General features: G+C 40.2%; 49 protein-coding genes (2 of these 49 running past the window's edge). 29 read left to right on the top strand and 20 right to left on the bottom strand.

Annotated features, from left to right (window positions below; all coding sequences use genetic code 11):
- From ggt to BM015_RS15915, 3 genes are all read right to left on the bottom strand, one after another.
- On the bottom strand, positions 1-722 hold the beginning of the coding sequence (gene ggt, locus BM015_RS15925; protein ID WP_090660719.1) for a gamma-glutamyltransferase. The gene continues 997 nt to the left of window position 1, outside the view; 722 of the gene's 1,719 nt are visible here — the first part of the coding sequence; its start codon is at positions 720-722; its stop codon lies beyond the left edge, outside the window.
- 126 nt (positions 723-848) lie between these two features.
- Entirely contained in the window at positions 849-1,478 is a 630-nt protein-coding gene (locus BM015_RS15920; RefSeq protein WP_090660717.1) for a hypothetical protein, read from the bottom strand.
- A gap of 7 nt (positions 1,479-1,485) precedes the next feature.
- Complete coding sequence (locus BM015_RS15915) at positions 1,486-2,430, bottom strand: NAD-dependent epimerase/dehydratase family protein (RefSeq protein ID WP_090660714.1); 945 nt, start codon at positions 2,428-2,430, stop codon at positions 1,486-1,488.
- Between the two features lie 141 nt (positions 2,431-2,571).
- On the opposite strand from BM015_RS15915, the gene BM015_RS15910 reads away from it, so the two are divergent.
- Entirely contained in the window at positions 2,572-3,045 is a 474-nt protein-coding gene (locus BM015_RS15910) for a hypothetical protein (RefSeq protein WP_143075896.1), read from the top strand.
- Positions 3,046-3,143: 98 nt separating this feature from the next.
- Here BM015_RS15910 and BM015_RS15905 read toward each other — a convergent pair whose 3' ends face one another.
- Positions 3,144-3,938: a TIGR00266 family protein gene (locus BM015_RS15905; protein ID WP_090660791.1), complete on the bottom strand. Its 795-nt coding sequence runs from the start codon at positions 3,936-3,938 to the stop codon at positions 3,144-3,146.
- A gap of 218 nt (positions 3,939-4,156) precedes the next feature.
- Between BM015_RS15905 and BM015_RS15900 the strand changes: the two genes are divergently transcribed.
- Positions 4,157-5,557: an APC family permease gene (locus BM015_RS15900; RefSeq protein WP_090660707.1), complete on the top strand. Its 1,401-nt coding sequence runs from the start codon at positions 4,157-4,159 to the stop codon at positions 5,555-5,557.
- Here BM015_RS15900 and BM015_RS15895 read toward each other — a convergent pair.
- Together BM015_RS15895 and mqnB are read right to left on the bottom strand one after the other, a co-directional pair.
- Positions 5,554-6,381, bottom strand: coding sequence for a 1,4-dihydroxy-6-naphtoate synthase (locus BM015_RS15895; RefSeq protein ID WP_090660705.1), 828 nt, complete (start codon positions 6,379-6,381; stop codon positions 5,554-5,556). The genes BM015_RS15900 and BM015_RS15895 overlap by 4 nt on opposite strands.
- Positions 6,382-6,475: 94 nt before the next feature.
- A complete protein-coding gene (gene mqnB / locus BM015_RS15890; protein ID WP_090660702.1) occupies positions 6,476-7,144 on the bottom strand; it encodes a futalosine hydrolase in 669 nt (222 codons plus the stop codon).
- A gap of 188 nt (positions 7,145-7,332) precedes the next feature.
- Here mqnB and BM015_RS15885 point away from each other — a divergent pair, with 188 nt between their 5' ends.
- Positions 7,333-8,166, top strand: coding sequence for a tetratricopeptide repeat protein (locus BM015_RS15885; RefSeq protein ID WP_143075895.1), 834 nt, complete (start codon positions 7,333-7,335; stop codon positions 8,164-8,166).
- Between the two features lie 22 nt (positions 8,167-8,188).
- Positions 8,189-8,869 (top strand): YiaD family glycine zipper/OmpA-like lipoprotein, encoded by a 681-nt coding sequence (locus BM015_RS15880; RefSeq protein WP_090660698.1) that lies wholly within the window; start codon positions 8,189-8,191, stop codon positions 8,867-8,869.
- Between the two features lie 37 nt (positions 8,870-8,906).
- On the opposite strand, the gene BM015_RS15875 is transcribed toward BM015_RS15880, so the two are convergent.
- A complete protein-coding gene (locus BM015_RS15875) occupies positions 8,907-9,797 on the bottom strand; it encodes an SMP-30/gluconolactonase/LRE family protein (RefSeq protein WP_090660787.1) in 891 nt (296 codons plus the stop codon).
- A gap of 80 nt (positions 9,798-9,877) precedes the next feature.
- Between BM015_RS15875 and BM015_RS15870 the strand changes: the two genes are divergently transcribed.
- From BM015_RS15870 to BM015_RS15860, 3 genes are all read left to right on the top strand, one after another.
- Positions 9,878-11,047: a sigma-54-dependent transcriptional regulator gene (locus tag BM015_RS15870; protein WP_090660695.1), complete on the top strand. Its 1,170-nt coding sequence runs from the start codon at positions 9,878-9,880 to the stop codon at positions 11,045-11,047.
- 105 nt (positions 11,048-11,152) lie between these two features.
- Positions 11,153-12,520 carry a flippase gene (locus BM015_RS15865; protein WP_143075894.1) on the top strand — a complete coding sequence of 456 codons (1,368 nt, stop codon included), beginning with the start codon at positions 11,153-11,155 and terminating at the stop codon, positions 12,518-12,520.
- 90 nt (positions 12,521-12,610) lie between these two features.
- Positions 12,611-13,318: a DUF92 domain-containing protein gene (locus tag BM015_RS15860; protein WP_090660689.1), complete on the top strand. Its 708-nt coding sequence runs from the start codon at positions 12,611-12,613 to the stop codon at positions 13,316-13,318.
- On the opposite strand, the gene BM015_RS15855 is transcribed toward BM015_RS15860, so the two are convergent.
- Both BM015_RS15855 and BM015_RS15850 read right to left on the bottom strand, forming a co-directional pair.
- Complete coding sequence (locus BM015_RS15855) at positions 13,315-13,740, bottom strand: nucleoside deaminase (RefSeq protein ID WP_090660686.1); 426 nt, start codon at positions 13,738-13,740, stop codon at positions 13,315-13,317. The genes BM015_RS15860 and BM015_RS15855 overlap by 4 nt on opposite strands.
- A 145-nt stretch (positions 13,741-13,885) precedes the next feature.
- The gene (locus tag BM015_RS15850; RefSeq protein WP_090660681.1) at positions 13,886-14,488 is read right to left on the bottom strand and encodes a peroxiredoxin; all 603 of its coding nucleotides are present in this window, start codon (positions 14,486-14,488) and stop codon (positions 13,886-13,888) included.
- 216 nt (positions 14,489-14,704) lie between these two features.
- Here BM015_RS15850 and BM015_RS15845 point away from each other — a divergent pair, with 216 nt between their 5' ends.
- From BM015_RS15845 to BM015_RS15830, 4 genes are all read left to right on the top strand, one after another.
- A complete protein-coding gene (locus BM015_RS15845) occupies positions 14,705-15,967 on the top strand; it encodes a glucuronyl esterase domain-containing protein (protein WP_218148514.1) in 1,263 nt (420 codons plus the stop codon).
- A 236-nt stretch (positions 15,968-16,203) separates the two neighbouring features.
- On the top strand, positions 16,204-16,746 hold the full coding sequence (locus tag BM015_RS15840; RefSeq protein ID WP_090660675.1) for an REP-associated tyrosine transposase: 543 nt from the start codon (positions 16,204-16,206) through the stop codon (positions 16,744-16,746).
- Positions 16,747-16,937: 191 nt separating this feature from the next.
- Entirely contained in the window at positions 16,938-17,117 is a 180-nt protein-coding gene (locus BM015_RS15835; RefSeq protein ID WP_090660672.1) for a hypothetical protein, read from the top strand.
- Positions 17,118-17,160: 43 nt separating this feature from the next.
- The gene (locus tag BM015_RS15830) at positions 17,161-17,601 is read left to right on the top strand and encodes a hypothetical protein (protein WP_090660669.1); all 441 of its coding nucleotides are present in this window, start codon (positions 17,161-17,163) and stop codon (positions 17,599-17,601) included.
- Positions 17,602-18,078: 477 nt separating this feature from the next.
- Here the strand turns inward: BM015_RS15830 and rmuC are convergent, their stop codons facing one another.
- Together rmuC and BM015_RS15815 are read right to left on the bottom strand one after the other, a co-directional pair.
- Positions 18,079-19,647, bottom strand: a complete 1,569-nt coding sequence (gene rmuC / locus BM015_RS15820; RefSeq protein WP_090660663.1) for a DNA recombination protein RmuC — start codon at positions 19,645-19,647, stop codon at positions 18,079-18,081.
- 732 nt (positions 19,648-20,379) lie between these two features.
- The gene (locus tag BM015_RS15815; protein WP_143075893.1) at positions 20,380-21,636 is read right to left on the bottom strand and encodes a DoxX family protein; all 1,257 of its coding nucleotides are present in this window, start codon (positions 21,634-21,636) and stop codon (positions 20,380-20,382) included.
- 157 nt (positions 21,637-21,793) lie between these two features.
- Between BM015_RS15815 and BM015_RS15810 the strand changes: the two genes are divergently transcribed.
- From BM015_RS15810 to BM015_RS15800, 3 genes are all read left to right on the top strand, one after another.
- The gene (locus BM015_RS15810) at positions 21,794-22,561 is read left to right on the top strand and encodes a DUF4197 domain-containing protein (protein WP_090660657.1); all 768 of its coding nucleotides are present in this window, start codon (positions 21,794-21,796) and stop codon (positions 22,559-22,561) included.
- Positions 22,562-22,861: 300 nt separating this feature from the next.
- The gene (locus tag BM015_RS15805; protein WP_090660654.1) at positions 22,862-23,635 is read left to right on the top strand and encodes a hypothetical protein; all 774 of its coding nucleotides are present in this window, start codon (positions 22,862-22,864) and stop codon (positions 23,633-23,635) included.
- Between the two features lie 539 nt (positions 23,636-24,174).
- Positions 24,175-24,651, top strand: coding sequence for an Lrp/AsnC ligand binding domain-containing protein (locus tag BM015_RS15800; protein WP_090660652.1), 477 nt, complete (start codon positions 24,175-24,177; stop codon positions 24,649-24,651).
- A gap of 67 nt (positions 24,652-24,718) precedes the next feature.
- On the opposite strand, the gene BM015_RS15795 is transcribed toward BM015_RS15800, so the two are convergent.
- Positions 24,719-25,135: a MerC domain-containing protein gene (locus tag BM015_RS15795; protein ID WP_090660650.1), complete on the bottom strand. Its 417-nt coding sequence runs from the start codon at positions 25,133-25,135 to the stop codon at positions 24,719-24,721.
- A gap of 88 nt (positions 25,136-25,223) precedes the next feature.
- On the opposite strand from BM015_RS15795, the gene BM015_RS15790 reads away from it, so the two are divergent.
- Positions 25,224-25,877, top strand: a complete 654-nt coding sequence (locus tag BM015_RS15790) for an SCO family protein (RefSeq protein WP_090660647.1) — start codon at positions 25,224-25,226, stop codon at positions 25,875-25,877.
- A gap of 5 nt (positions 25,878-25,882) precedes the next feature.
- Positions 25,883-26,299, top strand: a complete 417-nt coding sequence (locus BM015_RS15785; protein ID WP_090660645.1) for a Fur family transcriptional regulator — start codon at positions 25,883-25,885, stop codon at positions 26,297-26,299.
- A 5-nt stretch (positions 26,300-26,304) separates the two neighbouring features.
- Here BM015_RS15785 and BM015_RS15780 read toward each other — a convergent pair whose 3' ends face one another.
- Positions 26,305-27,285 carry a GlxA family transcriptional regulator gene (locus tag BM015_RS15780; protein WP_090660642.1) on the bottom strand — a complete coding sequence of 327 codons (981 nt, stop codon included), beginning with the start codon at positions 27,283-27,285 and terminating at the stop codon, positions 26,305-26,307.
- A 344-nt stretch (positions 27,286-27,629) separates the two neighbouring features.
- On the opposite strand from BM015_RS15780, the gene BM015_RS15775 reads away from it, so the two are divergent.
- Entirely contained in the window at positions 27,630-28,010 is a 381-nt protein-coding gene (locus BM015_RS15775) for a VOC family protein (RefSeq protein WP_090660639.1), read from the top strand.
- Positions 28,011-28,088: 78 nt separating this feature from the next.
- Complete coding sequence (locus BM015_RS15770) at positions 28,089-28,610, top strand: DinB family protein (RefSeq protein WP_177191934.1); 522 nt, start codon at positions 28,089-28,091, stop codon at positions 28,608-28,610.
- A gap of 87 nt (positions 28,611-28,697) precedes the next feature.
- Here the strand turns inward: BM015_RS15770 and BM015_RS15765 are convergent, their stop codons facing one another.
- The 6 genes from BM015_RS15765 to BM015_RS15740 all read right to left on the bottom strand — a co-directional run bounded on the left by BM015_RS15765 (position 28,698) and on the right by BM015_RS15740 (position 35,398).
- Entirely contained in the window at positions 28,698-29,813 is a 1,116-nt protein-coding gene (locus BM015_RS15765; RefSeq protein WP_090660633.1) for an endonuclease/exonuclease/phosphatase family protein, read from the bottom strand.
- Positions 29,814-29,842: 29 nt separating this feature from the next.
- Complete coding sequence (locus tag BM015_RS15760; protein ID WP_177191933.1) at positions 29,843-30,739, bottom strand: endonuclease/exonuclease/phosphatase family protein; 897 nt, start codon at positions 30,737-30,739, stop codon at positions 29,843-29,845.
- A 222-nt stretch (positions 30,740-30,961) separates the two neighbouring features.
- Positions 30,962-31,882 (bottom strand): rhomboid family intramembrane serine protease, encoded by a 921-nt coding sequence (locus BM015_RS15755; RefSeq protein ID WP_090660626.1) that lies wholly within the window; start codon positions 31,880-31,882, stop codon positions 30,962-30,964.
- A 28-nt stretch (positions 31,883-31,910) separates the two neighbouring features.
- Positions 31,911-32,747 (bottom strand): rhomboid family intramembrane serine protease, encoded by an 837-nt coding sequence (locus BM015_RS15750; protein WP_090660623.1) that lies wholly within the window; start codon positions 32,745-32,747, stop codon positions 31,911-31,913.
- Positions 32,748-32,760: 13 nt separating this feature from the next.
- Positions 32,761-34,191, bottom strand: coding sequence for a 23S rRNA (uracil(1939)-C(5))-methyltransferase RlmD (rlmD, locus tag BM015_RS15745; protein ID WP_090660619.1), 1,431 nt, complete (start codon positions 34,189-34,191; stop codon positions 32,761-32,763).
- A 289-nt stretch (positions 34,192-34,480) separates the two neighbouring features.
- Positions 34,481-35,398, bottom strand: a complete 918-nt coding sequence (locus tag BM015_RS15740) for an NADP-dependent oxidoreductase (protein ID WP_090660616.1) — start codon at positions 35,396-35,398, stop codon at positions 34,481-34,483.
- 647 nt (positions 35,399-36,045) lie between these two features.
- Here BM015_RS15740 and BM015_RS15735 point away from each other — a divergent pair.
- The 9 genes from BM015_RS15735 (at position 36,046) to BM015_RS15695 (ending at position 53,511) form a co-directional block, all read left to right on the top strand.
- Positions 36,046-38,331 (top strand): GH92 family glycosyl hydrolase, encoded by a 2,286-nt coding sequence (locus BM015_RS15735; protein ID WP_090660613.1) that lies wholly within the window; start codon positions 36,046-36,048, stop codon positions 38,329-38,331.
- A gap of 70 nt (positions 38,332-38,401) precedes the next feature.
- A complete protein-coding gene (gene uxuA / locus BM015_RS15730; protein ID WP_090660610.1) occupies positions 38,402-39,565 on the top strand; it encodes a mannonate dehydratase in 1,164 nt (387 codons plus the stop codon).
- 206 nt (positions 39,566-39,771) lie between these two features.
- The gene (locus tag BM015_RS15725) at positions 39,772-40,788 is read left to right on the top strand and encodes a LacI family DNA-binding transcriptional regulator (protein WP_090660607.1); all 1,017 of its coding nucleotides are present in this window, start codon (positions 39,772-39,774) and stop codon (positions 40,786-40,788) included.
- A gap of 405 nt (positions 40,789-41,193) precedes the next feature.
- Positions 41,194-42,015, top strand: a complete 822-nt coding sequence (locus tag BM015_RS15720) for an SDR family oxidoreductase (protein ID WP_090660604.1) — start codon at positions 41,194-41,196, stop codon at positions 42,013-42,015.
- A gap of 110 nt (positions 42,016-42,125) precedes the next feature.
- A complete protein-coding gene (locus BM015_RS15715) occupies positions 42,126-45,137 on the top strand; it encodes a SusC/RagA family TonB-linked outer membrane protein (RefSeq protein ID WP_177191932.1) in 3,012 nt (1,003 codons plus the stop codon).
- A 34-nt stretch (positions 45,138-45,171) separates the two neighbouring features.
- Positions 45,172-47,079, top strand: coding sequence for a RagB/SusD family nutrient uptake outer membrane protein (locus BM015_RS15710; protein ID WP_090660599.1), 1,908 nt, complete (start codon positions 45,172-45,174; stop codon positions 47,077-47,079).
- A 137-nt stretch (positions 47,080-47,216) separates the two neighbouring features.
- Positions 47,217-49,382 (top strand): hypothetical protein, encoded by a 2,166-nt coding sequence (locus BM015_RS15705; protein WP_090660596.1) that lies wholly within the window; start codon positions 47,217-47,219, stop codon positions 49,380-49,382.
- 58 nt (positions 49,383-49,440) lie between these two features.
- Positions 49,441-51,459, top strand: coding sequence for an NPCBM/NEW2 domain-containing protein (locus tag BM015_RS15700; protein WP_218148513.1), 2,019 nt, complete (start codon positions 49,441-49,443; stop codon positions 51,457-51,459).
- A 33-nt stretch (positions 51,460-51,492) separates the two neighbouring features.
- Entirely contained in the window at positions 51,493-53,511 is a 2,019-nt protein-coding gene (locus tag BM015_RS15695; protein WP_090660593.1) for an NPCBM/NEW2 domain-containing protein, read from the top strand.
- 323 nt (positions 53,512-53,834) lie between these two features.
- Here the strand turns inward: BM015_RS15695 and BM015_RS15690 are convergent, their stop codons facing one another.
- On the bottom strand, positions 53,835-55,205 hold the full coding sequence (locus tag BM015_RS15690; RefSeq protein ID WP_090660779.1) for a 3-keto-disaccharide hydrolase: 1,371 nt from the start codon (positions 55,203-55,205) through the stop codon (positions 53,835-53,837).
- 361 nt (positions 55,206-55,566) lie between these two features.
- Here BM015_RS15690 and BM015_RS15685 point away from each other — a divergent pair, with 361 nt between their 5' ends.
- Together BM015_RS15685 and BM015_RS15680 are read left to right on the top strand one after the other, a co-directional pair.
- Positions 55,567-56,262, top strand: a complete 696-nt coding sequence (locus BM015_RS15685) for a DUF1961 family protein (RefSeq protein WP_245751457.1) — start codon at positions 55,567-55,569, stop codon at positions 56,260-56,262.
- A 10-nt stretch (positions 56,263-56,272) separates the two neighbouring features.
- Positions 56,273-57,671 carry the 5' portion of a sulfatase gene (locus tag BM015_RS15680; RefSeq protein WP_090660587.1) on the top strand. 32 nt of this gene lie beyond the right edge of the window, so 1,399 of the gene's 1,431 nt are visible here — the first part of the coding sequence; it begins with the start codon at positions 56,273-56,275; the stop codon falls past the right edge of the window.

Raw genomic sequence — 57,671 nt, 5'->3', positions numbered from 1 at the left:
TCACCCTCATAAAAACCTTTGGCGCCATTATCACGAATACGTTTTAAAGTTTCCGCAAGTTCAGGCTGGTATAAAGTATCGCCTTCTTTCCATGCTGTATTCTTTACAAAAGCCGTGGGCTTCGTACTGTATTTTATAAAATCGTCTTTGTTGCTGTTTAAACCATCAGCTTCACGTTTGGTAAGCACAATACCTTTTTCTGCAAGTTCTATAGCAGGCTGGATCAATGTTTTAAAAGGAAGTTTTGCATATTGATGTTCTGCAAATAATCCCGCAACAGTTCCGGGCACGCCTGCAGATAAATGCCCGTTCTGCGACCAGTCTGTTCTTGCATTGCCGGCAGAATCGATATACATATTCCTGCCGCCTTTTAGCGGGGCCATTTCACGATAATCCAATGAAAGCAAAGAGTCGTTTGCCAACCTTGCAACAGTAAAACCACCACCGCCGAGATTACCCGCTGCAGGATGAACAACAGCCAGTGCAAGCTGGGTTGCAATCATGGCATCAAAAGCATTACCGCCTTTTTTTAATATAGCAAGCCCTACTTCGCTGGCCAAAGGATGTGCACTGGCCACGCAGCCATTGTTTACAGAAACATTTTTAGTAATGGTAAAATGATAGGGATCAATTTCTTTGCCCGGGCCAACTGTAATATTTGAAGATGTGCAGGAGTAAAAAATAATACTTGCACCAAGAATAATGAACAGCCATTTTTTCATGTGTTCAAACCTAAGAAAAAAATATTGGCGGCTGATTAAAATAAAAGGAAATACTTAAATATTAGTGTTGCAATAAATAGAGAAGAAATAAAGATGGATTGCTGCTAAATATCTTTATAAGCAATCCTAAAAGTTCCAGTCAACCACGCGGCGCAGGTATTTTTTATCCTGTATAACCCAGGTTACTTCATAACGGCCTGAACCTTCGCCGTTCACCATATAGATGTAATATTTACGCTTATCCGGTGAACGATAAACGTTACAAAAAGTTTTTTGTTTTCCTTTTGCATCGGTATAAAAAAGTTTGGGCTCATAGAGATCGAAGAAAGCCGTTTGCGGTACAATAACAGTATCGCTTTCAATGATGGCAATAACTGAAGTTATAGTGCGTTTTGGCACTTTGTGTTCGGTGCCCCAGAAAGGTTTATTGTCTAACTTAACTGCATACTTATCGTCGTACCAGCTTACTTTATGTTTGGTTGCATCAAAGCTGCCTGTCGTAATTTGTATAATTGCCGTATCGTTTGAAAATACAATAGTATCGTTGCTTACGCTTTCAAGCGGAACAGCGTCAAGCCTGTGTTTGGTAAGGCTTTCACTTATACCGCCAAAAGTAAATTGCGACAGGTCGGCACGAATATCTTTCTCCTGCATCTTTAAAAAGTTATCCCGTTTTGTGCGATAATCAGGAATGTCATCCTGCGCAAAAACATTATATACAATGCAGCAAAACAGTATGGATAAAACAGTGCGCATAAGCTTATTATTGTTGCAGGTTTTTTAGCATGTCTGCAGTTATTTTTTCAAGATCATATTCATGTTTCCAACCCCAGTCTGTGTGGGCAACAGCATCGTCAATGCTTTGGGGCCAGCTGTCTGCAATGGCCTGCCTGTAATCCGGCTGATAAATTATTTCAAATTCAGGAATATGCTTTTTTATAGAATCCGCAATTTCAGCAGGAGAGAAGCTTATGCCTGAAATATTATACGATGTGCGAATTGAAATTTTATCTGCCGGCGCTTCCATCAATTCCATCGTGGCGCGAATGGCATCGGGCATATACATCATGGGCAGATACGTATCTTCTTTTAAAAAACTTGTATATTTTTTATCTTCTATGGCATCATGATATATTTCAACTGCATAATCCGTGGTGCCGCCGCCGGGGTCTGATTTATAACTTATAAGGCCCGGATAACGCAGGCTTCTTACATCCACACCAAAACGTTTGTTATAATAATTGCACCAAAACTCACCTGCATATTTACTAATGCCATAAACGGTTATGGGCTCAATTATAGTTTGCTGCGGGCAATTTTTTTTGGGTGATGTCGGGCCAAAAACAGCAATGCTGCTTGGCCAGTAAACCTTTTGCAGGTTTTCTTCACTGGCAATATCCAGCACATTTAACAAGCCCTGCATATTGAGGTTCCAGGCAAGGTTTGGATTTTTTTCACCTGTTGCAGAAAGGATGGCGGCAAGCAGATATATCTGTGTTACATTCTGGCGGATTACCTGCACGTGCAGCATTTCTTTGTTCATTACATCGAGTGAAACATAAGGGCCGGTGCCGTGCAGCAACGGGTTTTCTTCACGCAAATCGCTGGCAATAACATTGGCGTTTCCATAAATTTTTCGCAATGCCATAGTTAGCTCCACACCAATCTGGCCGCTGGCGCCTATCACCAAAATTTTTTCCTTTACCACAAAGAAGTATTTATTGTTTTGAAAGCAGCAAACCTAATGAAAGATTAATTTCGATATTACGGCTTTAAAAAATATTAACTGCTGTGCTGCCGGTTTATGCAGTATCTCTTTTTTATATCTTGTGAAACTAAAAGCACTAAAATGAAATACAGCCTGCTTTTCCTGTTGATGATGTGTGTTGCCTGCAATAACAGTAATGTTGAAACCTATGACAATGCAGATACAATAAAGGATTATAATACGGGCACTTCATCGCCTGCAGAAACTATATCAGAATGTTATGAAAATATAAATGGCAAAGACACGGTGTTTTTAAGCATCTTCAGCCAATCGAAAGTTATTACAGGTTCGCTTGTATATAATTATTATGAAAAGGATAAAAACAGCGGAACTATCAAAGGCAACATGTATGGCGACACTTTAATTGCCGATTATATTTTCAACAGCGAGGGCATAACATCAACGAGGGAAGTGGCCTTTTTAAAACGGCAGTCTGCTTTTATTGAAGGCTATGGCGATATGCAGGAAGAGGGTGACAAAATGGTTTTTAAAAACAGGAGCAACTTAAGCTTTAGCGGAAAGCCATTGCGAATGGTTAATTGCAAAGAAGAATGATAAGCATTTAATATAATTGCGTGCTTGCAGGTAAAGCCCGGAAGCCTGGATGAAATTAATTTTTCGGGCCTCCGGACTACTTAGCTTTCTGTTTTAAATTAATATCCGTCTCCATCAAGCATATTGCCAAACCTTCCTAAAATACTGCCTTCTTCTTTGCGTTTATAAGTGCCGTAAGCCAGTATGCGGGAGGCCAGCCTGCTAATGGGCAATGATTGTATCCACACTTTACCAGGGCCGCGTAAAACCGCAAAGAACAAACCTTCACCACCGAATATAGAATTCTTGATACCACCGATAAACTGAATGTCGTAATCAACGCTGCCACTAAAACCAACGATGCAGCCTGTATCAATTTTCAAAGTTTCTCCGGGCATTAATTCTTTCTCCTGCACGAAGCCACCTGCATGTAAAAAAGCCATGCCATCGCCTTCTATCTTTTCCATAATAAAACCTTCGCCGCCAAACAAGCCGGTGCCAAGCCTGCGCTGAAATTCAATGCCAATACTTACGCCTTTGGCAGCGCATAAAAAAGCATCTTTCTGTGCAATTATTTTTCCACCCAGATTATAAAGATCAAGCGGTACAATTTTGCCTGTATAAGGTGAGGCAAAGCTTACATGTTTTTTACCCTGCGATGTGTTCGTAAAAGCTGTCATGAATAAATTTTCACCCACCAGCATGCGCTTGCCCGCACTAAATAATTTGCCCATTAAACTGGTATCTTGTTGCTGGCTGCCATCGCCAAAAATGGTTTGCATGCTGATGCCGTCATCCATCATCATAAAAGCGCCGGGCTCTGCCACTGCTGTTTCTCCGGGATCAAGCTCTACTTCCACATACTGCAGTTCTTCACCAAAAATTTTATAATCAATTTCATGATTGCGTATCATATCAAATAATTTTTCAGCGAATGTAAAAAAACATTTTTCGCATGCCTGCAAACTCTTATGCAAACGGTAGTTTTTATGTTTAACAGTTTATCAGTGCTTACACCTCTTACCTCACACCTCACGCCTGTATCAAGCATCTTCCAAAATTTAATTCACGAATCAGCGTTTTTATGTAAGGCATTAATCAGTTAATATTGTAATCAAACAAAAAATAAATAATGAGTTCACCAAAACTTAACCGTTCACTTGGTTTGCAACTGGTAATTGTGCTTGTAATAGGAAATATTATTGGCTCCGGTGTATATAAAAAGGTAGCGCCCATGACAGCAGAATTGCATTCTTCAGGCTGGGTGCTTATTTGCTGGGTGCTTGCAGGTATTATTAGTTTGTTTGGCGCACTATGCAATGCTGAAGTTGCCGGCCTGCTTGCTGATACGGGTGGTGAATATTCTTATTATCAGAAAATATACAACAAGTTTTTTGCCTTTTTATTTGGATGGAGTTTGTTTGCCGTGATACAAACCGCTGCTATTTCTGCACTGGCGTATGTATTTGCAGAATCGCTTAACAGCGTTGTGCATTTCCCGGAGCTGCTGCCTTCGATGGCTGATGTAAGCATTGGCGGTGTATTTTATCCCTTTGCAGATTTAAGTGTTAAGCTGGTTGCTATCCTGCTGATTATATTGCTCACATGGCTAAACAGTCTTGGCATTAAAGCAGGTGCTGAAGTAAGCATGGGTATATTAATCTTAGTGTTTGGCAGCATCTTCACGATAATTGTTTTTGGCCTTGCCAGCGATGTTGCTGATACAGGCCGTATATCTATGGCGGTTGATAATAATACACCTGTTACTGTGAGTGCTGTGTTTACTGCAATGCTGGCTGCATTCTGGGGTTACCAGGGCTGGGCTTCTGCGGGTTATGTTGGCGGTGAAATAAAAGATGCCAAACGCAATTTGCCGCGGGGCATTGTTATCGGCATAATAACAATTATTATTCTATACCAGTTGGTAAATGCAACTTATCTTTCTTTATTATCTATTCCTGAACTGGATGATATTTATAAAGCCGGTAATAAAATTGCGGCTATTGAAGCAGTAAGAAATTTTTGGGGCGATAACGGAGTTTTATTTATTTCTGTGCTCATCGTTATTACAACATTAGGTTGTTGCAATGCAACTATACTGTCAAGTTGCCGAACTTATTTTGCTATGGCAAATGAAGGGTTGTTTTTTAAAGGGGTTGCGAAATTAAATAATAAACAGGCGCCTGTAAATTCATTATGGGTGCAGGGTGTTTGGGCTTGCATATTGGTATTATCCGGCACTTTTGATCAATTGACTGACATGATCATTTTTGCCGTTTTTATTTTTTATGGAGCTACAACATTAGGCGTATTTATCCTGCGTAAAAAAATGCCTGATGCACCGCGGCCTTATAAAGTATGGGGCTATCCCATAGTGCCTGCTATTGTGGTAATCTTTTGCGCCGTGCTAATTGTAAACACGGTATTCAGCCGCCCGAGGGAAGCAGCCATCGGTGCTGCTTTAATGCTTACCGGCGTGCCGTTTTATTACTGGTTTAAGCGCAACAATAGTACAGTTACAGGCAAAGATTAGGTATGTTGTAATGCCGCAGTGGCGCCAGGATGAAGCCGGGCATATACATCTGTCAATTTCTTTACAGCTTCTTTTCCTTTGCCACCTAAAGCAATGGAAAAATCATTTACATATAAATCAATATGCTTGCGCATTACATGTTCGCTCATTTCCTGTGCATGCAGCCTCACATAATCACTTAATGTTTTATAGTTGTGTTTAAATGAATATTCAACACTTTGTTTTATTAAACTATCCACGAGTTTTAAAACATCTTTATCTATATGTTTTTTTGCAACGATACCACCTAAGGGAATAGGCAATTGTGTTGTTGTTTCCCAGTAATCGCCAAGGTCAATCAGTTTATGCAGGCCTTTGTCCTGGTAAGTAAACCTGTTCTCATGAATAATCACACCCGCATCAACCTCCCCGTTTAAAACGGCATCTTCAATTTGATTGAATACTTTAAATACTTTGTTTTTTGCGCCAGGAAATGCCAGTGAAAAAAGCATGTGCGCTGTTGTATTTTCACCGGGAATAGCAATGCGCTTATCATTTAAATTATTTGTATCAATGGGTGATTTTGCAATTAACAAAGGTCCAACGCCTTTTCCCAATGCGCCGCCACTCTCCAATAAAACATAATTATTTAAAACCAGCGGCAATACGCCATAACTTATTTTACTTATATCCAGCTTTTGCTGCAATGCCCAATTATTAAGCGTTTGCACATCTTCAAGCACTACCTCAAAATCAAGATTGCCTGTATCTATTTTTTTATTTACCAATGCATCAAAAATGAAAGTGTCATTGGGACAAGGTGAAAACCCAAGTGTTAATTTCATTTGTATAAGTTCGTTTTTTCAATGGTTTTATGGAACACGGTAATATGCTTTTGTTTTGTGAGAAAGATTTGGTGCAGATGTTTCACATACACAACTAAGCCATTTTATAAAGTTTGTGAATATATTTTATCAGCGCCGTATTAAGATTGTCCAGCGCTTCCCGCATCAGCCATTTGCTTTTATCTCTTTCTCCAACATAATTGCTTAATGCACGTATCTGCATAAACGGCGTGCCGGTGCTGCGGCACACATAATGGAGTGCAGCACCTTCCATCGATTCAGTTATAGGATCAAATTTTTTGACAAGCTGTTTTATACGCTCTTTGCGTGTAGTGATTTCATTTACTGTAATACCTTTTACCGTTTTTAATTTCAGCAAATTGAATTTTTCTATATGCTGATTAGGCAACGCTGCCTTTTCATAAGGATGATAGTTTGACCTTTCCAGCTTCATGTTAAATAAGTCGCGCCATTTGCCATTTTCTTCAACGCCAATATCTCCTGCAAGGTCTTTTTCAACTGCTACAATTTTGCCCAAATCGATGGAGGTATCAAAACACCCTGCCAGGCCTGCCTGCAGTAATAAATCGGGCTTTTCTTCCAGCACCAATTTTGCCAATGAAAATGTTGATGCCAGCATACCCACACCCGACTGGTGAAAGTAAACTTTAAACCGCCTGCTTTTTTCAGTATATAATTTATCAAGCCTGGTAAAGCATGGCATCCATTCGCCAACTGTGGCCGCCGTAATAAATACACGCATAACGGCCAAATTTCGGGATTAATGTTAAAAGCCGCCGGTAAAAAATACTGAAAGTTTTCAAGGCATCATGCTGAATGCGCCTCTTGATTTTTGCCACAAACATGAATTTTATTTTTAATTTGGCATGATTTTGATTTAATCAATTGTGCTTTTTAAATTGATTAACTAAATTCTGAAAAGCTTTATATATGAGTACCAAAAAAATTTACCTTTTTATTTGCCTGGCTTTTTGCTCCCTGCTTTTTACCAATTGTCGCAGCGGTCTTGTTACAATGACCAACGCCTGCTACAATGCTATTAAGGAAGGCAGCGCTTACAATGATGCAGGCAACTACAGCGACGCTGCTGACAAGTTTAATATAGTGCTGAAAAAATGTGATGCTTATGATGCCAAGGAAAAAGGTTATGCAGGCCTTGCAACCGCATATAATGGAATGCAGCAATACAGTGAAGCATTGAACGCTGCTAATGCCGGTTTAAAAATAAGCAGTACAAGTGTTGAAAATATGTTTCAAAAAGCAGCGGCTGAACTGGGTTTGAATATGCAGGCTGAAGCAAAAGCAGATTTTGTAAAGGTGATTGATATGACAACGAAAAACAGGAATGTAAAAGACCGCGCTACCATTTATGCAAAAATAGCAGAGCTTGACCTTAAACAAAATATGTACAGCGATGCCATGAACAATGTGGATGCTGCTATACAAACTGATAATACCAATGCAGATTTTTATATACTCAAAGGCGATGTGTATGCCGAACAAAGCATGTACAGTGATGCTATAACCGCTTATAACCAGGCCGTATCTTATGGTGGCAACAGCGCCAAGGTTTGGCAGGCAAAAGTGGAAGCCGAAGTGAAAATGATGCAGAAAAAATATAATGCAGGTAGCAATACTTCTGATCTTGCTGCAAAAATATCTGCTTCAGACAAGCAAATGCTTTGCACTGATATTACACAAGCCAAAAATTATGGCGTGAATGTGCAAAGCATAGACCTGCTGCAATTAGCAATTTGTAAATAACTCTAACAATAATAATCAAATCATGAAAAAGATATTTGTTTACGCCTGGATGGCTGCACTCATAATTTCCGGATGCAAAAGCATGAATAACACACAAAAGGGCACAGCTATCGGCGCCGGTGCCGGTGCTGGGGTGGGTGCAGCAGCAGGCTCTGTAATTGGTGGTAAAAACGGTACGGCCATTGGCGCTATAATTGGTGCTGCTGTTGGCGGCACAGGTGGTTATTTAATTGGCCGCAACATGGATAAACAGGCAAAGGAAATAAAACAAAAAATTCCTGATGCACAGGTAGAGCGTGTTGGCGAAGGCATTAATGTGACCTTTAATTCAGCTTTATTGTTTAAGATCAATTCAAGCACACTAAGTGATTCTGCAATGGCAGGCCTTGATAAAGTAGCTGAAGTGTTTGTAAAATATCCTGAAACAAATATCCTGGTGGAAGGCCATACCGATGACACTGGTACTGATGCTTATAATATGCAGCTTTCAGAAAAAAGAGCAGAATCCGTAACAGATTATCTTAAATCAAAAGGCGTTGCTGCCAACAGGTTTACAGTTAAATGGTATGGTGAAGCACAGCCTAAATATCCTAATACCAGCGAAGCCAACCGCGTATTAAACCGCCGTGTTGAACTTGCTATTGTGGCAAATGAAGAAATGAAGAAAGATGCAAAAGACGGATCGCTTGATTCATCAAATTAATACATAAGCTGTGAGCCTTTAACGGGCTCACAACTTATTATTCAATCCCTTTTACCTGCATGTCAATTACATAAACGGATTTGGAGGCAGTGATAAACAAAATGTTTTTATCCTTTCCTCCAAAACATACATTGGCCGTCCAGTTTTCCGGCACATCAATATGTTCAATTTTTTCACCGGCGCTGTTATAAACGATCACGCCTTTGCCCGTTAAATAAATATTGCCTTTCTCATCAATTGTCATTCCGTCTGATGCCTCGTTTGCAAATAGTGTTTTATTGCTTAACGAACCATCAGCCTGAATTTCATAACGAAAAGTTTTGCCCACGCCCATATCGGCCACATATAAGTATTTTCCATCGGCAGTGCCTGTAATGCCATTGGGTTTTACAACAGTGCTGTCAACCAGCACCAGCTCTTTTTTACCGGGCGGAAGAAGATATAATTTTTCACCACCTAAAGCGGTATCAGGTTTTGTGCGGCTCCAGTAATTGCGCCGGTAATAAGGATCTGTAATGTACATGCCGCCAGTTTTCCTGTTCACCCAAACATCATTCGGGCCATTTAAAATATGGCCATTATAATTGCTCGCCAGGACAGTAATTTTTTTATGCTTATTAATTGCAACGAGTTCATTGTTTTCATCAGCGCAGCTTATTAAATTTCCTTTGGCATCAAAATACATCCCGTTAGAACGTTTTGCACCATGCATAAACAATGAAAGTTTGCCGTTAATATCATACTTCCATATGTTGTCTTTTGGCTGATCGGTAAAATATATATCGCCGTTTTTATCGGTTGCCGGCCCTTCGGTAAAGGAGAAATTACTGTCAATTAAAATTAGTTCAGCGCCCGGCATTGTTACCTGTGCTTTTGCAGGGAAAGCAAAAGCAACCGGCAATAAAAGAAAGAATATGCTTTTCATCATAAAAATTAAAGTTTTGAAATTAGTAACTTCTTTTTGAAACCTGTTTATTACCTTGCTACGCTCTAAATATAAAAGATAATATGGCAAAAATTTCCGGCAATATCTTGATTATTGATGATGAACGTTCTATAAGAAAAACATTAAATGAAATTCTTTCTTATGAAGGTTTTAAAATTGATGAAGCTGTTGATGGCGAAGAAGGCTTAAAGATGTTTACTGATAAAGCGTATGATGTGGTGCTGTGCGATATTAAGATGCCTAAAATTGACGGGCTTGAATTTTTGGTAAAAGCCGCAGAGATAAACCCTGATGTTCCCGTTATTATGATCAGCGGCCACGGCACAATTGAAACAGCAGTTGATGCTGTAAAAAAAGGCGCTTATGATTATGTTGCCAAACCGCCGGATCTTAACCGACTGCTGATAACCATACGCAATGCGCTCGATAAAAATTCACTGAGCAGGGAAGCTAAAGTGCTGCGCAAAAAAGTAAGCGGCGTGCAGGAAATGATAGGAGATAGCGATGGCATAAAAAAGATAAAAGATACGGTTGAAAAAGTGGCCCCAACAGATGCCAGGGTTTTAATAACCGGTGAAAACGGCGTGGGCAAAGAACTGGTAGCAAGATGGCTGCATGCAAAAAGTAAACGTGCCGATCAAAACCTTATTGAAGTAAACTGCGCGGCTATTCCTTCCGAGCTAATAGAAAGCGAATTGTTTGGCCACGAAAAGGGTTCCTTTACATCGGCTATAAAACAACGCATCGGCAAGTTTGAACTGGCCAATGGCGGCACTTTATTTTTGGACGAAGTGGGCGATATGAGTTTGCCTGCACAGGCTAAAGTTTTACGGGCATTGCAGGAAGGAAAAATTACACGTGTGGGCGGCGATAAAGAAATTAATGTGGATGTGCGTGTAATAGCCGCTACCAATAAAGACCTTTTGCAGGAAGTGGAAGATAAGAACTTCCGTATAGATTTATATCATCGTTTGAATGTGATATTGATTAATGTACCTTCTCTTAATGAACGCAAAGACGATATACCCTTATTGATTGATAAATTTCTTGAAGACATTGCTACAGATTATGGCCAGGCAAGAAAAGAAATTGATGCCAATGCTGTTGCAGCTTTGCAGCGCCATAGCTGGACAGGTAATATACGCGAATTGCGTAACGTGGTGGAGAGGCTGGTTATATTATCCGGCAAAACCATTACCGAGAGCGATGTTACAAGCCACGTATTGATTTGATAAGTTTTCGTGTATTCAAATTGAATCACTCATTAATTCATCCATATTTTATTACCGGCTGGATCATTTAATATAGTTCATATTATTTATCACTATAAACCTTAAATCATCGCTATAAAAATTTTAAAAAAATATTTTTCGTCTTACTGGATCCGATCTGCTTTTTATACCATACTCCAACGTTTTTCCCTTACGCTTTTCGGGTTGATCAATTTCATGGTACTTGTACGTGTATTATCGCACACCGAAATGGGAATATGGGCATTGTTCTTAACCGTTACCTCTGTTTTTGAGGCTTCCAAAAGCGGTTTATTAAAAAATGCGCACGTGCGTTATGTGAGCAGCAGTGATATAGAATCAGAGAAGGTTGCAATTGCTTCTTCATCGTTTATTATTAACCTTATTGTAAGCATCATTTTTATAGCGTTTATAATGTTAGGTTCGGAGTGGCTTAGCGCTGAATTAAATGCAGACTTAGCACTGTCGTCTATGCTGCAGTGGTTTATTCCGGGCATTATATGCATGATATTTTTTTCGCACCTGGAGGCTGTTCAACAATCCTATCTCGACTTCAAAGGCGTATCTGTAAGTTATCTTGTTCGGCAGGTGAGTTTTTTTATTTTAATAGCAGCAAATTTGCTTTTTAAAGCAAAACTTTCTCTAAACCTGTTAGCATTATATCAATTTATAAGCATACTCATTGGCACAATAACCTTGTATATGTTTACGAAGAAATATTTAGTGCATAAATATGCGCCTAAAGCCGCATGGATAAAAAAGATTTTAGGATATGGCGGTTATATTTTCGGATCGGGCATTATGGGAAATATTTATTCCAACATAGACAAGGTAATGGCTGCAAAATTTATTTCAAGCAGCTCTGTATCGTTTTATAATACTGCTTCGCGCATAAACGGAATGGTTGATATTCCATCGTATGCCGCCGCAGAAATTCTTTTCCCAAAAACTGCACAGGCATCTGCGCACGAGGGCAAAGAGCGGGTAAAATATCTTTATGAAAAAATGGTATCCATTTTACTTTCTTTTACTATTCCGCTTGCCATTTTTGTTATCCTGTTTCCAAAGCTGGTTATCACTATTATTGCGGGATCTTCTTATTTAGATGCGGTTCCCATATTACAGTTATACATGCTATCCAGTCTTTTCAGGCCAATGCAAAACCAGGCAGCCAATCTTTTAAATTCAATTGATAAACCTGCATTGTGTTTTTGGATAAATACGCTCGGCCTGGTGGAAGGCTTATTAATTAATTATGCCTGTTTTTATTATTTTGGTTTTTATGGAGCAGCCATTGGAACATTGATCACTTCTGTGTTAGGCACCATTTTCTGGTATTTTGTTATGCGCTATCATATAGGATTTGAAGCCTCCGCTATTGTAAAATATATCGCTGAGTTTTATAAAACAGTTTATGCAGGTTTAATGAAAATATTGAACAGAAAAGAAGCCTGAAGAGAACACGTCCAGTCTATTCGTTTCTCTCATCCAAAAATCATCTTTCTCCGGCGGGGCAAAGAATAAAAAATCTTAATCTTGTTATACATGTTTCAAAATGCTATTGCCTTTATTTTATTATCTATTGCAGCAGTGGCAATAGTTTTATTAAAAAAACTGGATACAAAAGCCGCTGTTGTTGCAGTTATAACAGGTTTTATTGTTTGGCTTGGCACAGGCTATACTGGCATTACTTTGCTGGCAGCTTTTTTTATAACCGGTACGCTTGCCACATCGTGGAAAATGCGTACAAAGCAACAAGCCGGTTTGGCCGAACAACACCACGGGCAAAGAACAGCGGCACAGGTTATGGCAAATGGTGGCGTTACAGCACTTTTATCATTACTGGCTTTTATGTTTATGGAACAACAATCATTGTTCTTATTAATGATTGCATCCGGTCTTTCATCAGCCATTGCAGATACACTATCTTCTGAATTAGGTAATGTATATGGAAAGAAGTTTTATAACATCGTCAACTTTAAAAAAGACCTGCGTGGTTTGAATGGTGTAATAAGTTTTGAAGGAACCCTGATTGGTATAGCCGGCAGCATTTTAATAGCTTCGATATATTCAGTGCAGGAAGGATTTACGATTGATTTTTTATGGATAGTTATTGCAGGCACTATTGGCAATTTAACCGACTCTGTTTTGGGCGCCACAGCAGAGCGAAAGGATATTTTGAATAATAATGCAGTGAATTTTTTAAATACACTCACCGGCGCTGTGGCGGGTTTGGTGTTGCATTATTTTTAGATGCTGTATTCTTCCCTTGCATGCTTAATAACAGGCGCTTTGCTCCACGCAGGTGGAACTTCAGTTGTAATAAGTAATGGCATGGATGATGATACGCCACCTAAATATTTTGACTGATGCAGGTAAATAACTTCGCTGATTTTATAGAACCTTATAGCATACGAACACATAACACAAGGCTCATGCGTGGTATATAAAATGCAGGCCGACAAATCATTTGTGTTTAAGTTTTTTACAGCCTGCCTGATGGCTTCCATTTCCGCATGGCAGGAAATATCGTTTTTTGTTTTCACTGCCTCTTCTCCTTCACTTATAATTTCATCATCTTTTACTATAACGGCGCCTACAGGGCTATTCCCTTTTTCCGCAGCCTGTTTGGCCAATGTCAAACAGCATTCTAAATAATAATGTGCATTTTTCATTATGCAATGTAGTAAACAGTAAAATTATTACTGGTAATAATGAAGATGTAAGAGTGGGCATATATTACAACACATCAAACATTTCCCTTGCATTGTGCAAGGGTTTGAAGAGGTGGTGCATTAATTAATGCTATACTATTTTAAGCTATAGCTGTGTAACAATTTCCAGCGATTTTTTCACGTGTTCATCGGGCGATATATGATCTGTGTCTGATGAAAAGACAGCCACGATTTCATCGCTTTTATTAATAACAAATGTTGTTCGCGGAATGAAGCCGTGGGTGATCTCCTGCCCGTTTATATCTTTGGCGCCCGGTTTTGGAGGTATCAGTTCCAGGCCATAAGTTGCTGCTATTTTTCCTCCGTCATCTGAAGCTACGGGAAACTTTCCTGCACAATAATCAGGATTAGAAGAAAACGATTTCAACCGCTCAATATCATCTGCTGATACACCGATAATGGTGGCGCCTGCTGCCGTAAATTTATCCTTCATTTCAGCGAAGGTATGTGCTTCCAAATCGCAGCCGCCTGTGTAAGCAGAAGGATAGAAATACACAACTACCGGGCCTTTTTCAAGGGCTTTCTTTAAAGAAAACTCGAACTCATTGCCCGCCATGCTGGCCTTGCTGGTAAACATGGGTGCTTTGGAACCTTTTGATAATACTTTCATTTGTGCAAAGCTATGCAGGCTGATGGAAAGTAAAAACCCTGTAATTAAAAGTGATGAAAGATAATTTTTCTTTGACATGACCAATTGTTTTAAATACGATTATGATTCAGTGCAGACAGGAGGTTTAAATTCATGTATTGTATAATAAAAGTACAAACTTTAAAACAGATGCGGCGAACACTTTGCCATTCGTTAAACAATTGCATGAAAACCGGTTGCCCTAAACCAACGGGATATAGTATCTTTCACGCCGGTCTTTAATATTATTCCGGTACAATTAAATCAAATGCTTGCATGATGCGTAAATTTATTACAGGTACGGCATTGGCTGTTGTTCTTACCATGGCTGCCACTGCTCAAACAACAGAAATTCCCGACACTTCCTATCAATTGCCGCCTTTATTAATAACGCAATCGGGCAAAGCCATTCATACTGCAGCAGGCTGGGAAAAACACAGGCCCGAAGTGCTTGCCCTGTTTGAAAAATATGTATATGGTAAAACGCCGGCGAAGAAAATCCCTGTGCGGTTTGTTACATTGTCGGTTAACACTACTGCACTGAATGGAGCAGCTACACGCAAACAGGTGCGGGCCTATTTTTCAAAAGATGAAAAATATTTTATGGATATGTTATTGTACCTGCCCAATAATACGGGCAAGCCAGCACCGCTGTTTTTAGGTTTGAATTTTGGCGGCAACCAAACGATAAATGCGGATACAGGAATATTGATTTCAAAACGGTGGGTAAGGTATGAGGAAGGGGCGGCATATAAAGATCATCATGCCACGGAAGCTTCCCGCGGCGTACAGGCAGGCCGGTGGCCGGTGGAAGAAATCATTAACCGTGGCTATGGATTGGCAACAATATATTATGGCGATCTTCAGCCCGACAGCAGCAACAGTATTAATGCAGGCATCGCGCCTTTGTTTTATAAAGATGGCCAAACAAAACCTGCCCCCGGTGAATGGGGCGCCATCGGTGTGTGGGCATGGGGCCTGGGCCGGGCTATGGATTACCTGGAAACCGACCCGGCGGTTGACGCTAAGAGGGTTGCCGTAATAGGACATTCCCGCCTGGGCAAAACCGCATTGTGGGCCGGTGCGCAGGACAAGCGTTTTGCATTGGTGATATCCAATAATTCGGGTGAAGGCGGTGCGGCAATTACAAGAAGAAAATATGGAGAAACGATTACAAAGATCAATACAGCATTCCCGCACTGGTTTTGTGATAACTACAAAGCGTATAATGACCGTGAAGATGAATTGCCAGTAGATTTTCATGAGCTCGTTGCTTTAATAGCGCCACGCCCGGTATATGTTGCCAGTGCATCGCAGGACCTGTGGTCAGACCCCACCGGGGAATATCTTTCTGCATGGCATGCAGGAGAAGTATATAAGCTGTATAACCTCACCGGGTTGCCGGGCGCTGTGCCGCCGACGGTAAATACGCCTGTGGGCAGCGGGTCAATAGGTTATCATATACGCGAAGGCGGGCATGATATACAGCTTTACGACTGGCAGCAATACCTGGATTTTGCAGACAGGTTTTTTAAGTAATAATAAACAGATTTGCTTAACTGCAATAGCGGCAACAAAAACCGGGATAATGAAATATGTGAAGGTTTTTAGCGGTTAATAAATATAACTGGCCAAACAAATAAAGCATTTTTATTGCAGGTCTTACAACACAAGGTCTCATGCTGTACACATGGCTTTGCAATGAAGACCCTGCTGCGACAGAGCCAAGTTGGCAACCTGGCTTTTTTGTATTTCAAAGTTTATAATTTCATCGAATGGCTGATGCATACAGAATAAAAGACCAGCATAGTGCTTACTTTATTACATTAACTGTTATTGATTGGGTGGATGTTTTTACAAGAAAAGAATATAAAGATATTTTAATCGAAAGCCTGAAATATTGTATTACAAATAAAGGGTTATATGTTTATGAATTTGTAATAATGAGCAATCATCTGCATGCAATTGTTTCAAGTGACAAACTTCTGTTAAGTGACATTATCAGGGATTTTAAAAAATTTACTGCCAAACAAATAATTGATGCTATTATAAATACAAATGAAAGCAGAAAAGAATGGTTACTGAAAAAGTTTGCTTTTGCAGGCGCAAGAAACAGCAATAATAAAACTTACCAGTTTTGGCAACAGGATTATCATGCTGTTGAATTAAGTTATGAAAAGATGTGGCGGCAACGAACAGATTATATTCATAATAATCCTGTTCGTGCAGGCATTGTAGAGCATGCGGAAGATTATTTATACAGCAGTGCAAGATTTTATTATAACAAAAAATGCCTGATTGAATTAGCGCCGAAATAATGTTTGGACGCTAAGCGAAGTTTGCAACTTCGCTTATGTTATATTGAAGTTTTAAACTTCTTCTTTTGTTGTTGAATGCTGAATCAAAGTTACAAACTTTAAAATAGATGCGGCGAAGTTGCAAACTTCGCCGAGACTCCCCGAACACTTCGCCGAGTTGGGGATATAGGATAATACGCAAGAATGACAAGTTGATAGCAGAAGAAATTGTTGTGAAAAAAGAAGAAACTCACAACTATTATAGCGGTGATTTTAGTCCTGAAACTGGAAGATTTTATGAATGCATAATTGAAGCACAAAGTTATAACGATGCAATAAAAATTGCAGAGCAATCAATTGGTTTAAACAATTTTATACCAACGGACGTATAGTTATTTTCTTTTAATAATTGTTTTTCAATTAAAAATTTTTATTATGAATGAAGATGAAGTATTTACACTCGGAAGAGGAGTTGTCATTGAAGATGTTGGATATTTTCAAATAGGAAAAATTACGCATTTAGCTATAATGCTTGAGTATCAAATAGGGCAGGAACGTTATAAAAGTCTATGGATTCCTAAAAGTCAAATTATTTTCAATGAATTTCGCAAGTGCAAAGATTACGATGGAGTTGATAGAAATCATAAGCTTCTTGTAATAAAATTGTCAGAATGGTTTTTTAAAAAAAATGAACCTTTTTTTAAAATGATAGAAAAGGCAGAGAAAGATGCCGAATTAGATGAGCAATATGGTGGCAAGGAAGACGGTATGTGGTCAGACATTGAAGATCCATGGAGAGATTTGAGAGAGAAAAATTATGATGACGAAGATTATGGAGGTAATTATTATAATCCTAATGATCCTGATTCTTATTGACCATTCTTCTTCTCATTACTATCCTTTTATCTTGACAGTAACAGAATAATTTTAAGAAACAAATATTGGCAATATTAAAAATTTATAAAAATGCAAATAACTGATTATTTACCCTTATTAAATGCTAATTCTAATCAAGAATTTAACACCGGTGAAAGTTTAGAAAAACAAGTTAGGAATTAAGAGCGGAAACTAAGTTGTTAAAAAAATTAATAATAGCAGTTTTAAAATCATTGCCAGAACAACAATTAAATACAGTGAGCAATTTTTTTGAAAATCCTAATAGTGGTAATTTAACTTGCCTATTCTTTGCCGTATTTCTGTAAATTATGCTGATAATTATTTAACAGATAAACGGCTGCGGGATTGAAATGGAAAACACGGTGAAGGTTTTGTGCGTTTGCCTTGTGCCGGATTTGCTGTAAAGCCCGAAATGCAGTTGATAGATATACAACCGCTGACAGCCCCAAATAAAAATTATTCTTCTTCATCATTCAATTGTTCATCTCCAATCATTGGTATTATTTTATTCGCATCATCCACATTCAACACCTGCACGTCTTTTAATTTTCTTTCTATGGCTTTGGTGCGTTTGCCCACCACATCTTCCAGTTGGTTAAGCCCGGTTTGTATGTTGCTTTGCGCTTTGGTGAGCAATGTATTAAAGTTGCCGAACTCTGTTTTTACGGCGCTGAGCAACTGCCATACTTCGCCGCTGCGCTTTTCTATGGCGAGGGTGCGGAAACCCATTTGTAAACTGTTGAGCAGCGCGCTGAGCGTGGTGGGGCCGGTAATGATAACGCGGCATTCGCGCTGCATGCTTTCGAAGAGCCCGGGCGTGCGCAGCACTTCGGCATACAGGCTTTCGAATGGTAAAAAGAGTATGGCAAAATCAGTGGTGTTGGGCGCATCAATGTATTTGCTGCAAATATCCTGTGCGCAGTTGCGTATGCCTTTGCTGAAGGTGCGGCGGTGTTCTTCCACCTGTTCGGGGTTGCCGTGTTCATACGCATCGGTGAGCAATTCAAAAGCTTCTTTGGGAAACTTACTATCGATGGGCAGCCATAAAGGTTCGTTGCTGTTTTGTTTGTTGGGCAGCTTTACGGCAAACTCCACCAGTGCATTGCTGCCACGTTTGGTCTTTACATTTTTTGCATATTGATCAGGCGTGAGGATTTGTTCCAGCAAACTTTCCAGTTGATACTCGCCAAGCACGCCGCGTGTTTTTACATTGCTGAGCACACGCTTAAGATCGCCAACACCGGTGGCCAAAGTTTGCATATCGCCAAGGCCTTTGTGTACGGCTTCGAGTCTTTCACTTACGAGTTTAAAACTTTCGCCGAGCCTTGCTTCCAATGTTTTCTGCAGTTTCTCATCCACGGTAATGCGCATTTGTTCCAGCTTCTGCTCGTTGCTGGTTTGCATGGCGGTAACTTTTTGTTCGATGGTGTTGCGCATGGTGTCGAGCTTCGTGCTGGTGTCTGTGTTTTGGTCGCTTTGTTTGCGCAGCAATTGATAGAAATTATCTTTTTGCTGTGTATTGAAATCGCCGATGCTTTGCGCTAAATCTTTTTTGAAACTGTTGAGCGCTTCTTTTATTTCTGTGCGTGAAGCAAGTGCATTGCTATTATTGCTTTCGCTGAAAGCAGATAATTTATGATCGATGGTATTGGTGAGGTGATTGAGTTTTTCTTCGAAGGATTGCAGGGCTTTTGTTTGTTCCTGCCTGGCGCGTAAGGATTGGTTATTGGTTTCAATGCGGTTGAAAGAAATTTCTTTGCGGATGGTTTCCTGGCCCTGCTGCAAATCGTTGCGCAGGGATTGTTCTGTGTGCTGGCCGGCGGCAAGCAGGGCGGCTTCTATGCGTTGCAGGTTGCTTTGCAAAGCTTCATGTTTAGCGTTTTGCTGAATGGCAGTTTCATTCAGTTTTGTTTCTATGTTTTCTATAGATTGCTGCTGTGCATTATTGTTGCCGGTGAATGATTTTATTAATACAATAATTAAGAGTAAAATGATTATGCCGAGTAATATATAGAGTACTGCCATTATTTATTTTTTTTGATTGGCGAAATTGATGGGTTTGTGTTTTATAAATGATTTTTTTGTTTGATGAATTGATTTTAGTAGTGATTATTTTTTGAATGAAAAAGTTTCTTCTTTACTTTTTCCCTTGATGGAAAAAGTAACAAAAAGATCAAGGCAAACCCGATTGCTCCGCACGTTTTGCCGGGCCATCGCCTCCCTCTGTGTGGCTTGCTTTATTAATTATGTTACTTGCTGAATGTTTGATCATTATTAATCATATTATTTGTGTCCGGTTTTTATATAACGTTTTTGATTGTTTGAGATTGTATAATCTTTTAAGCCGAAGAATCTTATAATCCAGGTTCAGGCAAGTATCAGGGTTCAACTGCTGAAGAATCATCAGTACAAAAGCTTAATCAGGGACGTGCACGGATGTGTCGAAATATCATCCGTGCTTGAACTTTTGGTACTTTTCTTTCAAGAGAAAAGTACAGAGGAATAATATAAATGAATTAAAGTTTTAGTATGTTCTTTTGCCTTGATGCAAAAGAACCAAAAAATCAAGACAAACCCGATTGCTCCGCACGTTTTGCCGGGCCATCGCCTCCCTCTGTGCGGCTTGCTTTATTGTGTTGCTTGTTATTGAATTTAGTGTCATTTTGCAAGTGTTTTCTTTTTATATAACGCTTGCTCTTGTTTGAGATTGTATAATCTTTTAATCAGAAAAATCCTATAAATCCTGGTTCAGACGATTTACCAATTCGGCGGGTATTCATTTATCCAGTGAAAACCTCTTCCGCTGAGCGAATAATCTTTCTTTTGTTTGCGGATGAATATAATAGTGGCTGTATCGTTTTTGATAGTTCCGTTGAAGGCCACCGTATCATTACGCATGGTATAATTAAGCAAAGCATATTGCGTGGAGTCGTAGTTGCTGATGTTGAAAGTTTTTTTAACCGTATCAACCTTTACTTTTTTCCATATAGTAGTATCGGAATTTAGTTTAACAGATACGCTGCCCGGATATTGTATAAACATTTTGCTCCAGCCAACGGTATCTTTTTTATTGGCAATTACGGGCAATGTATCATGGTTAAGTATAAAAGTATTCACGGCATAATATCCTTCCATAGGAAGCGGTTGTTTATTGAATGCACGTTGTAAATAATAATAGTTATTGTTCAGCATAACCACTATGAATAGAATTTTTATTACCCTTAATGAAATTTGCATCCATTTTTTGGGCGCCCTCAGTTTATTGTAATAAAGTTTCTCTGTGCGGTGACGGATAAAGAAATTATACAACAGTTTCCAGTCGAACGTTAATATAAAAATGCAGAGCAATACAATATGCGTGGAGAATATTTTAACCGGCACATCATACATATAATTCAGTAAAGCAACATTCAGCATTACTGCCATGGAAAATAATGCGCCGATGGTTTTTGTTTTCCTGAATAACAATAACACGCCGCCGGTAAATTCAAGCAGGCCTGAAACAAAAGTATAAGCACGGGATGCGCCCATAAATGCCCACACCATACCCATGGGCGACATATCGCCTACTTTTTCTTCCAGCCTTGAATAACCATTGGCGGGAAACTGCCCGTCGAAGAGTTTTGCAAAGCCATACGTGATCATGGTAAACGCTACATAGTACCGTGCAATAACAATCGTGAATAAATATAAAGAACGATAGCTGGCGCGTTTGCGGTCAATAAATAAAATGATAATGGTGATGAGTAAAGAAAGAATGGTGATAACCAATATCAAAACAAAATCGTACGTGGTATCGCCACTGCCGGTGTTGGTTATTTTATGCAGGTCTTCCAGGTGCAGGAATGTTTTGCCAAACCAAACCACGAATTGTTCAAGAAAAGGTATGGGAATGCTGAATTGCGAAGTAGCCATAAAAGCATACACATACACCACCGCCCAAAGGCCGAAGAATTTTTTTAATAAGCTATCGTGTATTTTTATTTGTTCTTCTGGAGTAAGTATATTTTCCATGAGCAGCATGTTTTGTGGCAATATAAAAACCAGGGTTTATTTAAACAAATTGTGATGTAATAAGAGCCGGATATATTCTTTCTTTTCTGTATTAAATAACTGCCCGCATCAGCCGCATTTAACGCTACCTTAAAACCGGCGCTGTTATCTTTGAACCATGCATATAAAAAAATTGTTAAGCCTGTTTTTAGCAACCCTGTTTATTTGTTCTGCACTCCATGCACAGTTGCTGGATAAAGTAATAAAATCTGTTTCCAAAGATTCTTCTGTAAGCAATGTGTTGGACGGATTGTCGCAGGGCAACTCTTCGCTTAGCACAGAAGATGTGGTAGCCGGTTTAAAACAAGCTTTGGAAAAAGGAACACAAAACGGCACGTCGAAACTCTCTGCCGTTAATGGATTTTTAAAAAATGCAGCCATAAAAATTTTATTACCGCCCGAAGCGCAGAAAGCTGAACAGGTATTGCGCAGTGCAGGCCTTGGTAAACTTGCAGATGATGCCATTGCTTCTATGAACCACGCGGCTGAAGATGCCAGTAAAAGTGCAGCGCCCATATTTGTGAATGCCATAAAACAAATGACCATCCAGGATGCCTGGGGTATTTTAAAAGGTAACGATACTTCTGCAACGCATTATCTTAAAACAAAAACAACTGATCCTTTAACGGCGGCATTTAAACCTGTAATAGAAAAGTCGCTGCAGAAAGTAAATGCTACAAAATACTGGAGCGATTTAGCTACTGCCTATAATAAGATCAATCTTTTTGGCAACAATAAACTCGATACAGACCTTTCAAGCTATGTAACAGGCAGGGCTTTGAACGGCATTTTTTATGAGATAGGCCAGCAGGAAAAAGACATAAGGGATAACCCCGCAGCACGCACAACCGAGCTTTTAAAGAAAGTATTTGGCAGCAGCAATTAATGATGTTGTTCATGGTTGATGCTTTGAATATTTTGAGTAAAGCCTTCTTTAATTAATTACCTCTTTCAGTTATATAATGCAGCTCCGCCAGGAGCTGTTTTGCTTATTATTCATTTCATTATAAACACATGGCCGGGCCGGCTTGATGAACAATTTATAATCGCTATATCTTCAATTCATCCTTATCAAAATGCAACTCATTACAGGCGCCCTGTACCGCGTAGTGTGTGCGGTTTAGTATTGCATCATAAATAAAAAAAGCAGCTAAGCCTGTAAACACTAAAACACAAAACATAACACATGAAACACTTATCACTTATTGCAACCATTGCTGTTGCTTTGCTATCATTTGCATCGTGCAAAAAAGACTCATCAGATCCTGCGCCGGGCGGGCCGGGCAATTCCGGAAAGAAATTGGTAAAGGTAATTGAGACTGAAGATGGGCAGGTAACTACGTACAACTTAACGTACAATAACGATAACCGCCTTACATCAGTTAAAAGCACCGATGATTCAAAGTCAACAATATTTACGTATGATAACGCAGGTAACCTTACCGGTATTGAACAAAGGGAAGACAATGAATTTAAAAACGTTTATACTTACACGTACCAGAATAACATACCGGTTTCAGGTACATTCAAAAGCTGGCAGCTTACAGCAGGCGAGCCGGATGCTTTAATTGAAGATGACAAGCTCACCTATATTGTAAGCAATAACCAGGTAACGAACATTAAAGTGGATTTACTGATGGGCGAAACTTCAATGAACTTTGCAGTAACCTATGCCAATGGTAATCCCAAATCTATTACCAGCACAGGTGCTTATAAATATTCAGCCACTTTCACATTTGGCAATCACAAACCTGTATTTCCTAAAATAACCAACTGGGTATTAGACCAGGCCGGGTTTGCCGTACAATATGGCGTGGATAATGAGCTGCTTTCTGTTGCATGGGATTTTCCCGGCACCGAAGAAGATTATAGCATAAACTCCGCTTATACATTTGATGATAAGGGTTATGTGCTTACCAGCAACGATGGTGAAACACAACTAAAATTCGAATATCAATAAACACAATTGTTAACCTTTGAAAGCAGGCCGGCTTATGCCGGCTTTTTTATTTGTATGTAACGGCAATGATTGGTATTATTTTTTTAAATAGTCTTTTATCAAAAGGAAAAAGCATAGAAAATTGAAGAGATGAGTAGATAATATTGCGCTTAGGTGTTCGTGGCTAAAAACAAAAAAGCCTTAACTCATTCATAATCACACAAGCTAAGGCTCTTTTAAGCTGTAGGGGGAGGGGTCGAACCTCCACGAGGCGGTTAGCTAAAATGCAAAGTTTAGTGGTCAACCCTGGTCGGCCTTACCAAAAGTAACGTCGGCTCTACATTTTGTTTATCCCGTAATCCTCACCCCCGAGACGAGAGGGCATGTCTGCCAAAAATTTCATCACCCCACAGTATGTATAAGAACTAATTGCGTTTGCAGTGCAATATTAAAACTAAAAACCAATTCAATAGAAATTTTTCAAGCCAAATTTTTTAATTATAGAAAACGTCTAATAGATTATATATTTGAGTAAATATTTTCTAAAATCACCTGCTGATATGACCGGTAAATTAAATCTTGACAAACTGGATTTTCAGATAATCCAGGCTATGGTGGACAATGCCAATATTTCTTATGCCGACCTTGGGAAGAAACTGTTCGTCTCCGGCGGTACCATTCATGTGCGCATTAAAAAAATGCAGGAGCTTGGCGTTGTGCGGGGAACAAAATTCAATATCGATTTTAAAATCCTCGGCTACGATGTTATTGCATTCATTGGCATTTATCTTGAAAAAAGTTCGCTGTACGATAGCGTGGCGGCACAATTAAAAAAGATACCGCAGATTGTGCGCCTTAATTATACCACGGGCAATTACAGCATGTTTGCAGAAGTGGTGTGCAAAGACATCAGCCAGTTAAAATTTGTGCTGCACGACGAGCTTCAGAAAATAAAAGGCATTGAACGAACAGACACTATTATTTCGCTTGAAGAAAGTTTTTCGAGAAATGTGCTGGTAGCAGAAAACGAATTGTGAGGCAATTTAAAAACAGCAGGTAATGATGCTACCCGGCGTTTCAAAAACGTTGGGCCTTAGGCAGCCTTTATCCAACCAAATGCTCGTGATTGCAATCATTTTTATGGCAATGATTAGCTTTCCTGCAATCTTTATAATTTAAAATATGTGCGCCTATGATAAGCATAGCAGCGGGGATCAGTAACAATATTTCAGCGCCCGTAATCACTTCTTTCAGTATCAAAAGCAAAAGACCAATAAAGAAAATAATAAGGGGTAATTTTTTATGATGGTGTTTTTTCCAGCCATGGTATAAGGAATAAGAGCCGATTAAACCGGCCAAACCAATCATGCTGTATTCGAATATATTGTTATGCAATACTTCTAACCCGAATAAAGGCAGGCTTGTAAAAAACAAGGGCAAAACGGCGCAGTGAATAGCGCATATCAGCGAAGCGGAAATTCCTAATGTATCAAGATTGATTTTTCTAAGTGTTTTTATCATCGAAATGCAAAAGTAAAGTTTTGCAACAGTGTTGCAAAATTAATTTCGTTAACAATTACTTGTTTCTGGCTTTTATAACTTTGCATGTATGAGTAAAAAAGTTGTTGGATATATAAGTTTCTTTTTAGTGCTCGCTGCCGGGTTTTTAGTAGCTGTTTTTGCAGGCACAGATAAATGGAAAGCAAAAGCTCCTATCATCAGCTTTGTAAAGCCATTCGCTTTTACCAACCAGGATAACCAGCCCTTTACCGAAAAAGATATGGCCGGAAAAGTTTGCGCCGTTAATTTCTTTTTTACCACCTGCAAAGGAATTTGCCCTGTAATGAATAATAACCTTGATAAAGTATATAGCGATTTTAAGAACGAAAAAGATTTCATGATTGTTTCCAATACCTGCGATCCTGAAACAGATTCCGCTGCGCAGTTAAAGCATTATGCCGATTCAATGAAGGTTGACACGCGCAAATGGGTTTTTCTCACCGGCAGAAAAGACAGCCTTTACTTTGCCGCCCGCAACAGTTATTTAATTGATGATCCCAATAATAATGTAGGCAACATTAACGACCAGTTTTTGCATTCACAATTTGTGGCATTGGTTGATAAATTTGGTAATGTACGCGGCCAGGTATATGATGCCTTAAAGCCTGATGAATTAAAGCTGATGGAAACTAACATCCGCGCATTATTGAAAGAAACAAAACCGCCTGAAATAACAACTAACGGCACATCATTCGCAAATTAACAGAGATGAAAGATGTAATATCAGAAATATTAAAAAATAACCAGCTTAGCGTTACAGAAAACAGGCTTAAAATATTGGAGCTTTTTCAGAAAAACGGTAAAGCGCTTTCCCATGGCGATATTGAAAAAATGAGCGGCAAACATTTTGACCGTGTAACTATTTACCGCACACTTCAAACTTTTGTTGATAAAGGAATTATTCATACCATACCTACTGCAGATAATTCCATCATGTATGCTTTGTGCAAGGATACCTGCAGCGAAGGCCATCACCATGATGATCACGTACATTTTTTATGCGAGGAATGCGGCACCACTTATTGCCTGGATAATGTAACTATTCCCCAGGTAACTATTCCAAAAGGATTTTCCGTGCATCAAACCAATGTTTTGGTAAATGGTATTTGCAAAAACTGCAGGTAACCTTCTTACACAGCAATCGCTTCTTTATTATATTTATTCCTGTATTCAAGTGGCGATAAGCCTGTTATCTTTTTAAAGATTGTTCTGAAAGCTTTCGGGTCATTATAACCCACATTATACATTACTTCATTCACGTTTTTTCTGCTGCTTTCAAGGTTCTTTTTAGCGGCTTCAATTTTTACACGCTGAATATATTCAATAACAGTGTTTGACGTAGCTTTCTTAAACCTGCGTTCCATATTCCTCCTGCCCAAAGCAAACATGGAAGCAAGCTGGTCAACAGTTATTCTTTCTTCAAAATTGTTTTCAATAAACTCCTGCGCTTTTTTTATGGGCTCATCATCATGCGTTTTCTGGCCTTCAAAAATTATGAAAGGAGACTGGCTTATCCTGTCAATATCAATCATAAATTCTTTGGCGATAATTACGGCAATTTGGCGGCCTGCATATTTCTCAATAATATATACCAGCAGGTTTAAAAAAGAGTAAGCGCCGCCGCTTGTATAAATGCCACTGTCTTCTGTCATAATTTTATCATCCACCAGGTTTACCTCCGGGAACAGTTTTTTAAAATCATTGGCCGCTGTCCAGTGTGTAGCGCATTGCTTGCCATCAAGCAATCCTGTGCTTGCCAGGAAAAATGATGCAATGCAAAATGTGGCTATTTCTGCACCGCGCTCATATTGATCTTTTATCCAGGACACAAAGGCATCATTGTTTTGCATGACAGAATCAGGCTTGCCATGTATGGCCGGTATCATTATCAGGTCAGTCTTCTTTATATCGTCAATCAATACATCGGGCATAATTGTAAATAAACCACGCTGGCTTGCCTCTTTCGAAATGCCCACGAGCTGCACTTTAAATAAAGGCGGTTTGCCTTCACGTGCACGCAACGTGTTCACTTCGTTCATAATCTGGTGTGTGCCTTCAATATTCACTACGCTTGTATGCCCGTGTGGAATAAGAATTGATACATGTTTCATATTGTTGTGTTTTTCAATTGCTGCGCAATTTTTCTATGTTACAGGCTATTGTAATACTATTAAGCTTCCTTGCCTGAACTGCGTCCACGTAGGCAGGTTTGCGTCACTCCCTTCAACTGCACCTGGTTATGACGCCAGGTTATGGCCGCAATGCGCACAGCAAACATAAAAAATGTTTTTGTCGTAATCAACCCCTCACAAAGCCGTATATGCACCGCTCAAAAATTATTGGCACATTTTAAGTTTGTATTGTAAAATCAGCATAATAGAAAAATTGGAATTCTGTAAAAAGCTTGGTGTTGATGATGATACTGAAAAATTCAATAACAATTAAAAACTGATTTATGTTTAAACACACAAAGGCATTCAGCGGATTTTCTGCAAATGATATACAGAAAGCAAAGGAATTTTATGGCAATGTACTTGGGCTTGAAGTAACGGATGGCAAAATGGGCATATTAGAGCTGCATATTAAAGACAACAATCCAATTATTATTTATCCAAAGCCTAACCATGAGCCGGCCACCTTTACCATTTTAAATTTCCCGGTTGATGATATTGATAAAGCCGTGGATGCCCTCATTGAAAAAGGTATTGTATTCGAACAATATGGCGGCGATATTAAAACAGATGAAAAAGGTATAAGCAGGAATAATGGAGGGCCAAATATTGCCTGGTTTAAAGACCCGGCGGGTAATATACTTTCTGTGGTTGAAGTGAAATGATTTTTTAAAATAATGTGGTTTAGTAAAAGCTTTCAACAAACCGGGGCTGCTGCTTTGCAGCCCCAAAAACATTATATTATGACAAAAGAAAAAATAAATACTGAAGCATTATTCAGCAGTCTTGATGCAACAAGCAACGAATTAATGCAATTGGTGCAGAATGAAAAGGAAGAAACGCTCAACGCAGTTCCTTTCGCTAATAGCTGGACGGCAGCGCAGGTATTAATTCATATAACGAAGTCGAACCGGGCTATAGTGCAAGGCTTGCAAATGCACGGCTTGCCTGCTGAAAGAGACCCTGAACAAAATGCAGGTAATCTTAAAAAAATATTTCTTGATTTTACGGCAAAATATAATTCGCCCGATTTTACTATTCCTGAAGATGGCTATCATAACAAGGAACAAATAATGAGTGCGTTAAAACTATCAATCACGAATTTGCAAACCGGGCGCAATGAAACCGATCTTTCTGAAATTATTGACCTGCCTGTATTTGGTGAAATAACCAAGCTTGAATTACTGCACTTTGTATTATATCATACACAAAGGCATATCCGCCAGTTAAAAAACATACTTGGCACAATTAAAAACCTTTCCTGATAAAGTGTTTGACATAAACATGTTGGCTAAAAGCACGTAGTTCTGGCTATTAAGCTGAGACATAAAAACCGGGTTTTAGGTTTTTATTTATTTCAGTTTTAAATCGCTTACCAGCATTACATGATCGCTGAGGTTTTCATCAACCATATCAAATTGTTTTACCATAATGCTGGTATCGGGCAAAATATAATCAATGCGAAGCATGGGCGCTAATGTGCTGTAAGTTTTGCCAACGCCCGTGCCTGTTTTTAGAAAGGCATCGCTCCGGCGGTTCTTTACCCGGAAATAAGTGTAAGAAGTAGGCACATCATTAAAATCGCCGCAAATAACCGAGGAATACGTAACGGAATCTGTTTGCCGCCGCACAATATCAGCCTGCAGGCCGCGATTAGTAAAGGCGGCTTTCATCTTAATAAAAATATTTTTGGAAGCGTGTATAGCTTCATCATCGCGTTCTTTTATTTTATTCATCTCGGCATAATCAGCAGTATTAAATCCAAACGATTGGAGATGGGTTGTGAAAATGCGCAGCGTATCGTTGTTTATTTTGGCATCCACATAAATGAGGCTGCCGGCAAACTCGCCGGGAAAACCTGTTTTTCCTGAATCGATAAGCGGGTATTTTGAAAAAATGATTGAGCCCGAAGTATAAAAACCGTTTTCCTTATCATAGTCTTTTGAATAAAAATAATAAGGATACTTTTTGCTGAAGAGCCCAATGTTATCGGCATTTTCACCACGTGTAAAGGAATGATTAAATTCCTGCAAACAAATAATATCGGGCTGAAGATCGAGCACTGACTGGGCCAGTTCTGTGCGGTTATGTTGCTTGGTTTCCTGGTTTTTACTTAAGCCATACATATTAGCCACATTCCAGCTTATGAGGCGCACAGTGCTGTCGGGTTTAATGCTCAGATTGGACGGTGTAAAATTGGCCGCGAATGTTACGCTTATTTGTTTATAGCCAAGCAGTAAAATAAGCAGTGGCAATAATGATATTTTGGGCTTTGCAATAAGCCAGAAAAAGAAGGCAAACAATAATAAAAAAAACAGATAGGGAAATGTAAGCCCGAGAAAGCCAACCAGCCACCAGTGTTGCGGATTTAAAAACGGAACCAGCAGCGTTAGCACATACACCAGGCAAATTATTATAGTTATAACAAGGAAAATGTTTCTGATGATATGCCGTACAATATTTGCCATTAATTAAAATTAACGAATTGGCATAAATTTTATTTCCATTGCAGGTCGGTTATAACAGGATAATGATCGGAAATCTTTTTGCCGGAAACTGTACATTGCTCAATCTTAAACTGTTTATCAGTAAAAATATAATCTATACGCAACGTAGGCACAATTTTATAAAAAGTGCGGCCAATGCCTGAGCCTTTTTCAAGAAAAGCATCCTGGAAATTTCCTCTTAAATGATGATATGTGTAAGAAGTGGGCACTGAATTTACATCGCCGCAATAAATGGCAGGTATCTGTGTATTATCAATTTTATTGCGGATGATGTTCACTTCTTTTGCATGCAGCTTTTCTATATCGCGAAGCTTATATTGAATAGCCCTTTTACGGTGATAAGTTATTTCGTAAATATCCTGTTTTAACCGCGAAGTATCGTTGTATAACCTGAAAGATTCAAGGCGTGCTGTAAAAATCCTGAGAGGTTTATTATTGAGCTGAATATCCGTATAAATCATGTTTTGCTTTTCAGGATCGGTGGTAATAGTAACCCTGCCGCTATCAATAAAAGGTTTTTTTGAAAATATGGCGCAGCCATCCACCACCTTTACACCATTGTATAATCTGAAAAAGCCATCGTTTGAAAAAAAATGATAGTTATATCCCATGGCCTGCATTTCATCCTGTATGAAAGTATTGCTGTCATAATCTGTAATGATGTTCAGGAACTCCTGCATGCAAACAATATCAGGGTTATTATTTTTTACCACCTGCAAAATGCCGGACCATTTAACCGATTTTGGATTAGATGAAACGAAGCCCTGCACATTCCAGGTAAGTATTCTCAATGATGAATCTTTCTTTTGAATATTAAATGATGCAGGTGCATTAAATGCAACTGTTTTGAGAAGATTGGGCAAACCAAAAAATAAGGTTAGAAGCATAAAGCTTCCTAACTTCTTTCTTCGTACAAAGAAATTTGTAACAGCTAATATTATCACCGCTAAAAAGCAGTAAGGAAACCAGAGTGCAAACAATGGTATAAACGAAAAAGAGAACGGTGAAATATAAGCGCTGAAACAGGAAATAAGGAAAACCGCAGTTAATATAATACAGCCGCAGATCCATGCAAACCTTATAAGTTTTTTCATGAATTAATACCGGGACTAAAAATTTTCTTTGCTTGCTTTTTTTAAAAATTCCTTTTCTTCTTCGGTAAGAAGATGATAGCCCTCTTCGTTTATTTTGTCAAGAATTTCATCAAGTTTTTGCTGGCTGAAATGAGGGGTTTTTTCAAAAGGCTTTCGCGTTGCTTTATAGTAAAGCTGCCGGTGAGTGGTTTCAGCATATTTCTTTTCGGGGTTGAAAAGGTCATTGACCCAATTAGCCAGGTCTGTTATCCATTTGCCTATGTTTCTGCCGCGTTTCAACTGGTAAACAAAAAAGAAACCTGTAGCCCCGGCAACAATATGGCTTATGGCAACTGTTCCGCTGTGGCTTAATCCAATCGTGCCCAGGTCTATTGCCGCAAAAACCAATGTGAGTGCCCATAGAGGAATGCCTCCGTTAAGCATAGGCAGAATCCTGAATTTGGGAGAAAGCGTAGTTGTAGCAACAGCTATAGCCATTACCGATGTACCGGCGCCCATTATATAAATAGAAGCGGCATTTGCATGTATGGAAGGTATGAGATTAGCTGTGATAATAAAACTCAGGCCACCAAAAAAACCGCCATATAAATAAATTGGAAAGAGTTTATTATTGCCTGCCAGGTCCTGCAAAATATACCCGAAACACCAAAGCCATAATAAGCTGCTTATAAGATACCAGATGCTGTTATGCGCAAACATGTAAGTAACCAGCGTCCACGGGCGGGTGAGCAACTGGTAACCATCTACAGGCAGGGCAACCCAGCTATCAATACCTGCAGTATTGGTATTTTCTATGCCTGCGGTTAAATAAAAAATAACTTTCACTGCAAGTATGCCTGCAAAAAATAAAGAGTTAAGAATGATGAGCCAGGTAAGGGCATTGGTATCATCGCCTATTAAAATCTTTTTCTTTCTGTTTTGTTCTCTTACAGACATATCTTTTGCAAAATTGAATTAGAAAATATCAATAAAATGTTCGCCGGTTTGTCTTGTTCCAGAAATACACTAAAGCTAAACCAAAAATTGCGCCACCTAAATGTGCAAAGTGGGCCACATTATCGCCGGCGCTGTTTTGTAAAGCCATCATTAATTCAAACCCTGCATATATAATTACGAACCATTTTGCTTTTAGTGGCAGGAAAAAATAAATATATATATAGGTATTGGGAAATAAATAACCAAAAGCAGCCAGGCAGCCAAAAACGGCCCCGGAAGCGCCTAAAGTGGGTTCGTTCAAACGGGCCGTTACAAAACTATTGGCAACGATATATGCATTTTGAGCAATTGACCCGTCAGAAGTATTATTCCGCCATTCGTTTATAATGCTGGGAACCACGTTATTTCTAAAAACATCAGCTACATGGTGCTCGGCTACAAAGTTTTCAAAATTGCCAAAAGTGAAATTGCTTTTCAAAGCATTAAAATCATTCACCACAGAGCTGGTTTCAACATACAATACAATCATGTGCAGCAAAGCGGCGCCAAGCCCGCAAACAATATAAAATGTAAGAAACCTTTTTGGCCCCCAAAGATTTTCCAGCACAGAACCAAACATCCACAGGGCAAACATATTGGAAAGAATATGGGTAAAGCTGCCATGCATGAAAAGATGCGTTACAAACTGCCAGGGCTTAAACAGCGGGCTTTGCCAGGTATGAAGGGCAAACAGGTCGTTCATTAAATCCGGATTGCTGCCACTTTCCACCGTTTTCTGTATAAGAAATACCAGCACATTTATAATAATGAGGTTTTTAATTATTAACGGTAATATCTGGAAACCACCTGGCCTGAACTCTCTCATTCGATCAGTTTAATTAGTTCTTTAATTTTAATTGTATAACGTTTTCTATGTGATGCGTATGCGGAAACATATCAACCGGCTGTATTTTTTCAACAGCATATTTTTCCCCGAGCATTTGCAAATCCCTTGCCTGCGTTGCAGGATTGCAACTCACATATACAATGAGCGGCGCTTCAATCTGTAACAGCTTTTCCGAAAGCTTATTGTGCAACCCTGCCCGGGGCGGGTCAACAATAATAACATCAGGCTTGCCTTCTTTTTCAAAAAAATCATCTGTGCATATATCAATAACATCTCCTGTATAAAAAGATGTGTTTGCAATGTTGTTTAAAGCAGCATTTTCTTTTGCATCATTAATAGCTTCGCTGATAACCTCTACACCAATAATTTTTTTCGCCAGCCCGCTCACAAAGATACCAATGCTGCCGGTGCCGCAATATAAATCATACACCACTTCTTTACCCGATAATTCTGCAAAATTGCGGGCGATTGTGTACAGCTTTTCTCCCTGCTTTGTGTTGGTTTGAAAAAAAGATTTCGGGCTTATTTTAAATTGATAATCTTCCAGCTTTTCCACGATATAACCTTTACCATAAACCACCTGTGGTGTAAGATCGTAGATGCTGTCGTTACGCTTACCATTGATAGTGTACAGCAACGTAGTAACCTGCGGAAATTGCTGCTGTATAAAATCAAACAGCAACTGCATATTGGTTTCATGTTCATAAGCCAGCACAATATTCAGCATTATTTCACCGGTGGTAGCAATGCGCACCATCATATTCCTGAGCCAGCCTGCATGTTGCTTAAAATCGTAAAACGAAAAATTATGTTCACGGGCAAAAGCGGCAATGCCGTTTCTTAAAGCATTGGTGGGCTCTGCCTGCAGCCAGCATTTATGTATATCAACTACTTTATCAAACACACCTTTGGCATAAAAGCCTGCAACGTTGGTATTGGTAACGCTTTCAGTATCTTTTCCTTCATGCAGCATTTGCCTGAATTCGTTTTCTGGAATAAATTTTTTTGCCGAAAAAGAATATTCAAGTTTATTCCTGTAGAATTTAGTTTCTGTTGCGCCAACTATATTCTGCGTTTCAGGCAACTCAACTTTACCTATTCGCTTTAATACATCAAATACCTGTTGTTGTTTATATTCAAGCTGTTTTTCATAAGGCAGCATTTGCCACTGGCAACCACCACACACACCAAAATGTTCACAAAAAGGTGTAACCCTGTTGTCGGAGAGTTTTTTTATCCGGAGCGGAAAACCTTCAGCCCAATCTTTTTTGCTTTTGTATAATTGCACATCAACAATATCACCGGGCACTACGTTTTCAACAAAAACAACTTTGCCATCAATCCTTGCAATAGATTTTCCTTCTGCTGCATAATTTTCAATTAAAATATCTTCAAGTATTACTTTTTGTCTTCGTTTTCTCACGGCTGCAAAATAAATTCATTCAGTTTTGGAATAGCATAAATTAACATGTTATAATAAAGATTGGATATTTATAATTGCTAATGCGGTTAAAAAATATAGATGCGCTATAACAATTATTATCAATTGAGAGAAATTCTGCTCATTAAAATCTTAAAAATTTTTATGCCGCCGGTAGAGAAAGGAATGGAGTATGTATTATCAAACATGAAAATACATACTCCATTATTCTTATCCGTCCAGAGAAACTGCACTGATTATCAACCGGGAATATTTCTTTCTGCAGCTACTTTTAAGGGCGAACAAGGATGATTGTCTTCCCGGTGACCCGATTGGTAGAATTGAAAGTGGCAACGGCATCGTCCAGTGTAGATGTAGCGCCGATATTCGTTCTCAGGCGCCCCTCTTGCAACCGCTGTACGACTTCATTTAATTGAGCAGGATTCGCTTCTACAACAAAGTCAATTGTTGATCCGTTGGCAGGCCGGGCATCAGTTGGGCCTGTAACGGTTACCAATCTTCCCCCGGAACGGATCAGGCTTGCAGAGCGCTTCGCGATGTCACCGCCGAGGACATCGAAAACCAGGTCAACTTTTTCTATATTTTCCAGGTTATCATTGTCGAGATCAACAAACTCATGTGCGCCAAAACCGAGCGCCGTTTGGCGGTGGGCAGCTCGCCCGGTTCCGATAACACGGGCGCCGGCTTCACGTGCAAGCTGGACTGCCATGGACCCAACTATGCCCGCGGCACCATGTACGAGGACGGTCTGTCCCTCCTGGAGATGACCGTGATCAAACAGCCCCTGCCATGCGGTCAGGCCCGGCATCACGAGTGCGGCGCCGGCCGTGAAGTCAACGTCGTCCGGGAGCGGGGCGAGGTTGCGTGCCTCAACAGCTACATACTCCGCAAGTGTGCCGTTGCGATACCAGTCCGTAAGGCCAAACACCCGCTGTCCTACAGACAGCCCTGTTGTGCCATAACCGAGGTCGGTGACTACTCCGGCCAGTTCGTGACCGGGAATTGACGGCGTCCTGTCGTGACCAGCCCGATCAACCCAGGTTGAGGGCCACGACAACTCATCTCCTGTGATGCCCGACGCATAAACCTGGACAACGACATCGTTTATGGCAGCCTGTGGCCGGGGTAGCTCTGTCAGTTTCATTCCTGCTTTTCCTGTAGACTGGTCGGTTACAACGATCGCTTTCATAATACACCCCCTTTTTCGTTCAACAGCGGATATTTACTTAATAAAACGATGTTGCATTTGTTTTTCAGCATGATTTCAATATTTAAAGTAGTAATAATGATTTCCCAAACCGGGTTATAAAATTAAATTTTAATTTGTTTACCATAATGGGGCGATTTTATCAGGGGGGCCGGTTATGATCGAAAAGCTTCTTGAATTTCGCTTAAAAAAGGAGAGAAGCACAGAACCTATACCTGAAATTAGAACCTGAGATTACCCGGCTGATCTGCATAGCATTTTAAAGCGAGGACAGGATTCGAAAACCCTCTGTACTCAATCATTTTTCAATCTCTTATAAGTATCTATCAGCAATACTCAGCGAATTACTCACTGAGTATTTTTATGAAGAACTAACTACGATAAAAGCAACATAAACAAACTTATTTTCAGGCAGATGAATGAGGCATCATTAGGCAATTTTAAAACTTTAGTACTGCAGGCTACTTAAATAAATCTATTAGCTGGTTAAAATTTAATGCGGAAACGGTTCCGTAAATAAACAAAGGGTGCAATGTTTTAAATAATGATAAAAGAAAGATATTGCTTCCCTGATTTGTTATTGATGAATGGCAACTTTTTAAAAGTATAATAATAAACCTACTTGCTTAATGAAACGAATTGCCCTCTGTTTACTGCACCTGACTTTCCTTGCACTCTGTTTAACATCGTTGAAAGCTCAGGATGTATTGCAATATGTGCAGCCTTTATCTGGAACAGCGCCTTCTACTACAGTCGCGGCAAAAAAACATTCTGCCGCAGGTTCAGAGCAAAAAGCCAATACCATACCGGCTGTAGGCAGGCCCTTTGGCATGACACAATGGGTGGCACAAACAAACCCCACAGAAACAAAATGCCTTCCACCTTATTACTATAATGATACAGCCATCAGCGGGTTTCGCGCCACACACTGGATCAGCGGTTCCTGCATGCAGGATTTTGGAAGTTTTACCATTACGCCTGTCGTTGGAAAACTAAAGACTGATATAAAACAATATGCCATTCCTTTTTCGCATGAGAATGAGTTGTCAACGCCATATTATTATAAGCTGAACACCAAACCTGTTACTACTGAAATTACTTCCACATTACGGTGCGCCATTATACGGTTCACTATGTTACAAGATGATAGTTTGTATGTATTGGTTATACCAAATAGCGATTATGGTGAAGGCTCACTGCAGGTTAATCCGCTGAGCGGAGAAATAGAAGCCGGTAATCCTGCGCATCGCATTTACCAGGGTTGGGGCCAGCCTGCCGGGTTCAGTGGCTGGTGTTATCTTAAAGTTGAGAAAGAAATCAGCAGCAGCGGAACTTTTAACGGCACAGAAATTTACACTTCAAATATTATCAGTAAAAAGAAAAATATAGGTGGATACGCAGGTTTTTATCTAAAGAAAGGCGAGCACCTGGATATATACATGGGAACTTCCTTTAGCAGTGCGGAAGGGGCCCGTTTAAACCTGCAAACGGAGATAGGGAAAAAGCATTTTAATGATATTAAAGAGGAAGCCAGGCAAGAATGGCAAAAAGCACTTTCTGCCATTGAAGTAAAAACCGCAGATGAAAGATCAAAGCGGATTTTTTATACGGCAATGTATCATGCAATGCAGATTCCCAGGTTGTATAATGATGTGGACGGAATGTATCCCGTTTTTGCACACAGCTATCAGTTCAATAAGTTGAAGAAAGGTGATTATTATGACGATTTTTCAATGTGGGATATTTACCGTGCACAGTTGCCACTATTTGAAATACTTAAGCCTGGCCTTATCAACAACCTGGTTCAAAGTATTATTTTAAAAGGGCAGGAAGGTGGATGGATGCCCATCTTTCCCTGCTGGAATAATTATACTTCTGAAATGGTAGGCGATCACACCAGCGCCTTTATAGCGTCTGCCTTTAATAAAAATATCCGCGGGTACGATGTTAGCGAGGCTTATCGCCTGCTACGTCAAAATGCTTTTGAAGTTCCGGACAGGGAAGCATATATAGATGGTAAAGGAAGGCGGGCTTTACCTTCCTATTTAAAATATGGCTATATACCTATGGAAGACAGCGTGCCAGATGCATTTCATAAAAAAGAACAGGTGAGTCGGACATTGGAGTACGCGTATGATGATTATGCATTAAGCATTATGGCAAAGGCATTGGATAAAACTGCTGACTATAATGATTTACATAAGCGGTCTTTTAACTATAAAAATGTGTTTTACAAAGAGGCTGGCATTGTGCGTGGACGTTATGCAGGCGGTGCGTGGGCAGAGAGTTTTAACCCTGATGTGAGGGAAAAATATATAACAGAAGGCACCCCCAGGCAATATACTTTTTATGTGCCGCATGATGTGCATGGCCTGGCTCAATTAATGGGCGGGCGCAAGGCACTGGAAAATGCGCTGGATAGCCTTTTTATAAAAGACGAATATTGGCACGGCAATGAACCCGGGCATCAGATTCCATTCATGTATAATTACACATCATCACCCTGGAAAACACAACAAATAGTAAGGGAAATTCTGAACAGGGAATATAATGACGGCCCCGGCGGTTTAAGCGGTAATGATGATGCAGGACAGATTAGCGCATGGTACATATTTGCAGCTATAGGTTTTTATCCAGTTGATCCGGTATCCGGAAATTATGTGTTGTGCTCACCTTTATTTGATACAATTCGCATAAACATGCCTGAACAAAAAACATTTGAAATTATTTGTCACAAAAAAAACAGCACAGATCAATACATTCACCGCATAACTTTTAATGGAAAAAAATATGCGGAAAATTATATTCGCTATAGTGATCTTATCAAAGGAGGGAAGTTCGAAATCTGGTTGCAGGCTGAACCCGCTTCCTGGGGCGCAGATATGCAAAGCCAGCCACCATCTGTAACAAGATAAATTAATCTCTGCTAAAACATTAACTCAGTGGAATAGCGCCATCAATAGCTTTAATTTAAAGAGAAAATTTATGTACAAAATGCAACAAACCATGCGGTGGTTTGGGCCTGCCGACCCGGTATCTTTATCTGATATAAAACAGGCAGGGTGTTCCGGTATTGTTACCGCACTTCATAATATACCCAATGGTGAAACCTGGGGTATGGAAGCTATTAAGACAAGAAAGAAAATGATAGAACAGGCCGGCCTTAATTGGCCTGTGGTTGAAAGTGTGCCGGTGCACGAAGCTATCAAAACACAACAGGGAAATTTTAAGGGTTATATTGATAATTATAAACAAACCTTAAAGCATCTTAGTGCTTGCGGTATCAGGATAGTTACATACAATTTTATGCCGGTTTTAGACTGGACGAGAACAGATCTTGCCTATAAAATGGAAGATGGTTCTAAGGCTTTGCGCTTTGAAAAAGCAGCTTTTATAGCTTTTGATGTTTTTATGCTGAAGCGGAAAAATGCAGAAAAAGAATACACAAAGCGGGAGTTGGAAACCGCTTATAAGCGGTTTGCTGTAATGACAAATGAAGAAAAGCAACTGCTGCAACGAAATATAATTGCAGGCCTGCCGGGAAGCGAAGAAAGTTTTACGCTGCAGCAGTTTCAGAAAGCATTAAATGCTTACGCACATATCAATGCAGATAAACTTCGCGATAACCTGGTTTACTTTTTAAAAGAGATAATTCCGGTTGCAGACGATTGTAATGTAAAAATGGTAATTCACCCGGATGATCCTCCATTCTCAATATTAGGATTACCAAGAATTGTAAGCACTGCTGCAGATGTGCAGGCATTGTTTGATGCAGTTCCTTCTTTAAGCAATGGATTGTGTTTTTGTACGGGTTCTTTCGGCGTTAGGGCTGACAATGATCTTCCTGCCATGTTACAACAATTTGCTGATCGTGTATACTTTATTCACCTGCGCAACACGATGCGGAATAGCAACGGCGATTTTTATGAAGCAAACCATTTGGAAGGAGATACGGACATGTGCAGCATTATAAAAACTTTAAAGGCTATAATGAATAAAAGAAAAGCTGCGATCCCCATGCGGCCCGATCATGGGCATCAGATGCTGGACGATCTTAACAAAACAACCAACCCTGGCTATTCTGCAATAGGCAGGTTAAGAGGATTGGCCGAATTGCGGGGGCTGGAAACAGGAATTTTATATTCATAGCAACGCTGAAATATCTAAATACCATTCGGTCGCTTTGGCGTTTTATCTTCTATTTATAGAATTTAATTCACCTGCCCTGCTTTGAGTGCCTGGCGCTTTTGTATACCCAGGTTTTTATTTGCGAAAACGTTTGCGAACTTTTATAACATATAGCAAGTCATAACTATGTATTTTACATATATTGCGTGGGTCTTTTTGCTTGTTATATGAATATCAAAATTCTAGCTGAACAATTAAATTTATCCATTAGTACCGTATCGAGGGCTTTGCGTGACAGCTATGAAATAAGTGAACCCACAAAAGCCCGGGTAAGGGCAATGGCGAAACAGCTAAACTATCGCATTAATCCTTATGCCAGCAGTTTGCGCCGGCATCGCAGCAAAACAATCGCCGTTTTAATTCCTGAAATCACGAATAATTTTTTTTCACAGGTAATTAATGGTATTGAATATATAGCCCAGGAAAAAAACTATCATATTTTAATTTATATCACACACGAAGATGTGCGCAAAGAAATTGAATTTGCGCATCACTTGCATAATGGAAGGGTAGATGGGGTACTGATGTCTGTTTCGGCTGAAACAAACAATTATGATCACCTGAACGAATTAATGGAAAGTGGTGTTCCTATCGTTTTTTTTGACAGGATTTGTGAATCAATTGAAACGAGCAGTATTATTACCGATGATTTTGAGAGTGGCTTTGCGGCTACGGAGCATTTGTTCCAGTGTGGCTGCAGGCGCATTGGTTTTTTTGGCCTTTTTGAACATTTATCTATTTCGCGCAAAAGATATGAAGGTTATTTAGCTGCCCTTAAAAAATATGGGATAAATAAGGATGATGATTTGATAGTGCGATCTGGTAACGATATAGCTGCAAACGAAGCCGCCATTACTAAAGTGCTTACTTCTGCAAACAAACCAGATGGTGCCTTCGCATCAATTGAAAAAATGGCGATTGCCAGCTACAACGTTTGTAAAAGGCTTGATATTGATATTCCGTCGCAGCTCAAACTAATAAGCTTTTCCAACCTTGAAATATCTACTTTATTAAACCCAAGCCTTACAACTATTACACAGCCCGCTTATGAAATTGGGAAGCAGGCAGCTATGCAGCTGTTTCGCTATTTAGAAAAAAAACTGTACATGAACAGGCATGAGAAAATTGTATTGAAGTCTTCGCTTATTCCCAGGCAGAGCACAAAAAAAACGCATAGTGCATAGGTTTTTAAAGGTTCAAAAAATATATAGGCATATACAGAAAACCTAACTGGCTGTTGTGCATTGTGCCCAGCGAGCGATTAAACAATACTCGAAAAAAATAAGCTTATAACTTATTAATAATCAAATTTTAATAAAGCATTGCTTCTCCGCATGAATCAATATTTTTTTAATTACTTATGAAAACGTTTTCGTAAATAAAAAGCGTTCAACCTTGCTGCATATTATTTTTTTCTGCCAATTTCAACCCTGAAAACAAGATTGCTCATTTCAAAGATTTCTTTCGGGAAAGTATTGATTGCTATTAGTAATAACAGATTGTTTATTCCGGATACGGTATATATAGTTTACCAGAAATTATTTCACTTAGATAAGCATACTTATACACTTTATTAAGACCAGAATTTTATGACTGTAAAAAATGAATTTTCATTGGAGGGAAAAGTTATAGTAGTAACCGGGGGCACCGGCATTATAGGTAAATCTTTTATCACAGCTATCTCAGACGCCGGCGGAACTGTTGGCATACTGGGAAGAAACAGGAAGGTTGCCGAACAACGGTCCAGCGAAATAAATTTAAACGGCGGCAGGGCGCTGGCGTTGTGTGCAGATGTAACCAACAAAAATGAGCTTATTAATGCCAGAAAGCAAATGCTTAATATGTATGGAAAAATAGATGGCCTGGTAAATGCGGCAGGCGGAAACATTCCTGAAGCTGTTACTGAATATGGCGATGATATTTTCAATCTTAATGTAGAAGGGTTAAAAAAAGTAATGGATACAAACCTGTGGGGAACAATATTGCCTACACAGGTATTTGGAGATGCCATTGCAAGAAATGGCAGCGGAAGTATTGTAAATATCTCTTCGATGTCAGCTAAAAAAGTAATCAGTAAAATACTTGGCTATAGCCTTGCCAAGGCTTCGGTAGAATGTTTTACCCAATGGTTTGCACTGGAATTGAGCAGGCGGTATAAAGATTTGATTAGAATTAATGCAATTGTACCCGGATTTTTCTTAACTGAACAAAACAAAACATTACTCACCAATACGGATGGCTCCCTTACAGACAGGGGGCATTCAATTCTTAAACAAACACCCTTTGGAAGATTTGGCGATCCTGATGAACTTAAGGGAACACTTATTTGGCTGTTAAGCGATTCCTCAAAATTTATTACAGGTACTACAGTTAATGTTGACGGAGGATTTGTGGTGAATAGCGGTGTTTAAGAAAATAAATAGCGGTCTTGCAGATTTAGCCATATGTATGCTTAATTCTATAAATATATCTTCTAACTAAACAACGATTTTACAACTAACTATCACTAAAACTGATGATTATGAAACAAAAACTAGTGCTTCTAATCCTGTCGTTTGGCTTTGTGATAACAGCCCTGGCACAACAGCGCCAGATAACAGGAACGGTGCTCGACAGTGCAACAAATAAAGGGCTTGCCGGGGCATCAATAATGATAAAAAACAGTAAAAAAGGGGTGGCAACCGATGCCAGCGGAAAGTTTGCCATTGCAGTGCCTGCAAATAATGAGAACGTTATACTGGTGGTAAGCAATGCAGGATATAACCAGCAGGAGATAGAAGTAGGGGCACAAAATGTTCTTACAATAGTTATGACACCCGATTTAAAACAGTTAAGTGATGTTGTTGTGATTGGCTATGGAGCCGTAAAGAAAAAAGACCTCACGGGTGCGGTTGCTTCTATTAAATCAGAAGATATTGTACGGTCAAATCCTACCAATGCTGAAAAAGCCATGCAGGGCCAGTTTGCAGGTGTTAACATTACAAAAGCCAGCAATTTGCCCGGCCAGGCATTTTCAATGGATATAAGGGGAGAAAACACTATTACAGGTGTAACAGAACCATTGGTTGTAATAGACGGGGTAATGGGCGGCAGAATTGAAGATATCAACCCCGCCGATATCCAATCTATCGATATCCTTAAAGATGCTTCTTCCACTGCTATCTATGGGTCGAGGGGAGCTAATGGTGTTGTTATCATAACATCCAAAAAAGGCTCCAGCGGCAAAGCTAAGTTTACGGTTGATGCTTATTTCGGACAAAAAACACCTGCACATTTGCCGGATTTCCAAACAGCCCAGCAATTCTATCAAAGCCAGTACACAGATGTTATATTAAACAATGGAACGCCCGCTACTTTTTCATCAAATGAACTGGAAATGATAAACAGTGATAAAACCACTGACTGGGTTGATGAAATTACCCGCACCGGCATTCAAACAGGTACAACCGCAGCGGTATCAGGAGGTTTTGGCGGAACAACCTACCGGTTTTCAGGCGGCTTTCTGCAGGAAGATGGCACGATTAAACATACCTCTTACAAACGCTATAGTTTAAACGGTTCTGTTGACAGTAGAATAAACAGCTTTATACGTGTAGGATTTACTGCTTTTATTAATTACAGCGAAAACCCAAGAAGTTCACTGGAAGCTTTGCGTTCTGCTTATCGTGCAAGGCCCACAGGGGTGGTTTATTACGATGATCTTGTAAATCCAAGCGATGGATACGATGAAGCACAGGGGCCATGGAATGGCTATGCTGTATGGATGGGAATAAAAGATAACCAGGTTATGAGCCCGGTTGTTGAGGTAGATCCGGGAAATGCCAGGTATTTGGTTAAGGCCGCCAACCAGATGGGCAATGCTTATGCTGAGATTACTTTATTAAAAGGTTTAAGCTTTAAGTCTTCTATATCTGCTTCAAATATTGATACGCGTACCGGCGATTACAGGGGTACTTATACAAAAGACAGGGCCGGTTCTAAATTGCCAAGGGCCAATTATTCCGATGCCGGCATAACCAGCTGGACTTTCGATAATCAGCTTACTTATAATTATTCAAGCGGCAAAAGCAAGATTAATGCAACTGCTTTGCAAAGCGCATTTAAAACAAAAACAGAGAATTATGCTATATCTGTTCAAAACCTTCCTTTTGCATCGCTGTGGCACAATCTCGGCAGCGCAGGCCTTTCCAATATAACTGCATTAAGCAGTGATTATGTTCAAAACACATTGCAGTCGTATATGGGAAGAATCAATTATACGTATGATGATAAGTATATAGTAACCTTAACCGGCCGTGGTGATGGTGCTTCTCAATTGGCTAATGGCAACAAATGGGCTTTCTTCCCATCCGGCGCTTTTGCATGGCGCGTTATTGATGAAAACTTCATGGCAAATTCGAAAGTGTTTTCTGATCTGAAATTGCGGTTAACGTATGGCCAGGTAGGCAATTCCAATGTTTCGCCTTACAGCACACAGGCGCAAATTTTAAATACGGTTTACAGTTACGACCAGCTGGCCGGAAATGCTTTTGCACCAGGCACTTTAGGCAACAAAGACCTTAAATGGGAAAGAAGTGAAGAAGTAAACCTCGGCCTTGATATGGGCTTCTTTAATAACCGTTTAACTGCTACTGTTGAGCTTTATAAAAAGAATACAAAAGACCTGATTTTAGAACAAAACCTCCCCACTTCTACAGGCTTTGAAGTTGTAACGGCCAATGTGGGTAAAATATCCAATAAAGGCATAGAAGTATTGTTGAACTCAACCAACATCAGGAGCAAAGATTTCTCCTGGAGAACTACAATTAATTTCTCAAAAAATATCAACAGGATTGAAGCGCTTGCCAATGGTGTAGATGCTATAATCGGCAACAGCCTGTTTGTTGGAGAGTCTGTTAAGTCTTATTACGATTATAAGTTTACAGGCATCTGGCAAATTGCTGATAGCAGTAAAGCCGCATCTTACAGCCAGTTGCCCGGCCAGGTAAAGGTGATTGATAAAAACGGCGATGGCGTTATTTCCTCTTCAACAGATAAAGACGACCGCATGGTACTGGGCTCGCAATTGCCTAATTACACCATTGGTATGACGAACTATTTCACGTATAAAAATTTCGACCTGTCATTCTTTATGTATTACAGGAACGGAACCATGTTTATGAATGGTTTGTTTGGCGGCGGCACAATGGCTGATTATACTAACAACAGGTATAACCACATAGTGCTAAATTACTGGACAAGAAATAACCCTACAAACGATATGTATGGCGTTGGCGTATCACAACCCTATAAAAATGCCATAGCCTATCAAATAGCAAACTTCCTGCGGGTTTCCGATATTACTGTTGGATATACCATGCCCGGCGTAAAGCTTAAAAAGTATAGCATGGATAAGTTCAGGGTTTATTTGCAGGTTACCAACCCGTTTATATTCACAAAATATAAAGGGATGGATCCGGAATATAACAGTAATACTTATGTGGACGATGTGCCGAATATGGTTTACACATTAGGCCTCAGCATAGGTTTTTAATCGAATACCAAACATCATTTTAAAACAAATAATTATGAACGTATTTAAAAATATAAAAGCCGCTTATCCCGTAAGCATTTTGCTTCTATTGCTTATAGCAGGTTGTAAAAAAAGTTTCCTCGACGAATACAACCCATCTAATCAAACTGCTGATAATTACTATGTTGATGGACCGGGGTTTGAAAGCCTGGTTACTTCCTGTTATCCTTTATTAAGAGATATTACCCAGCAAAGAATGCTTGCGCTCGCCGGCACAGATGTTTTTGCCGTTAATAACTGGGGCGCGGTTTATTATAAGCAGCCAAACCCATCAGGCAGCCCTTACGATCAATATGATATACGGTTAAATGCTTCCCTCGCTGAAGTGCAAACGCTTTGGGATTTATTGTACAGGGAAATAAACAGGTGTAACACGGCTGTAACAAGGGCTCCGAATATTACAGGCATTTCGGATTCTTTGCGCAATAAAAGAGTAGCGGAAGCCAAATTTCTAAGGGCTTTAAGCTACTTCTGGGCGGTTCAGCAATGGGGCGATATTCCAATGCCGTTAGACGAAACAACAACAGCCAATGTTGAAGTAGTAAAAGTGCCGGCAAAAGATGTGTACAGCCAGATTATATCAGATCTTACTGAATGCATCAGCACACTGCCTGCCACACAATCTGAAACGGGCCGGGCCACAAAAGGCGCTGCACAGTTCCTGCTGGCAAGGGTGTACCTTACCCGTGGCTGGAACTATAATAATTCATTAGGCGGTTCCGATGCCGATTTTACAAGTGCATTAAAACTTTGCGACGATATTATTGCATCAGGTTTATATCCGCTGGAGTCAGACTGGAATAATTTATGGCCTTTGCATAATATCAATCCCAACCAGGAAACAGCTTCAGCATCTTCTTCCGTAAGCGCCGCCAACCAGAGCAAAGAAGTGATTTTTGCCGTACAATATGCAAACGCTTCGGCTTATTACGGCGATCCAAGCGCCGGAACAACCTTGGTGGGCAATAATATGCATTCTGAAATTTCAGACGGTCCCAGCATAGTAGCCCAATTAACCAGAACAAGCGCTTACAACAGGTTTAATCCCATGGTCAGGTGCACCTGGGCAGCTTACCGGCTCTTCGATCCAAAACTGGATGCACGCTATAATGGCACATTCAACAGTGTTTGTTATGCTACCACAAATGGCAGCGTTTCACTTGCTACCAATAATCCCAATCCCCAAAATATAACGCTTACTTATAATGCAGGCGATACAACGGCTGTGGCCAGGCCATGGAACGATCCCGTAACCAATGTTGCAGAAAGAGGCGTGGATATTCCCGGCGGTACAAAACATTATTCGGTAATTAATGCGAATGAATATATGGGGCTTGGCTATGTTGGCGGCAACCCTGTAATCAACACACTGGCCTGGGGTGCGCCCATGTTCTGGAAATTCTGGCAGCCGGGTATTGATTATGGCGACGGTTATTCTACCTTCAACGATCCTTTATTCCGTTCTGCAGAAGTGTACCTGATGGCTGCCGAAGCCATTGTAAAAGGCGCCACCGGCGCAAAGCTGGGAACGGCTGATGTGTATTATAATAAAGTATTAGACCGTGCGCTTGGCGCCAATGCAGGACAATCGCCGGAATGTGCGGTTAACCCCGGAAATGTAGATGATCTTGCTGCGGTTTCTTACCGCGCTACGCCCGGCAATATTACCATAGATATGATTTTGGATGAAAGGGCAAGGGAACTGCTTGGCGAAGGCGACCAGAGATGGTATGATCTTAAACGCACAAACTCGCTTGTTTCAAGGGCTACAAAATATAACCCCTGGACTGCGTTTGGTTTAAATGGCAGCCCGGTAATTGACGAGCATGTTTACCTGCGGCCAATTCCGCAGGGCGAACTGGATAACTCCAACCCGTCGGTTGAGCAAAACCCGGGATACTAAAATTTAAAAAGCGTTGTGTGTTCTTTTGAATACACAACGCTTTGCCCACATTCAATTAATACCAAAAAATATTATTTAAGCTGAAACAGGCAATGCGGTTGCAGGTGCTGCAACAAAGTAATCCCATCTATAATTGTATGAAGAAAGCTGTATTTTTTGTAATAGTGCTGTTTTGTTTAAGTGCTCAGTTTGCTTATGCACAACAGCTCAGTTATGTAGAAAGGTTTGACAATGAAAACCATCCCGAAATCGGATACTGGTTTATTTCGCCCGACCTGCTGCAAAATGATGAATACCTTAAAAACCTCGATACCATAGCCAGGGAATGCCCTTACACATTATTGTTCCTGACAGAAAGGGCAGGCGCCAGTTTTTATGATTATGATGTAATGCACCCGGTTTTTAAAAAGCTGGTGGCAAAAGCGCATGAATATGGTTTAAAGGTAGGGCTGCAGCTTTGGGGCAATTATAAGGATAAGCAAATAGAAGGCTCGCAAAGAATGATTGTTGGTGAAGAAATTCAGCTTGATGATGCCGGCAACGCAAGCTATGCGGCCAGTGCAAAATATATCCGTTTTCCCGACAGGTTGCTTAAAACAGATTTGTTTAAAGTGTATGCTTTTAAAAAAACAGCAGATGGTTTTTATGACCCTTCAACATTAAAAGATATTACACAATACTGCACGGCTATGCTGCCTGCCAAAGACAGCGCCGTTATAAAAATAAATGCGGGCACTGCTTCAAAAGGGCTTACCGCTTATGTAATGGTGCAGGAATATTGCAGCCAGAGCAGTATGTGGGATGATGTTGAAATAAACGGTTTTGCAGAAGCTATGAAAACCTACAGCGATGTGCCTTTTGACGGCTTTGCTATGGATGAATACGGCAACAAGTTTGTAGAGCGTTCGGTAGAACGTGGCCCTGATTTTATTTTTCGCGGCCAGTGGTATTCCAATGCTATGGCAGATGCCTACAAAAAACAAAATGGCCAGCCATTGGATATGGTGCTTTTCAATACCCGTTATGCGCCCCAGGGCAAGCTGGAAGTGCGGATGAAGGCCATAAATTATTATATGGATTTTATGCGCCAGGGCCCTTTGCGCGTGCAGGCTGCAACCTATCAAAAAGCAAGGGAAATTATTGGTAAGGATATTTTTATCGGTATTCACGATACTTATCATAACAGCCTTGTAAACGATGAAATATGGGCTAACGGTATTGCGTGGTGGAGGCAGCCACTGGTATATGGCCAAACAGATGAAAAAACATCGTTGCCCGTGCGCATGGGCGTAGCCATGGCGCATTATAAAAATGTAATGTATAACCAGTATTATGATAAAGTGTTTCCGCCGGTGCAGGAAAAGGCATTGTTCGACCTGCGGTATGGTGTGCGAACACATTACCATGCACTGCACGATAAGCGGCCTAACCGCTTCGACCTGCAAATGCCCGTTGCAATTGATGGCATTAATAAAGTGGAACGTTGCAGCCGTCTTCTCAACAAATTCAACCCTTCGCTGCCCGATATAAAATTGCTGGTTGTATTTGGTATGGAAGCATTGCAAAACTGGTATCCTGATTTCAGTAAAAGGGGCACCTATGATATAAATGATAAATTGGGCATTGATGAGAAAGCTATTGAGCTATGGAATGCCGGTTATTTGAATGCACTCGTACCTTCAGATTTAATTACAACCGGCCAACTGAAAATTAATGAAGACGGCAAGCCGGTATTGAACGGGCATACTTTCGATGCTATACTTTATCTTAATCCACAGTACGCAAAAGAAGCGCAGTTAAATTTTCTTGAAACGTATGAAAACAAAGGTGGCAAGCTGATGATAGAAGGCAGCGCCGATCACGATTTTAATACAAATAATATTACGGAAAGATTTAAAACTATCTATAATAAAGCCACTGTAAAAGGATATTCTGTGGAAGGTATTGGAAAGCTTGGTTTATTAAAGAACAGGCTGGAAGATGGCGCTAAAAATGCCGATGGCTCTTACGTGTTTACCAATCTTGCTTCTATAAGAACAGATAGTATTGCTTCTTTTTCTGTAAACATCAGCGGGGATGTATATGCAGGCCAATACAAAGGGCTCGCAATAATTGATGCTGATAAAAAAAGCGGTTTAAAAAAGTTTGCCGCTGCAGGTTTTGTGCAGTTGGTTAAAAATGGCAAAACCTTACTTCAATTGAATGAACCAGCAGATGTGTTTATAACCAGTAAAAATGGCCAATATTTTATTACCCTTGCCGATGCATCTAAAAAAATAACGCCATTAATAAACAACCTGTAGCATGCGTACTTTCATCAGCTAACCAGACCTCAACAGTTTCGGTAAAGTTTGCAACGCCATGAAAAGAAAGATAAATGCATTAAGAATAATGCTGCTTGTTGTTGCCTGCACATTGTGGTGTGCGGTTGGCAGCGCTCAAAATAATATAGCCAGGCTTGATGCGCTGGATATTAAATCTTTCTCCGAAGGCATTCCGGGCATTGTAACCAAAACCAATGCAGGCGGCGGCCCGCTTAAAATTGGCGGCCATTATTTTTCCAGTGGCATCGGAACAAATGGCGTTAGCGTTCTTCCATTCCTGCTTGATGGCGATGCTATTAGTTTTACTGCAGGTGTTGGGCCCGATGATGAAGCCAACCCATTATCAACATATAAGTTTTATGTTATTGGCGATAAAAAAATATTGTTTGAAAGCAAGGATATGAAAGTTGGTGACCAGCCTGAAAAAATACAGGTTAACCTTTCCGGTATTCAGCGCCTGGGATTATTAGTGATGGTAGATGCTGCCAATCTTTCCAGGTCTTATTCCGACTGGGTGGATGCTGCATTTGTAATGAAACCGGGCTATATGCCGGAGCATATTCCCAATACCGGTGAGAAATATATACTTACCCCAGCTTCTTCTGCATTGCCAAAAATAAATTCGGCAAAAGTGTTTGGCGCAACTGCGGGCAACCCGTTTTTATTTGCAGTAGCGGCAACAGGCGTGCGGCCTATGTATTTTACTGCAAGCAACTTACCCCAGGGTTTGAATATTGATAGCGCCACCGGCATTATTAGCGGAAAGGTTAATAACAAGGGCATTTACCCGGTTGTGCTTAAAGCAAAAAACAAATGGGGTGAAACAACGAATATTCTGAAAATAAAAATTGGCGATACCATTGCCCTTACGCCGCCAATTGGCTGGAACGGATGGAACTCATGGGCAAGGGAGATTGATAAAGATAAAGTGCTGGCTTCTGCCCATGCCATGGTGAGTAAGGGCCTGCACAATCACGGATGGACGTACATAAATATAGATGATGCCTGGCAGGGCCGGCGGGAGGGAAGCGATAAAGCGCTTCAGCCCAATGAAAAATTTCCCGGCTTTAAGGATATGGCAGATTCTATACACGCACTTGGTTTAAAGCTGGGCGTATATTCTACGCCGTGGATAACAAGTTATGCGGGATATGCCGGCGGCTCTTCAAATTTTGAAGATGGAAGTTACCCTGATTCAGTAAGGGATAATAAAAGGCAATACCGTTACACAGGCAAATACCGGTTTGAAAATGCTGATGCCCGGCAAATGGCGGCCTGGGGCGTTGATTATTTAAAATACGACTGGCGCATTGATGTGCAGTCTGCGCAAAGAATGCAGGAAGCATTGAGAAAATCAGGAAGGGATATTGTATTCAGCATATCAAATTCAGCGCCATTTGACAGCGCGGCCACCTGGAAAAAAACAGCGAATGTATGGCGCACCGGCCCCGACATACGCGATAGCTGGACCAGTCTTTATTATTCAGCTTTTTTGCTGGATAAATGGGCGCCCTATGCAGGCCCCGGCCATTGGAATGATGCAGATATGCTTATTGTGGGCAATGTAACCACAGGTTCCAAAATGCACCCTACGAGATTAACGCCCGATGAGCAATACAGCCATGTCAGCATATTTAGCCTGCTTAATTTACCCCTGCTTATTGGTTGTCCCATAGACCAGCTTGATGCCTTTACTTTAAACCTGCTTACCAACGATGAGGTGATAGAGATTGACCAGGATCCCCTGGGTAAGCCTGCGCGGTTAATAATTGAAGACAAAGGCGTACAGGTTTGGGTGAAGCCGATGGAAGACGGTTCTTATGCTGTTGGCTTATTTAACCTTGCTGGTTTTGGCAAAACCCCGCAATCTTTTTTCCGTTGGGGCGATGAAAAACCTGTATCGTACCAATTTGATTTTTCCAAAGCGGGCCTTCTCGGCAAATGGAAGCTGAGGAATGTGTGGAAGCAACAAGATATGGGGATATTCAGCAACCAATTTAAAACAGTTATACCGCATCATGGCGTGGTGCTGTTGAGAATGTATAAAGCCGGATAATTAAAGATGCCGCTGAGTATAAATAAAGTTGTCATGAAAAAAATAGTAGCCGGAATTCTTTTTCTGTTAATACTGCTTACATCATTTCATGCCGGTTCGCAATCATTAAAAACTGTGTGGCTTGACGATCTGGATATTATGTCTTTTTCCGGGAGCATCCGGCCTACCAAGGCAAAGACAAACTACAGCAATGATTCCATCAAAATAAACAATGTTTTTTATCAAAGGGGAATAGGGGCGCAATCAGTATCCATACTTTCATTCTTCCTCAATAAAAAAGCAAAAAGGTTTACAGCTTTTATAGGGGCGGATGATAAAGGCAATAAGGAAATACCCGTTAAATTTTATGTGCTGGCCGACGGAAAAATACTTTATGCAAGCGATGAAATGAAGGTTGGCGATGCCGCAAAACCTGTAGATGTTGACTTGACTAATGTAGTGCGTTTAGGGCTTTTGGCAACCGATGATATTGGAGGCATAAACAATAAACGAACTTATTGTGACTGGGCGGATGCAAAGTTTACTATGGTGAATGATAATATGCCCGCACTCTTTCCTAATGATAATGAAAAATATATTTTAACGCCATCGCCTTCGGAAAAGCCAAGAATTAACTCGCCTGCCGTATTTGGCGCTACGCCGGGGAATCCTTTTTTCTACGCCATTGCTGCAACCGGCGGTCGCCCCATAACTTTTTCCGCAGATAATTTGCCACAAGGCCTTACGTTAAATACGGCTTCGGGTATTATAACGGGTAATGTAAAGCAGAGAGGGGAATATGTTGTAACGCTTAAAGCCAACAACAGATTTGGAGAATATACCAAAGCGTTAGAAATAAAAATTGGTGATACGATTGCCCTTACACCACCAATGGGTTGGAATGGATGGAATGCGCTGGCCGGTAATCTGAATAAAGAAAATGTGATGGCTTCAGCCCGCGCCATGATAACCCTGGGATTAAATAATCACGGCTGGAGCTATATAAATATTGACGATAGCTGGCAGGGTAAAAGAGCAGGGCTGTTACATGCGCTTCAGCCAAATGAACAATTCTCCAACATTGGTAAAATGGTGCAGGAAATTCATTCACTTGGCTTAAAAGCAGGTATTTATTCCACTCCTTATATATCAAGCTATGGGGGATATGTGGGTGGATCATCCGATTATCCTGAAGGCGGTGAAACGCATGAATTAATAAAAGCCGGCAGGCAGCCGTTTATGCGCATAGGAAAATATCGTTTTGAGAAAAATGATGCTTTACAAATAGCTGATTGGGGGTTTGATTTTTTGAAATACGACTGGCGCATAGATGTCAATTCAGCGGAACGGATGTCAGAGGCGCTTCGGCAATCGGGAAGAGATATTGTCTTCAGCTTATCTAACAATGCACCGTTCGAAAAAGTAGAAGACTGGATGCATACATCCAATATGTACCGCACCGGCCCGGATATCCACGATAGCTGGAATAACCTTTATATGCTGGCGTTTACACTTGATAAATGGGCCCCTTATGCCGGCCCCGGCCATTGGAATGACCCGGATATGATGATTGTAGGTGATATGGCTGCAGGCAGCAAACTACATCCTACCAGGCTTACGCCGGATGAACAATACAGCCATATCAGCATTTACAGCCTGCTGGCCGCACCAATGCTGATTGGATGCCAGCTCAACATGTTAGATGCTTTTACCCTTAATTTATTGTCCAACGATGAGGTAATAGAGATTGACCAGGATCCCCTGGGTAAGCCTGCACGGTTAATAATTGAAGACAAAGGCGTACAGGTTTGGGTAAAACCAATGGCTGACGGTTCTTATGCTGTTGGATTATTTAATACAGATGATTACGGAAAAACGCCGCAATCCTATTTCAGGTGGGGTAACGAAAAACCGGCATCATTTGAATTTAATTTCGCAAAGGCCGGTTTGCATGGAAAATGGAAATTAAGAGACGTGTGGAGGCAAAAGGATGTGGGTTTTTATAACAATCAGTTTAAAACAACTATACCATATCATGGTGTTGTACTGCTGCGCATGTATAAAGCCGAATAAAATTAATTTTCAATAGTATTATAATGGTTGAATTGTAAAAAGCAGGTTATTCCGTTTTTATTATAAGCCTGCCGTAAGTCATATTGCTGATTACACAGAAACCGTTCTCAGGTGTAATGTATTGCTGTTTCCCGTCAAACTAATAAATCCGGCTTATTTGGATTGAATGTGAGATAAGCAATTGCCTTTGAGCCGTAGTGCTTTTTTGCGATATAAAACTCTCATCTTCCTGCTATTCAGATAAATGGGGTCGGCAAAGCCTGGCCGTAGATACTTGTTGTAAGAATAACCAGGCAAGCCTTCACCATAAATAAGGAAATAATCTATTGGAGTATTTTTATTTTAATGCTCTTATACGAAACTTCATCGCCATGGTCCTGCAAAAGAATATGCCCTTCATTTGCTAAACCAAAATTCTCCCATTTTTTATACTTGCTTATAGCTACAAGGTCTTTAAATTCTTTTGAGCCTCTTTCATATTCCACCACTTTATAACCGTTTAACCAATGTTCAACGTGATTGTTGGGATAAACAATAATGCGCCCGTGGTTCCATTCGCCAATTGGTTTTATTGCGCCCTTTGGTTTTTTACTGGCAATCATATCGTATAAAGAAGCAATGGTCCTATTGCCATCCCTGCCAAGCTTTGCATCGGGATGTCTGTCATCATCCAATACCTGGTATTCCAAACCAATGGCCGATGCACCGTTAACATCATACGATTCTTTTACAAAATACTTAAGGCCGCTGTTGCCCACAGGCGTTAATTTAAAATCGAACTGCAGGTCAAATGCATGATATTCTTTATCGGTAACAATATCGCCGCCGCGCCCTTCCTGCTGGCCATTGGAACGTAATACGGTTAAAGTGCCGTCTTTAATAGCCCACCCGCTATCAGGGAAAGATTTTTTATAAGCGCCCCTCCATCCGTTTGTTGTTTTGCCATCCCACAAAAGGGCAACGTTATTGTATTTTTCTTCAGCAGAAATAGTGTTGGGAATAAGATTGGCCACATAAATATGCCCCGGCGGTGTTGCATGAAGATTGTTTGTTTGAATACGTATATTCTTCCACCGTATGGTATGGCCTGCTTTTGAAGCGTCCGATACCTGGTGTACCTGTAAGGCAATAAACCCCTTCTTCGTCATATCATCCACTACAGATGCAGTATAAACGCCGTTGATCCATGTGCGGATAGTATTGCCAATGCATTCCACATGCATCTTATTCCATTCATTCAACTTTAAAATTTTCTGGCCATCAGGATTGTAGGTTAACGGGTATAGCCAGCCTCTTCGTGCTTCATCATATATACCGCCGGTCCATGCCCTTTCCGAAGGGTCAATTTCAACCTGGTAACCATGCACTCTTCCGTTATTATAATCCTGGCTGCTCTCGCTTCTTACCTGTATGCCGGAGTTCATTTCATTATCCAGCTTAAACTCAAGTTCCAATATAAAATCACCATATACAGCATTGGTAACTAAAAAAGAATTGGGTGTATTGGCAACTGTTTCGCCAATTATTTCCCCGTTTGCTGCTTTATAGTTTGCCTTACCATTCAGTTGATGCCAGCCGGTTAAATCTTTGCCGTTAAATAACGGTGTCCATTGTTGGGCAAAACTGTTTGTGCCCAACAACGAAAAAGCGGTTACAAAAGCAGCAATGGCAAGCTTGTTTCGTGTAGAATGCATGTTTATTTTTTGCTCTAAATTAGGCACTGGCCATGCTTGTAAATAAGCCAAACTGCGGAAACGTTTTCGTAGATTAAACGTTTTATGATTTTTGAAAAACTATAATTTGCTCACTGGTTTTAAACCAACAATATCGGTTGCAATACTAATTTCTTATTAGGCATATATCATCAAAATACAGGTTGCGGATGTACAATTACGATAAAGCCAGGATGCTTTAAGCTATGCCGGTTGCCCGTAATTTTTTTCGCTGAAGGGCGATGAAAAGAATGCGCTATTGAAACTAATAATTAAACAATCTAAACATACATACGGTACTGTTATGATTAAGCTTTCCATATTGATGTTTATTAATTTTCTGATGACGTGCGATAACCCGTATGCAGATACAACCGGGTATGCCAAAGGCAAATTGATCTACGAAAATCCGTTCGGTGATAAGCAGCAGGTAAAAGACTGGATTATGGAAGGCCCCGGCGAATTAAAGTTTGCCGGTGGCTGGATGGAGATGTATTCGCCGGAACAAAAATGGGATCATGTTTTCTGGTGCCCCAAAGATTTTCCCGGTAGTTTTATAGCAGAGTGGGATGTGCAAAACCTTGATACCGCCAACGGGCTTACCATTATTTTTTTTGCAGCAAAAGGAAGTAATGGCGAAGATATTTTTAGCCCATCCATGCCCAAACGCGATGGCACTTTTAAATACTATAATAAAGGCCAGATGAATTGTTATCATATTTCTTACTATGCCAATAACCCCAAAGCGCCGGACCGCGGCAACACCCATTTAAGAAAAGACCCAGCATTTGATTTATTGCAAACCGGCGAAGAAGGTATTCCAACCTCTTCTGCAGGTATTCATCATGTGCGGCTGGTAAAAGCAGCAGCCCGCATTGTTATGTTTATTGATGAAAGAAAAGTAATTGATTATACCGATGATGGTAAAATCTATGGCCCTTTGTACACTGCGGGCAAAATAGGTTTCCGGCAAATGCGGTGGACTGATTTCCGATATCGCAATTTTAAAGTGTGGGAAATAAACAATGCCAATTTATAAACTGTAAGCAATGAAAAAATACATGCTTGTTTTATTGGGTGCCGGTTTCGGCCTTTTCTTTTTGCAGGCGCATAAACCGCCCGAAAATGCAGAAAAGGGAAGCCCCAATTTTGTTTTTATATTAACCGATGATCATGGCTGGACCGGCGTATCTTCATTAATGGATAACCGTTATGCCGATTCAAAAAGCGATTATTTTGAAACGCCCAATATTGATAAGCTTGGCAATGAAGGCATGCGTTTTTCAAATGGTTATGCACCGGATGCATTATGCACGCCTTCGCGCAGAAGCCTCCAGTTCGGGCAAAACCCGGTTCATACAGGCAATGTGCTTTTTAAACAAAATTATAGTCCCAAAGCAAAACAATGGTTAACCATTCCGGCCTTATTAAAATCTATCAACCCCAACTATAAAACAGCGCATTTTGGAAAGTGGGATTTGCGTGCAGATATTTATCCTGAAGATCTTGGCTACGACGAAAGCGATGGCAATACAGGCAATAGCAATGGCGATGTGATGCTGGATAAAAAAACAAAATGGTCAAGCCTTTATTTAAACAACGACCCTAAGAAAACGGAAACGCTTACCGGCCGCGCCATCAATTTTATGCAGCGGCAGGCAGCCGCAGGCAATCCCTTTTATTTGCAGGTATCTTATTATGCCACGCATGTTGATATACAAACTAAAGACAGCACCTATCAGCATTATTTAAAAAAACAAAAAGGTAAGAAACACGATAATCCCGGCTGGGCCGGCATGCTTGCAGACCTTGATGCAGGCATAGGGAAATTAATGGCCATGATAGACCAGTTAAGGATTGATGATAATACCTATATTTTTTTAATGGGCGATAATGGCGCGGTTGAGTTTCTGCCGCCGGTTTCAAACAGGCTCGATCATCCGTCTTCCTTTTCAAAGCCCATGCGCAACTACCCGTTAAGAGGCGGTAAATGGACGTTGTATGAAGGCGGCATACGTGTGCCGTTTATGGTAAAAGGGCCGGGCATTCAGCCGCATACTTATTCGCATATACCCGTTACCGGCTGCGATATTCTGCCAACCATAAGCGAGCTTGCCCATAATAAAAAAACGCTCCCCGGTTACCTGGATGGCGCCAGCTTTTGTGCTGCATTTCAACACCCGGAATCTGGTGTGATAAAAAGAAAAGAAGATGCTTTTTATTTTCATCGTTATGCAAGTAGCTATCCGCATTCTGCTATAATTGACAGTAATTATAAACTGATAAAATTTTGGAAAACAGGCAAGGAAGAGTTGTATGATCTGAATAACGATATTGGTGAAACAAATGATTTATCTGCAAAGATGCCTGGTAAATTTAAACAGCTTAATGATAAATTAATGAACTACCTGCAACAGGTTCATGCTGAAATTTTAGACACTGCCTTAA

It is taken from the genome of Parafilimonas terrae (genome assembly GCF_900115755.1).
GTDB lineage: Bacteria > Bacteroidota > Bacteroidia > Chitinophagales > Chitinophagaceae > Parafilimonas > Parafilimonas terrae.
The sequence above is the reverse complement of the archived record's forward strand: the minus strand, read 5'-3'. Positions and strand labels throughout refer to the sequence as shown.

What these genes read in the sequence shown, in the direction of transcription:
- BM015_RS15810 (WP_090660657.1), top strand. Translation starts at nt 21,794, where the DNA reads ATGCATATAAAAAAATTGTTAAGCCTGTTTTTAGCAACCCTGTTTATT.
- BM015_RS15725 (WP_090660607.1), top strand. Translation starts at nt 39,772, where the DNA reads ATGAATATCAAAATTCTAGCTGAACAATTAAATTTATCCATTAGTACC.
- BM015_RS15900 (WP_090660707.1), top strand. Translation starts at nt 4,157, where the DNA reads ATGAGTTCACCAAAACTTAACCGTTCACTTGGTTTGCAACTGGTAATT.
- BM015_RS15830 (WP_090660669.1), top strand. Translation starts at nt 17,161, where the DNA reads ATGAATGAAGATGAAGTATTTACACTCGGAAGAGGAGTTGTCATTGAA.
- BM015_RS15770 (WP_177191934.1), top strand. Translation starts at nt 28,089, where the DNA reads ATGACAAAAGAAAAAATAAATACTGAAGCATTATTCAGCAGTCTTGAT.
- BM015_RS15705 (WP_090660596.1), top strand. Translation starts at nt 47,217, where the DNA reads ATGAAGAAAGCTGTATTTTTTGTAATAGTGCTGTTTTGTTTAAGTGCT.
- BM015_RS15845 (WP_218148514.1), top strand. Translation starts at nt 14,705, where the DNA reads ATGATGCGTAAATTTATTACAGGTACGGCATTGGCTGTTGTTCTTACC.
- BM015_RS15880 (WP_090660698.1), top strand. Translation starts at nt 8,189, where the DNA reads ATGAAAAAGATATTTGTTTACGCCTGGATGGCTGCACTCATAATTTCC.
- BM015_RS15800 (WP_090660652.1), top strand. Translation starts at nt 24,175, where the DNA reads ATGACCGGTAAATTAAATCTTGACAAACTGGATTTTCAGATAATCCAG.
- BM015_RS15720 (WP_090660604.1), top strand. Translation starts at nt 41,194, where the DNA reads ATGACTGTAAAAAATGAATTTTCATTGGAGGGAAAAGTTATAGTAGTA.
- BM015_RS15750 (WP_090660623.1), bottom strand. Translation starts at nt 32,747, where the DNA reads ATGAGAGAGTTCAGGCCAGGTGGTTTCCAGATATTACCGTTAATAATT.
- uxuA (WP_090660610.1), top strand. Translation starts at nt 38,402, where the DNA reads ATGTACAAAATGCAACAAACCATGCGGTGGTTTGGGCCTGCCGACCCG.
- BM015_RS15920 (WP_090660717.1), bottom strand. Translation starts at nt 1,478, where the DNA reads ATGCGCACTGTTTTATCCATACTGTTTTGCTGCATTGTATATAATGTT.
- BM015_RS15765 (WP_090660633.1), bottom strand. Translation starts at nt 29,813, where the DNA reads ATGGCAAATATTGTACGGCATATCATCAGAAACATTTTCCTTGTTATA.
- BM015_RS15840 (WP_090660675.1), top strand. Translation starts at nt 16,204, where the DNA reads ATGGCTGATGCATACAGAATAAAAGACCAGCATAGTGCTTACTTTATT.
- BM015_RS15910 (WP_143075896.1), top strand. Translation starts at nt 2,572, where the DNA reads ATGAAATACAGCCTGCTTTTCCTGTTGATGATGTGTGTTGCCTGCAAT.
- BM015_RS15715 (WP_177191932.1), top strand. Translation starts at nt 42,126, where the DNA reads ATGAAACAAAAACTAGTGCTTCTAATCCTGTCGTTTGGCTTTGTGATA.
- BM015_RS15790 (WP_090660647.1), top strand. Translation starts at nt 25,224, where the DNA reads ATGAGTAAAAAAGTTGTTGGATATATAAGTTTCTTTTTAGTGCTCGCT.
- rmuC (WP_090660663.1), bottom strand. Translation starts at nt 19,647, where the DNA reads ATGGCAGTACTCTATATATTACTCGGCATAATCATTTTACTCTTAATT.
- BM015_RS15855 (WP_090660686.1), bottom strand. Translation starts at nt 13,740, where the DNA reads ATGAAAAATGCACATTATTATTTAGAATGCTGTTTGACATTGGCCAAA.
- BM015_RS15710 (WP_090660599.1), top strand. Translation starts at nt 45,172, where the DNA reads ATGAACGTATTTAAAAATATAAAAGCCGCTTATCCCGTAAGCATTTTG.
- BM015_RS15755 (WP_090660626.1), bottom strand. Translation starts at nt 31,882, where the DNA reads ATGTCTGTAAGAGAACAAAACAGAAAGAAAAAGATTTTAATAGGCGAT.
- BM015_RS15795 (WP_090660650.1), bottom strand. Translation starts at nt 25,135, where the DNA reads ATGATAAAAACACTTAGAAAAATCAATCTTGATACATTAGGAATTTCC.
- BM015_RS15850 (WP_090660681.1), bottom strand. Translation starts at nt 14,488, where the DNA reads ATGTCAAAGAAAAATTATCTTTCATCACTTTTAATTACAGGGTTTTTA.
- BM015_RS15870 (WP_090660695.1), top strand. Translation starts at nt 9,878, where the DNA reads ATGGCAAAAATTTCCGGCAATATCTTGATTATTGATGATGAACGTTCT.
- BM015_RS15695 (WP_090660593.1), top strand. Translation starts at nt 51,493, where the DNA reads ATGAAAAAAATAGTAGCCGGAATTCTTTTTCTGTTAATACTGCTTACA.
- BM015_RS15760 (WP_177191933.1), bottom strand. Translation starts at nt 30,739, where the DNA reads ATGCTTCTAACCTTATTTTTTGGTTTGCCCAATCTTCTCAAAACAGTT.
- BM015_RS15875 (WP_090660787.1), bottom strand. Translation starts at nt 9,797, where the DNA reads ATGATGAAAAGCATATTCTTTCTTTTATTGCCGGTTGCTTTTGCTTTC.
- BM015_RS15685 (WP_245751457.1), top strand. Translation starts at nt 55,567, where the DNA reads ATGACGTGCGATAACCCGTATGCAGATACAACCGGGTATGCCAAAGGC.
- BM015_RS15690 (WP_090660779.1), bottom strand. Translation starts at nt 55,205, where the DNA reads ATGCATTCTACACGAAACAAGCTTGCCATTGCTGCTTTTGTAACCGCT.
- BM015_RS15735 (WP_090660613.1), top strand. Translation starts at nt 36,046, where the DNA reads ATGAAACGAATTGCCCTCTGTTTACTGCACCTGACTTTCCTTGCACTC.
- BM015_RS15785 (WP_090660645.1), top strand. Translation starts at nt 25,883, where the DNA reads ATGAAAGATGTAATATCAGAAATATTAAAAAATAACCAGCTTAGCGTT.
- BM015_RS15700 (WP_218148513.1), top strand. Translation starts at nt 49,441, where the DNA reads ATGAAAAGAAAGATAAATGCATTAAGAATAATGCTGCTTGTTGTTGCC.
- BM015_RS15805 (WP_090660654.1), top strand. Translation starts at nt 22,862, where the DNA reads ATGAAACACTTATCACTTATTGCAACCATTGCTGTTGCTTTGCTATCA.
- BM015_RS15740 (WP_090660616.1), bottom strand. Translation starts at nt 35,398, where the DNA reads ATGAAAGCGATCGTTGTAACCGACCAGTCTACAGGAAAAGCAGGAATG.
- BM015_RS15905 (WP_090660791.1), bottom strand. Translation starts at nt 3,938, where the DNA reads ATGATACGCAATCATGAAATTGATTATAAAATTTTTGGTGAAGAACTG.
- BM015_RS15885 (WP_143075895.1), top strand. Translation starts at nt 7,333, where the DNA reads ATGAGTACCAAAAAAATTTACCTTTTTATTTGCCTGGCTTTTTGCTCC.
- BM015_RS15780 (WP_090660642.1), bottom strand. Translation starts at nt 27,285, where the DNA reads ATGAAACATGTATCAATTCTTATTCCACACGGGCATACAAGCGTAGTG.
- BM015_RS15815 (WP_143075893.1), bottom strand. Translation starts at nt 21,636, where the DNA reads ATGGAAAATATACTTACTCCAGAAGAACAAATAAAAATACACGATAGC.
- BM015_RS15895 (WP_090660705.1), bottom strand. Translation starts at nt 6,381, where the DNA reads ATGAAATTAACACTTGGGTTTTCACCTTGTCCCAATGACACTTTCATT.
- mqnB (WP_090660702.1), bottom strand. Translation starts at nt 7,144, where the DNA reads ATGCGTGTATTTATTACGGCGGCCACAGTTGGCGAATGGATGCCATGC.
- BM015_RS15775 (WP_090660639.1), top strand. Translation starts at nt 27,630, where the DNA reads ATGTTTAAACACACAAAGGCATTCAGCGGATTTTCTGCAAATGATATA.
- BM015_RS15860 (WP_090660689.1), top strand. Translation starts at nt 12,611, where the DNA reads ATGTTTCAAAATGCTATTGCCTTTATTTTATTATCTATTGCAGCAGTG.